Consider the following 56,580-nt stretch of genomic DNA (forward strand, 5'->3'; position numbering starts at 1 on the left):
TGCTGAGCGAAGGGTGGAACCTGGTTCTGACGGATGCGGGCGCCTGCGCTTCGCCTTCGGACGTGCCGCTTTCGGCCGGGTTCATCCCCGCGTCGGTGCCAGGCACGGTGGCCGGGGCGCTGGAAAAGGCCGGGCTTTTCAATCGTGAGCATCCCCATCCGCTGAACGACAAGGACGCCTGGTATCTTTGCAGATTGGTTGACGCCGACCCCGGCAATGCGGTTCTGCGGCTCGGAGGATTGGCGATGCTCTGCGACGTCTTTCTGAACGGCACAAAAATCCTCGTTTCCGAGAGCATGTTCGAGTCGCACGAACTCGCCGTCCATCTGCTGGGCGGCGACGAACTGGCACTGTGTTTTCGTGCCCTGGAGCCACGGCTTGCCGAACCCGGCCCCAGAGCCCGGTGGCGGCCGCAGATGATCACGCCGCAGGGGCTGCGCCTGGTACGGACGACACTGCTCGGCCACATGCCCGGCTGGTGCCCGGAAATCCATGCGGTTGGCCCCTGGCGGCCGATTTCACTGTTTCGCCCGCATAGCCCGATCATTCGCGATCTTTCGCTACGTCCGGATCTGCTGGAGGATGACGAGGGCCGGCTTTATGCCTCGCTCATTGTTGAGGGACAGGTCGGTGAGATCGTGCTTCGCTGTGGTGGCGTCGAACAGGCCTTTGAGAAGGACAATGGCGGTCGCTACACGGCGATCCTGAAAATCCCTGGTGTGACGCCGTGGTGGCCGCACACCCACGGAACGCCCTATCTCCATGACGTCGCGCTGATCGTCGATGGTGTCGAGCACCCGCTCGGGCGTACTGGCTTCCGCCGGCTTGCGGTCGATCGCAGCGCGGACGGTCAGGATTTCGCGCTTGTTGTCAATGGCGAGCGCATCTTCTGCCGTGGCGCCGTCTGGACGACGGCGGATATTGCCCGCTTGCCTGGCGGCCGTGAAGATTACGAGCCCTGGCTGCGGCTGGCGGCGGAGGCGGGCATGAACATGGTCCGCATCGGCGGCACCATGGCCTATGAGACCCCGGAATTCTTCCGGCTCTGCGACGAACTCGGCTTGCTGGTTTGGCAGGATTTCATGTTCGCCAATTTCGACTATCTGAAGAACGACAAGGCCTTCAATGCCCATGTCGAGGCGGAGGCGGCGCAGCTTCTTTCGAGTACGCGCCTGTCGCCCTCGCTCGCTGTGCTTTGCGGCGGTAGCGAGATCCACCAGCAGGCGGCAATGATGGGCTTGCCGGAACGCTTCTGGGCGAGCCCGATCGTGGAGGAAATCATTCCGGCCATCGTAAAGTCGCTGCGGCCCGATGTTCCCTATGTCGTCAATTCCCCCTCGGGCGGCGCCATGCCGTTTTCCTCGAATGCGGGGGTGACGCATTACTATGGCGTCGGCGCCTATATGCGGCCGCTTGGCGATGCGCGCCGCGCCGACGTTCGCTTCGCGGCGGAAAGTCTGGCTTTCGCGCATGTGCCGCAGGCCCGGACCTTGGCGCGGCATTTGCCAGTGCCGGCAGTCCATAGCCCGCTATGGAAAGAGCGGGTGCCGCGCGATCGCGGTGCTTCCTGGGATTTCGAGGATGTGCGCGATCATTATGTCAGCGAACTCTACGGCTTCGAACCAAGCCGCCTGCGGCGCGAAGATCCGGATCTCTATCTTGATCTGTCTCGCGCCGTTACCGGCGAAGTCGCGGAAGAAACCTATGCCGAATGGCGGCGGCAGGGCTCCGGCTGCAACGGTGCCCTTGTCTGGACGCTACAGGATCTGTTGCCCGGCCCCGGCTGGGGCGTGATTGACTCCACCGGTGAGCCGAAGCCCATATGGTATGCGCTCCGCCGCGCCTTTCGGCCGGTGCAAGTATTGCTCACCGACGAAGGCACCAATGGCCTCGATGTGCATGTCATCAACGAGGGCGATGTTGCCCTCGACCTCGATCTAGACGCGGTCTGCCTGCGCGACGGCCGCCAGACCGTGGTCAGCGGGAAGCGGGAATTGTCGGTCGAAGCCCGCGGCAAGCACAAGATCGCCTGCACCGATCTCTTCGGCGCCTTCTTCGACACGACCTATGCCTTCCGTTTCGGCCCGCCGTCACATGATGTGACGGTGGCGCGGCTTACAGCGCGCGAGACAGGGGCGCTGATTACTGAAGCCTTCTACTTCCCCCTGGGCAGGACAAAAGCCTTTCACGAGGCCGAAATCACAGCTTCCGTCGTGCAGCAGGACGATCACTGGTTCCTTGATCTGCGCAGCGACCGGTTGGCACAATCGGTACAGATCGATTTCGAAGCCTATCGGGCGGAGGACGACTGGTTCCACCTCGCTCCCGGTGGGACCCGGCGGTTGAGGCTTTATACGAGGGCTGGAACTTCGGTAGAGACTGTTCCCACAGGTCAGATCAGGACTTTGGGTGGCCGGGGGATAGTCGAAGTGTGATTGAGGCGCGGCAAGCGCAGCGGCCTATCTCGCCCTTGGCGGGCGAGAAAGTAAAAACTTAGAATTAGGCGAGGGCTCGTCCCTCGTCTAATTCTTAGTTTTTACAAGAGCGGGGGTAGGAAGGGACGCACCGATCTCGAAAACTATCGGTGCAAGACGTGGCCCCCTCTCTTGCAATTTCAATGGCTTAGAAATTGCGCGTGACTTTTGGATATGCGGAGCTTGCGGTGTCGCAATTCCTAAACCAGTGAAATTGCTTTCTCGCCCGCCAGGGGCGAGATAGGTCCTGCGCTGGCTCCTCCTACAACGTCACCCCATCCGGCCCGAACAGATGGCAGCGCTCGGGATCGATGTGGATGCTGACTGTTTCTCCGGCGCGAATGGCCTGCTGATCTTCCAGCGCGACCGTCAGTGCCTGGCCGCCATGCAGCGTGACGTAGAGGATCGTCTGGCCGCCGAGATGTTCGACCAGATCGACGCGGGCGCTGCCCAGCGCCAGGCCGCGGTCGCCGACGTTCAGATGTTCCGGGCGGGCGCCGAGGGTGACGGGTTGGCCGGGCTGGAGACCGCCGAGCCGGCGCGGCAGGCGCACCGTCTGGCCGGCGAGGTCGATGACGGCGGAGCCGTCGTCGGAGGCGACGATCTTTGCGTCCAGGAAGTTCATCTTGGGCGAGCCGATGAAGCCGGCGACGAATTTGTTCCGGGGCTTGTTGTAGAGATCGAGGGGCGCCCCGACCTGTTCGATATTGCCGCCATTCAGCACCACGATCTTGTCGGCCATGGTCATGGCCTCCGTCTGGTCGTGGGTGACGTAGATCATGGTATTGCCGAGCCGCTGATGCAGGCGAGCGATCTCGACGCGCATCTGCACGCGCAGTTCGGCGTCGAGATTGGAGAGCGGTTCGTCGAAGAGGAAGATCTTCGGTTCACGCACGATGGCGCGGCCGATGGCGACGCGCTGTCGCTGGCCGCCGGAGAGCTGCTTCGGCTTGCGCTGCAGGAGCTGCTTGATCTGCAGGATCTCGGCCGCTTTTTCGACGCGCGGCTGGATCTCCTGTTTCTTCATGCCCGCCGTTTCCAGGCCGAAGGCGAGGTTCTTGTAGACCGACATGTGCGGATAAAGCGCATAGGACTGGAACACCATGGCGATGCCGCGCTTGGAGGCCGGGACATCGTTCATGCGGCTGCCGTCGAGATAGAGCGCGCCGCCGGAAATCGGTTCCAGGCCGGCGATCATGCGCAGCAGCGTGGACTTGCCGCAGCCGGATGGACCGACGAAGACGGCGAATTCACCGGGTTCGATTTCCAGGTCGATGCCGTGGACGACCTCAAGCTCGCCATAGCGCTTGATAACCTTCTGCAGCGAGACGCTTGTCGCCATGGGCGCTTCCTCCTTGTTCGTCCTGATGGCTCGCACGGCTGTCGTCATGCGGGCCTCCAGCTCTTGTATTTCGTGCTTTCGGGGCCGACTGGAAAGCGGACTTCGGTGCGCGTTTCCGATGATTCATAGAATGCGGTGACCAGCTCCAGCGCCTGGCGGGCATCGGTTGTCGTCACCGGCAGCGGTCCGCCCGATACCAGTGCTTCGTGGAACAGCTTCATCTGCGTGTTGAAGCGGTTCGGAATTGGCGACCAATCGGCGAGCAGCGCATCGATCTTTGCGCCGATCTCGTCATTGGCGGGGACGATCTTCCAAGGGTCCTGGCCGGGGCTGTAGGGCTCGTGGTTGCTTTCGATCAAGACGTTTTCGAAGGCGAGGCGCAGGCGGCTGATCTGTTCCTGTGAACCAAGCGTGGCGCTGATGGTGGCAAGTGCGCCGTTTTCCATCAGCAGGCTGGCGCTGGCGCAATCTTCCACTTCGATATCGTTGACGCGGGTGGCGACGCGGCCGAAGAGGCCGGCGATCGGTCCCATGAGATAGGTGAGCATGTCGTGCAGATGGATGGAGTGCGTCATCAGCACGCCGCCGAGCTCCGTATCCCACTTGCCGCGCCAGGGGACTGCATAATAGTCGGCGCCACGGACCCAATGCGTTTCCGATGTGGCGACATAGGGCTTGCCGGCGATGCCGGCCTCGATGATGCGCTTGGCCTTCTGGATGCCGTCGCCATAGCGATACTGGAAGATCGGCATCAGCCGGCCCTTGGCCGTCTTCTCGGCGGCGATGACGGCATCGACATCGGCGAGCGAGCCGACGAGGGGCTTTTCGCAGACCACATGCTTGCCGGCGGCAAGCGCCTGTATGATGAGCTGGAAATGCGAGCCCGGCGGCGTGCAGATATCGATGATGTCGATATCGGGCATGTTGAGGATCTCGACGAAATCCTTGAGGCGTCTGCCGATGCCGAATTCGTCACCCACGGCGTTCAGGCGTTCCTCGTTGAGATCGCAGAGAGCGGCGACTTCGAAGCGATCCGGATGCGGCAGGTAGCCTTCGACGATATGGGAGCGGCCGATGCCGAGGCCTATGATCGCGACTTTTTTTACGTCGGACATGTCGAGATTACCTCTGAATGCTGTTGAGCGATGTCGCTTCGGCCAGAGCCTGCGCCTTCAGCGCCAGCTCCATGGCCTTGAAGCAATGGTCCTGTCCCATCGCGGTTTCGGTGCGGTCCCGGATATCGGCGGCCAGTTGCCGGCCGTAAGGCAGCTCGACTTCGGTGCAATCGATATGCTGCATGCCCTTGCGGTCCGTGAGGAAGAGATGATCGGTGCCGGGACGGCCGGCAACGTCGATATATTTGCGCAGCTCGATCGTGCCTTCGGTGCCGACGATGAAGAGGCGACCGTCGCCCCAGGTGGAAAGGCCATCGGGCGTGAACCAGTCGACGCGGACATAGCCGGTGACGTCAGGCGTGCGCAGGTGAAAATCGCCGTAATCCTGTAACCCGGGCGTTTCCGGATTGGCGCGGTTGGAAACCGTCGCTGACAGTACCTCGGCTTCCAGCGAGTCCGCGAAGAACAGGAACTGCTCGCATTGATGCGAGGCGATGTCGGTGATGATGCCGCCGTAGCGCTTGCGGTCGAAGAACCAATCCGGCCGGGTCGGTTTGCGCAGCCGATGTGGGCCGAGCCCCGTCGTGTGGATGACCTTACCGATGGCGCCGGCTTTGACCAGCTCCCCGGCTCTAACGGTCGATGCCGTCTCAAAATGTTCGGAATAGAGGATGGAGACGATGCGTTTGGTTTCCGCCTGTACCCTGCGCACTTCCGCGAGTTGATCCAGCGTCACCATGCCGGGCTTATCCAGCATCACGTCCTTGCCATGCCGCATGGCCTCGATGGCGAGGTTCGACCGCTCGTCGGAGATTGCGGCGCTGACGATCAGGCCGATCGAGCGGTCCTCCAGGATTTCGCGTTTGTCAGCGACACGTTTTGCCTGCGGGAAACGCCCGGCGAAGACGGCGGCGAGGTCGTCTTCTACGGCGTGGAAGGCAACGAGCTCGGCGCCAGCCCGCAGCATGACGTTGACCTGGCCGTAGATGTGATCGTGATTGAGGCCGATGGCGGCAAAGCGCAGCGCGCTCATGCGACATTTCCTTTCAGTGAGTTTCTTTGGTTACGGTCCCAAACCTTGGGTATTCGGGACCGCAGGATTCATAATCAGCGTTTGAGGCCGGCCGTGGCGATGCCGTCGATCAGCAGCCTCTGGAAGAACAGGAAGATCAGGAAGACGGGGATCAGCGAGATGCTCGACATGGCAAACAGGCTGCTCCAATCGGAGCTACCGGTCGAGTCCACGAAGGAGCGCAGGCCAAGCTGCACCGTGTAGGTGTTGATGTCGGAGAGATAGATCAGCGGGCCGAAGAAATCGTCCCAGGTCCAGATGAAGGAGAAGATGGCAGCGGTCGCCAACACCGGCAGCGACAGCGGCAGCATGATCCGCCAATAGATGCGCCACGGGCTGCAGCCGTCCATCATCGCGGCCTCGTCCAGTTCGCGCGGAATGCCACGGAAGAACTGCACCATCAGGAAGATGAAGAAGGCATCGACCGCCAGGAATTTCGGGACGACCAGCGGCAGCATGGTCTTCACCCAGCCGAGCTTCAGGAACAGGATATATTGCGGGATCAGCGTCACATGATAGGGCAGCATCAGCGTGCCGAGCATCAGCGCGAACCAGAAATTCTTGCCCCAGAAATTCAGCCGGGCGAAGGCATAGGCCGCCAGCGAGCAGGAGATGACATTGCCCATCACGGAAAGGACGGCGATGATGACGGAATTCCACACGAAGGAGCCGAAGGTGACCTGTCCGCCGAACCAGCCGCGGGCATAGGAGCTGAAGTCGAACTGCGACGGGATCAGCGAGGCGGTGCCGAAGATCTCGTTCTGATCCTTTACCGAACCGGAAAGCATCCAGAGCAGCGGGTAGAGCATCACGATCGACGCGGCGACCAAAGCGACATGGATGAGGACGGACAGGAACCACGGGCGTTCGCGCGGCGGGTTCAGATCTTCGGCAAAATGGGTGAGCTTCGCGTCAGTCATCGTAGTGGACCCAATAACGAGCTGAGAGGAAGGAGAAGGCGGTGAAGATCGCGATGATGATCACCAGGATCCAGGCGAGGGCCGCGGCATAGCCCATGCGGAAATAGCCGAAGGCCTCCTGGTAGAGGTAGAGCGTGTAGAACAGCGTGGAATCGATCGGGCCGCCGGTGCCGGATGAGATGACATAGGCCGGCGTGAAGGCCTTGAAGGCATCGATGGTCTGCACCACGGCGTTGAAGAAGATCACCGGCGTTAAGAGCGGCAGGGTGATCTTGAAGAAAATCCGCGCCTTCGATGCACCGTCCAAGCTGGCCGCCTCATAGAGATCGGTCGGGATCTGCCGAAGGCCGGCGAGAAAGATGATCATCGGCGAACCGAACTGCCAAATCGCCAGGATGATGAGGGTATAGAGCGAATAGTCCGGATTGGAGATCCAGCTCGGTCCGTTGATACCGAAGGAGTACCAGAGCAGGGTGTTGACGATGCCGTCGGCATCGAAGATCTGCCGCCACAGCACCGCAATCGCAACGCTGGAGCCGAGCAGCGACGGCAGATAGAAGATGGCGCGATAGACCGGCAGGCCCTTGATACCGCGGTTCAGCAGCAGCGCCACCAGAAGTGCGAATGCCAGCTTCAGCGGTACGGAACAGACGACGTAGAACAGCGTCACCTTCATCGATGACAGGAATTTGTCGTCTGCCGTCGCGATCCGCACATAATTGTTGATGCCGACGAGGTTCGGAGACTGCAGCAGATTGTAGTCGGTGAAGGAGAGATAGAGCGAGGCAATCGCTGGCCCGAGGGTCAGTCCGAAGAAGCCGATGAACCACGGCAGAAGGAAGAGATAGCCGGGTGCGTTGCGCGCGAATGCGCTCGGCGCCTTGTAGGAGGTTTCCACGCGCAACGGCGCGCGCTCGCCGACGGCTAAGCCGCCGGCAACGCTCTTGCTGTTTGTACCCACGGTATCAGCCTCGCGTAATGTTTGCTGCTGCCTGTTCGGTGAACTTCGTGCCAGCGTCCTGCGCGCTGGTTTTGCCGAAAGCCACTTCCTCGGCGATCGTCTTCAGCATGAATGCATTCTCGCCGGCGCCGTTCGGTGGAGACGGCGGTAGAGCTCCGACATTCGGCGTCAACCGGCCGATATAATCGACGACCTGTTTGCTCGTGGCATCGAGATCCGGCGTCAGCAGATCGCGGATCTTCGGCGAGGCGGGAACGCCGCGCTCTACGCCGAGTATCTTTGCGCCTTCCGGATCCTCCACGAGATAATTGACGAAGGCGACGGCGGCGTCCTTGTTTGCCGAGGTTGCCGAAACCGACATCAGCATCGAGGGTTTCAGATACTGGCCGGGCTTGCTACCCGGGTTGCTGGGATACGAGACCAGGTCGATCTTTTCCTTGACGAGGCCCTGAATGGCGACGAACTGGTTGGAAAAGGCGTAGCTGACGGCCGCCTTCTTGGTCACCAGCATGTCGGTCTCGATGGTCTGCTTGTAGAGAGCCTGCACATCGGCCGGCACGCAGGCGCCGATTTCGCGCAGGTGGCCCCAGAAGGAAAACCATTCGGCGGCATCCTTGGCTTCGAAGCCGAGCTTGCCGTCGCTCGTATAGAGCGCCTTGCCGCGCTGGCGCAGCCAGCACTCGAAGTCAGGCTCGCCGCCGCTCTGATCTGCGGTGCCGTAGAAGCCGCGGCGTTTCTTGGCGGCGGTGACCTTGGCGCAGGCCTCGCCGAGCTGCTCCCAGGTCATGCCGTCATGCGGCGGCTCAATGCCGGCTTCCTGCCAGGCTGCCACATTGACGACGACCATGGAGGAATTGACCCCGAGATTGACGCCGTAAATCTTGCCATCGACCTTGCCGGAATTGATATTGGGAGCCCCGAAATCCTCGATCGCCAGGCTCTTGTCGAGATAGGGCGTCATGTCGAGCAGCGCGCCGCGACGGGCATATTCGAAGATGTAGCGATAATCCATCTGAATGAGGTCCGGCGCGTTGCCGCCGCCGGTCTGCGTGGCCAGACGCGTCCAGTAGCTATCCCAGCCGAAGGATTCGCCGGCGATTGTGACATCCGGGTTCTTGGCTTGATAGGCCTTTACCGCTGCAAACGTACGGTCGCTTCGCTCCTTCGATCCCCACCAAAGAAGGCGCATCGCGGTTGCCGCATTGGCGCGCGAAAGTCCGATACTGCTGAAAGCTAGCGTGGCTGCCATGCCAGCAAGCAACTGCCGGCGATCGATCGTCAACGTCATCCTGGTCTCCTCCCCAGTTAACCGGTGATTTACGAACTGCTTTGCATGATATAACTATTTGGTTACAAGTTGGATAGAAACGCGACCGCTGTCAAGCGCCAATCGTGTCACAATCAAGCGACCCGTGCTGGGGCTGGGGGCATCCGTTGCGAAAGAGATAGATCGGGGAGGAGGAATGTCCATGGTGGCCAGGACAACCCAAGGAACTGAAAAATCAGCGAAAGCGGGCGTTTACGGCAAGGCGGAAACGAGGCCGAAGAAGGTGCCGCGCAATCCGCAGCGCACCCATGCCATGATCCTGGAAGCGGCGACGGAGGAATTCGCCGCGCACGGCTTCGGCGGTGCCAGGGTGGATGCGATCGCGGCGAGGGCGCAGACCAACAAGCGCATGCTCTATCACTATTTCGGCGACAAGGAGGGACTCTATGTCGCCGTGCTGGAGGCGACCTATGCGGCGATCCGCAATGCGGAGAAAAATCTCGACCTCGCCCGCCGTGATCCCGAGGAAGGGATGCGCGAACTGGCGCTCTTCACCTGGCATCACTTCCTCGAACATCCGGAATTTTTGAGCCTGCTCGTCACCGAAAACCTGCATGAAGCGCGTTATCTGAAGCGTTCCGACAAGATTTCGGCGATGCATTCGCACTTCATCGGCGAGCTGGCCGACGTGCTGCGACGAGGTGAAGCAGCCGGTATTTTCCGGCCGGCCATCGACCCGGTGTCGGTTTACCTCACCATTGCGGCGCTCGGTTTCTTCTACCTGTCCAATCGCCATACGCTATCGACGATTTTTGCCCGCAAGCTGACCGCACCGGAAGCGCTGAAAGCCTGGGGCGAGCACATCGTTTCGGTGACCTTGGCCTCGATCAGGGCTTAATGCGTTCCGCTTTGGGCATGCGGTGGCTCCAGCGATCACGAGAAATTTTCGAAAGGGCGATTGACAAGTCCGGAGATATCGCGCGATCGTGTAACTATATAGTTACATTGGCTGGCCGGCCAAACCTTTGCTATTCCTGACTCTGGAGGGGGTCGGGTCAAAATATCAAGGAGGGATCATGAAGCGCGTCGGTATCATCATGCACGGCGTCACCGGACGCATGGGGCTGAACCAGCATCTCATCCGCTCGATCGTGGCGCTTCGCGCCGAAGGCGGCGTGCTGCTGTCGAATGGCGAACGTGTCATGCCCGATCCGGTCCTCGTCGGCCGCAATGCGGCGCGGCTGGAAGAACTCGCCCGCAAATACCGCATCGAGCGCTGGACCACCGATCTCGATGGTGCGCTCGCCGACCCAAACGATACGATCTTCTTCGACGCGGCGACGACGCAGATGCGCGCCGAGCTGATTTCGAAGGCGCTCGATGCAGGCAAGCATGTCTATTGCGAAAAGCCGATCTCCGACGACCTCGACACGGCGATAGAGCTGGCCCGCAAGGCCAAGGCATCGGGCCTGAAGAACGGCGTCGTGCAGGACAAGCTGTTTCTGCCGGGCCTTCGCAAGATCGCCATGCTGCGCGACAGCGGTTTCTTCGGCAAGATCCTCTCCGTGCGTGGCGAATTCGGCTATTGGGTGTTCGAAGGCGACTGGCAGACGGCGCAGCGGCCATCCTGGAATTACCGCAAAAAAGATGGTGGCGGCATCATCCTCGATATGCTCTGCCACTGGCGCTATGTGCTCGACAATCTTTTCGGGCCGGTAAAGGCGATCAGTTGCCTCGGCGCCACCCATATTCCCGAACGCGTGGACGAAGCCGGCCGACGCTATGTCGCCGATGCCGACGACGCAGCTTATGCCACCTTCGAGATGGAGGGCGGCATCGTCGCCCATATCAATTCCTCCTGGGCCGTGCGTGTCCGCCGCGACGATCTCGTCACCTTCCAGGTTGACGGCACGCATGGCTCGGCGGTGGCGGGGCTCACCCGTTGCTGGACGCAGCATCGGGTCAACACGCCGAAACCGGTCTGGAATCCCGACCAGCCGCAGACGATCGACTTTTACGACACCTGGGACGAGGTGCCGGACAATCAGGTCTACGACAACGGCTTCAAGATCCAGTGGGAAATGTTCCTGCGCCATGTGCTCGAAGATGCGCCCTGGCGCTACACGCTGACGGAGGGTGCCAAGGGCGTCCAGCTCGCTTCCCTCGGCCTGAAGAGCTGGGCCGAGCGCCGCTGGCTGGATGTCGAGCCGCTGGAGATTTGAGGGATGGTGGTTGCTTGGTCATTAGGATGGTCAGGACAGTTCTTCGATGCCGTATCCCTGTGCCTGGCCCCTCACCCTAGCCCTCTCCCCGCTTGTGCGGGGAGAGGGAACGACCGCGCAAAGCAACGGCCCGCATCTTTCGTGGAAGATTGCTTTTGGCAGGATAGAGCTCCCTCTCCCCGCCAGCGGGGAGAGGGCTGGGGTGAGGGGTCAGGCACGCAGAAGCAGCATGGGCAGACCCGCCTGACGATTACCGGAGCCAACTGAAACCATGACCGACCCATTGAAAATCAGAGTTGTCGAGGCCGAGACTTTTGAGCGGCCGGTGACATTGCGGCTTCCTTTCCGCTTCGGTGCGGCGACGCTGCGGGAGGCGCGGCAGATTTTTCTGCGTGTCCGCATCGAAGACGCCCGGGGTGGCTCGGCGAGCGGCATGGCCGCCGAGCTGATGGTGCCGAAATGGTTCGACAAATCGCCCGAGCTTTCCAATGCCGACAATGAAAACCAGCTTCGCCGCTCGCTGGCACTGGCGCTGGACGCCCTAAAAGGTGCGGGATTGGGAACCGCTTTTTCGCTGCATGCCGCCGTCGAAGCGGCGCATCACGCGCGGGCCGCGGCCGAGAGGCTGAATGGCCTTGTCGCGTCTTTCGGCCTGGCGCTTGCCAACCGGGCGGTTCTCGACGCGCTTTGCCGGATGGAAGGTCTGACGGTCGCACGGGCGATCCAGGCCAATCGGCCGGGCATCGATGCGTCGACGGCGCCCGATCTCGCAGGCTTCGATTTGCCTAATTTCCTGTCGAGCCTGACGCCGGCCGAAAGCCTTGCGGCGCGGCACACGGTCGGCCTGGTCGATGCTATCAGGGCGGGCGATATCCTGGCCGCCGACCGCCTGAACGACGGCCTGCCCGAAAGTTTCGAAGAGGCGATCGACGCCTATGGCCTGACCTTCTTCAAGGTGAAGGTATCGGGCGTTCCGGATGCCGATATCGATCGTCTCTGCCGAATTGCCGATGTCATCGATGCCAAGATGTCGGCCTATTCGGTGACGCTCGACGGCAACGAGCAGTTCAACTCCGCCGAGGCGGTCGCCGATCTGCTGGCCCGCATCCAGGCCGAGCCGCGGCTGGCCCGTTTTGCGGCTTCGATCCTGTTTGTCGAGCAGCCGATCGCCCGCGCACATGCCTTCGAGAAGCCGGTGGGAGCGCTCGCGGCCTTCAAGCCGGTGGAGATCGATGAGTCCGACGCCGATATCAACGCTTTCGTCACAGCCAGACGGCTTGGCTATACCGGCATCTCCTCTAAATCCTGCAAGGGCTTCTATCGTTCACTGCTGAACCGGGCGCGCGTCGCCAAATGGAGCGCCGAGGATGGTACGCCCTATTTCATGTCGGCGGAGGACTTGACGACACAAGGCGGCCTCGCCGTGCAACAGGATCTGGCACTGGCCTCGCTCATCGGCATGACGCATATCGAGCGCAACGGCCATCACTATGTCGACGGCATGGCCGGCGCGCCGGACGCAGAGCAGGCTGCCTTCGCGCGGGCTCATTCCGATCTCTACGCCGTTCGCGACGGGCGGACACGGCTGAAGATCGAGGGTGGGAAGATCGCCATCGGTTCAGTCGTCAGCGCGGTCGGCCTCGGTTCGTCCGTCGAGCCGGACTGGAGCGCGATGGAGACGTAAATTCCTTCTCCCCTTGGGGAGAAGGTGCCCGATAGGGCGGATGAGGGGGCTCGGTGCGAAGCGCCGACCGTCTGAAGCGCACGCGAAAAGGCAGTCTTACGGTGCAACGCCCCCTCAACCCGCGCGTTCCGCGCGACCTTCTCCCCAGTGGGGAGAAGGAGAAACCAGACTCTGGAGGAGAAACATGTCGTTATCGAAGAAACGCTATGCCCTGGTCGGCACGGGCAATCGCGGTGCCACCATGTGGGGCAGGGATCTGGTCGAGCGCTGGAGCAATGAGGTCGAGCTGGTCGCTGTCTGCGATCTCAACGCGATGCGGGCCAGGCGCGCCCTGGACTATATCGGCGCCTCCGTGCCCGTCTATACCGATTTCGATGAGCTATTGCGGGTCGAGAAGCCGGACCTCGTCATCGTTTGCACGCGCGATTCCACCCATGACGATCAGATCGTCAAGGCGCTGGAATCCGGCGCCAATGTCATCAGCGAAAAGCCGATGACGACGACGGTCGGCAAGATCAAGCGCATTCTCAATGCCGAGGCACGCACCGGCAAGCGGGTCGACGTCTCCTTCAACTATCGCTTCGCGCCGACAGCGGCGAAGATCAAGGAGCTCATCAATTCCGGCGTCATCGGCGACGTGACTTCGGTCGATTTTCATTGGTATCTCGATACCAGTCACGGCGCCGACTACTTCCGGCGTTGGCACGCCTTTGTCGAAAATTCCGGCAGCCTTTTCGTCCACAAGGCGACGCATCATTTCGACCTTCTGAACTGGTATCTCGATTCCGATCCGGAAACGGTGTCGGCCTTTGCCGATCTCAAGCATTACGGCCGCAAAGGCCCTTTCCGCGGCGAGCGCTGTCGCACCTGTCGGTATAAGGACGAATGCGATTATTATCTCGATATCAGCGCCACGCCGCTGCTTGAAAGCCTCTATGAAGAGCCCTCGACGGTCGATGGCTATGTCCGCGATGCCTGCGTCTTCCGCGAGGACATCGACATTCCCGACACGATGGTCGCCTCGATCCGCTATCGCAACGGCGTCAACGTCTCCTATTCGCTGAACACCTACATGCCGATCGAGGGTCACCATATCGCCTTCAACGGCCACAAGGGGCGTATCGAGTTGCGGCAATACGAAAAGCAGCATTGGACGACGCCGCCGGCCGACGAGATCGTCGTCATGAAGAATTTCGGCGATGTCGAGCGCATCTGGGTGCCCTATTCCCCGGGCGGCCACTATGGCGGCGACGACCGGCTGCGCAATATGCTGTTGCGGTCGGGGCCGAACGACGAGCTGAGACAGCGCGCGGGCTCACGCGCGGGCGCACTCTCGGTTCTCTGCGGCATTGCGGCACTGGAAAGCAGCCGGACCGGCCAGCAGGTATCGATCACCGATATCTGGGGTCAGGATGATGGCCTTAACCTGCTCGAGGCTCGTCCTTAGCGGCATATCTCGGGCGGCGGCTCAATTGCAATTGCGCAACTGCGAGGCATAGAGCGCCGACATGCTGGCGACCTTCTGTGCCGTGCGCTGCAGTTCGCCATTGCCGCGCCAGGCTCCCTGCTGATAGCCCTTCCAGCCGACATAGTAAGCCAGGTAAAGATTATAGGGATCGTTCAGCGGGATGCCATTTCGCACATGGCTCTGGGCGTGATACCAGCCGATGAATTCGATCGCGTCGGCGAAGTTGGTGCGGCTTGCGCCCCAGCGGCCCGTGTCGCGCTGATAGTGATCCCAGGCGCCGTCGAGGGCCTGGGAATAGCCATAGGCGCTGGAAGGCCGCGTCCAGGGAATGAAGCCGAGCAGTTTCCGGCGCGGCGGCCGGGCATGTGGCTGGAAGCCGGATTCGGCATAGATCGTCGCCATCAGGATCGGCACCGGCACGCCGTACTCCCGCTCCGTACGTTCGGCGGCGCGCTGCCAGTTGTTGAACCAGCCGTCGCGCTGATCGAAGATCGCGCAGACATTGCGGGTATGGGACGGAGCCGTGGCGCAGCCCGCCAAAATTCCAAACAACAACAACGCGGCGATAGAGACGATACGGGTACGCATAACTGACAACCTCTTCACTGAAGAGATTGCTAGCCCAGAATGATTAAAAACGGGTTTTCCGTCTGTGCCGAAATGGGGCGATTTGGTGATGATTCCGAGGCTTTACGCCATGCGTGCCAGGTCGTCGCGGCGGATTTCATAGAGCAATGGCCTGCCCTCGATGAAGCGGCTGACTTCGTCGACCGCCATCTCGCCGAGGCGGGTGCGTTCCAGCCCGACGGCACCGGCAATGTGCGGTGTCAGGAAGACATTCGGCAGGTCGTAGAAGGCGGAACTTGCCTCCGGGATTTCCGGATCGGTGACGTCGATGATGGCGTCGATGCGGCCGGTTTTCAGCGCTGCGAGCAGGGCGGCTTCATCGACCAGCGCGCCGCGTGCCGTGTTGATGAAGGTCGCGCCGTCCTTCATCAGTGACAGGCGGCGGGCGTCGATCATGTGCCGTGTCGCCGGCAGCGACGGAGCATGCAGCGAGACGATGTCGGCATGCGCCATCAGAACGTCGAGCTCGGTCTTCTCGACGCGGAGGTGCTGTGCTTCCGTCTCATCCACCATCGGATCGTAAAGCAGGATCTTATAGTCGAACGGCGCGAGCAATTCGATCACTCTCCGGCCGATACGCGATGCGCCGATGATGCCGACCGTTCGGCGATAGTTGCCGATCGCTTCACTCTGCATCGGTTGCGTGCGACCGCGATGACGGTCGGCGACATAGACGTCACGGAAGCGGAAGACCTGCTTGCCGGCAAAGATGATGGCGGCGAGGGTGAACTCGGCGACCGGCAAGGCATTGGCCTGCGCCGCATGGCTCACTGCTATGCCCCTGGCGAACAGGCTGTCCTCGATCAGGCCTTTCACGGTGCCGGCCGCATGCGCCACCAGCTTTAGATGCGGCGCCTGCGCCAAGACGGCGGCATCGATATGCGGTGAGCCCCAAGAGGTGATCAGGATCTCCGTCTCGCTAAGCAGCTTTCGGGCTCTTCCGTCATCGAAGCGCTCCATTGGCGCGACGTCCAGTACGCGGCCGATCACGTCGAGCCGTTGGATCAGTTCGGACGTCAGCACATGCTGCGTCCGCGTGGGCTGCATGGCGAAGGCAATGGCGGGGCGGTCCGGGGCCGATTGGGTCATGCCAGCCGTCCCGGCACGTCGATGGCGCTGATGGTGACGCCCTTTTCGGCGATCAGCGCGCGCAAGGTATCGAGGTCGGGTCTTGCCGGCGGCTTCGTCCAGGCGCCGGAGACGGCGGCGGGATCGTGCTCGGCCAGGACGGCGGACAAGAGAATGGTCTCGCCCGATGGAATTGTCCCGCGCAGTTGCGGCACCAGCGTCTTGGCAACGATCAGATTGGTGTTGGGTGGCGCTTTCTGCGCCAGCCCGTCGCGCGGGGCTGTCGAGCCGAGATCGACAATGCCGCTGAAATCCGCCTCACCGACGGCATAGGCAGCGCCTTTCTGCGAAGAAAGCGTATCGGCCTCGAAATCCCGCCGGGCAATGGCAAAACCACCTTCGGCAGTCTGCAGCGGCCGCGGCGTGATGATCTTGTGCAGGCGGATATGCCAGGGTGCGGCGGGGATCAGCCAGGTTTCGACGGTGACATCGGACCAGGGCGACCACCTGGCGTAAAGTGTGTTGCCGGCGAGCTTCGCTTCCTGATTGGTCTCGCGGACGCGGTAGTGAATACCATCGTCACTGAAGGCGAGCATGTTGTCGAAGGCGCCGCCGGCAAAGGCGCGCTCGTCGCTTTCGACGCTGAAGCCGTAGCGGGCGGAATAGGCGAATTTGGCGTATTTTTCCGACCCGAAGCGCATCTGCAGGTTTTCCTGGCCGGAAGACAGTGCCACGACATCGGCTTTGCCATGCATCATCACCATGCCGGGGTGCTTGAGCGGCACGATTGCCGGCTCGGCGACATGCGGCTTTTCCTCGGCTGTCCAAAAGGGATGCGTCTCGGGGAGTGCCAGCGGCAGGAAAGCCTTGAAGGCCCAATAGGGGGAGCCGGCGGAATTGTAGTTTTCCGACATCAGAAGATTGGGATAGCCATAGCCGATCGGCAGCGTTCCGTCGCGATTGGCGATCGGCTTATCAGCCCACCAGCGCAGGTGGCGCAGGCAAAGGCCCTTGATCTCGCCCCAGGGCAGGGCCTCGACATCGGCGAAGGCCAATGCCGACCAGAAGCCGGCGCAGGCGAAGCGATAGGTCAGGCTGCGGCCGAAGGGCACGGTGGCGCCGTCGGGCGCGAACCAATGGCGGAAATCCTTGGCGAACAGGATAGCACGCTCGCGATAGCGCCTGGCGCGGTCGTCATCGACGAGTTTGGAATAGATCAGCCCGTAGAAATGCATGGCGAAGGGGATGTAGTGATCGACGCGCCTGACATTGCCGTCGCGATACCAGCCGTCGGCGATATAAAAGCCATCCAATTCCCTGAGGTAATCCTCCGTCAGGCTGCGGTCGAACTCGGCGCCGAGCCGGTCGAGGGCGATATCCACGAGGACTCGAAAGAATTTCCAGTTGTTGTCGGCATAGTCGAAGGTGCGGGCATGCTTGAGATAGGCGATGAGATTGCCGCGGGCTCTGCTATCGAGCGGTTCCCAGATCTTTTCCGGCACCAAGGCAAGCGCAAAACCCAGAGCGGCGAGTTCGACCATGCGCTGGTCGCGGCCGTTGACGGTGCCCCAATATTCCGGATGGCGGGGATCGACGCCATTGGCAATCCCTTCGGCATAGCGGCCCCAATGGGCAAAATCGCCACCGCCGGCGCCGAATGGCGCGAGACCCCAGAGCGGGCGGGCGAAACCTTCGAGATCAGCGGCGGCGCGGTCGAAATGTGCGCCGGCAGCATCGATACGGACCCGGGCATTGCCCTTGGAGAAGTAAGGAAGCAGCGGATAGAACAGGTCGATCAGCGCTCGGCGCATGTCAGCGCGGTTTTCCAGCGGATTGCCGGCGAGCGGGTTGGTGCTGGCGGGGTCGTAGGTCATCGGTCTGGCTCTTTTTCGGTCGTTGCCGCTAAAGATACGGGCTCAGGTTTCGGGCGGGAGGGTGCCGCCGGGAACGGGAACGACGGCATGGCAAACTTGGCGCGCAGGCGCCTCGCGGTCGCGGAAGCGGGCGGTCATCAGGCCGATGGCTTCGCGTCCGATAGCAGCGCGGTCGACGCGCATGGTGGCGAGGCGCGGATTGGTCATCAGTGCACAAGGCAGATCGTCGAAGCCGACGATGGCGAAATCGTCCGGCACGCGCAGACCCATTTCCATCACCGCTTCCAGCACGCCGACCGCGACGAAATCGTTCATGCAGAAGGCGGCGGTAAAGCTGCGATCCTCGGCAAGGGCGGCGACCGTGACGGCGTGGGCCTCCGCGCTGGCGCTGCCTCGGAACGTCAACGGCACGATGCGGCCTTCACAGCCCTCGACGGAAGCAATCGCCGCCTCGAAGCCGCGGATGCGCTCGAGAATCGTCTGGCGATGCGAGCCGGTCAGATGCAGGATGCGGCGATGGCCGGCGTCGATCAGGCGCCGCGTCGCCGCATAGGCGCCGAAAAAATTCGATGGCGAGACGCCATCGAAGCGCAGTCTTGAATCGGTGCCGTTGACGAGCACGACCGGCGTGCTGCTGTCCTCCAGCCAGATGCGCAACTCATCGGAAGGATCGATGCCGACGAGGAAAAGCCCCTGGGCACCGGCAGCCTGCAGATATTCCCTGATATGATCGGGCACTGTCCTCGCTTCGCGGATGAGACGAATGTCGAAAGGCATGCCGCGTTCGGCTGCGCCGGCGCGCAGGCCCTCGACAATGCCCTCATAGAAGACGCTCAGGCCGCCCGTCGCGCTGTCGCTGGCGATCAGCGCGAGCGCAGCCGGCACAGTTTCCGCAGCCTGCTTCACCGCGTAGCCGAGGTCACTCGCCACCTTGAAGATGTGCTGGCGGATCGCTTCGCTGATTCCGGGCTCATTGGTGAGCACCCGCGACACTGTGGAAACGGAGACGCCTGCCCTGATGGCAATATCGGCTTGCCTGACACGTTTGGATCGAACCTCATTCATGCAGCAATAGTTCCGCAAGTTATGCAAATTTGCAAGAAAAAGATTATTTATTGCATTACGCAATGCAATTGCATATCCTCCCGTTGAATTTGTCCGCACAAGGCGTCGGGAGGTCGTCGCGGATAACGCGCCATAGGCATCGCAAGAGAAGGAGGAATCTCATGCGGATGAATCGCCGTTCATTCATGATTGGAACTGCTGGAGCCGCCGCAGGTCTCGCTTTCGGGGCTGGCGGATCGTTGCCTGCTTTCGCCGACTCGACGCAATTGCGGGCGATGTGGTGGGGCTCGCCCGATCGCGGCAAGCGAACGGTCGCCGTCGCCGAGCTATTCCACAGCAAAAACCCGGATATTTCCGTCGTCGGCGAGAGCATCAGCGGTGACGGCTATTGGGCCAAGCTCGCAACGGGAATGGCGAGCCAGAGCATCGCGGATGTCTTCCAGCTCGAGCCGAGCACGATCTCGGATTATTCGAAGCGTGGCGCCTGCATGCCGCTCGATCAGTTCGTGCCTTCAACGTTGAATGTCGACAGTTTCGGCAAGGACGTGCTGAAGCTGACGACGGTCGACAGCAAGCTCTACGGTATCGGCCTCGGGCTTAACTCCTTCGCGATGTTTTATGATGAGGACGCCTTCAAGAAGGCTGGCTTGACGCCGCCCGGTCCGACCACGACCTGGGCGGAATATGCCGACCTCACCGTCGAAATGACGAAGGCAGCCGGCAAGCGCGGCTATTGGGGCGGGCCTTATGGCGCGCGCTATAATTACGTCCTCGATGTCTGGCTGCGCCAGCGCGGTAAAAGCCTTTATACGGACGAGGGCGGTCTCGGCTTCACCGTCGACGATGCCAAGGAATGGTATTCCTATTGGGAAGACCTGCGTCAGCGCGGCGGCACGGTGTCGCCCGATGTTCAGACGCTCGATCAGAATGTCATCGAGAGCAACTGCCTGGCGCTCGGCAAATCGGCCATCGGCATGGCTTATTCCAACCAGCTTGTCGGCTATCAGCTTGTCGTCAAGAGCAAGCTCGCTGTGACTATGCTGCCGCGCGAAAAGAAGGATGGCCCTTCCGGCCATTACTATCGTCCAGCCCTGATCTGGAGCGTAGGCTCCTCTAGCAAGAACGGGGAAGCGGCCGCGAAATTCATCAATTTCTTCGTCAACGATCTCGAAGCCGGCAAGATCCTCGGCGTCGAGCGCGGTGTGCCGATGTCACCGGCCGTTCGCGCCGCCATCCTGCCAACGCTCAATCCGGTCGAGCAGCAGACGGTGAAATATGTCGAGCTGTTGAAGGATCAGGTTGGCACCTATCCCGTGCCGGCACCGGTTGGCTCCCAAGAATTCGACCAGAACGTCATGCGGCCGGTCGCCGATCAGCTCGCTTTCGGCAAGATCACAGTTGCGGAAGCCGCACAAAAGCTGGTGGAAGAAGGGAAAACGAAGCTGAAGAGAGGGTGAGGTTCATTCAGAGGCCGCGCCACTGACCGCTCCGTTTTTTGAGAACATCTCCCTCAAATAGAGGGAGATGTTCGGATTGGCAAATACCATAAATCCGTTCTACCCTGATACTTTATTCGTTGATATCGGGCTCGACGAGCTTTGCCAGGTTTCGCAGCGATTCCTGCCAGCCGAGATAGCAGGCTTCCGGCGGAATGACGTCAGGCACGCCTGACTGCGTTATATTCACTTCGGTCCCGACCAGGACCTTCTTCAAGGTCACGGTCACTTCCATTTCACCCGGCAGGTTGGGGTCGTCGAACTTGTCGGTGTAGCGCACCAGCTCGCCGGGAACGAGTTCGATATATTCGCCGCCAAAGGCGTGGCTTTTGCCCGTCGTGAAGTTGCGGAAGGACATTTTGAACGTGCCGCCGACTGTGCCTTCCAGATGATGCACGGTGCAGACGAAGCCGTTGGGCGGAAGCCACTTGGCGAGCGCGTCCGCCTCGATGAATGCGCGATAGACCTTCTCCGGGCTGGTTGCCAAGACGCGGTGCAGGCGTATGGTATTCGGCATGGTTGTGATCCTTCTGAATTGACGAATTGGACGACCTTAGGACGAACGATACCCCAGCAATCCGACATTGGATCGATCTTTTCTTGAAAATAAAATTATTCGGCTCTCACGCCGCGCGCTTTCGGCCGAGATCGGCTTCGCGGAAAATCAGATCGTTACGCCTCTGAAGGCGATTTTCCAGGTCATTCAAAGCAAAAATGCCGGAGCCCTTTCGAGCCCCGGCATCCCCACCGTATTATAGATCGGGCTTATTTCGTTGCGTCAGCCCAGCTCTTGACCAGTTCGTCATAGTTGACGGTGACCGGCTTTTCCTTCTCGTTCGCGATCTTCAACTGCGGAGCGAGATGGCCGTTCTTGACGGCATCGGCGTTCCAGTACTTGAGATCATGCTCTTCGGCGAGCTTCGGACCGATATCGCCCTGCACGCCTGCGCGCTCCAGGCGCTGAAGCACCTTTTCCTGATCCGAGCAAAGTGCGTCCATGGCGCCCTGCGCATCCTTGGCGCCGGATGCGGCATCACCGATAGCCTGCCACCAAAGCTGCGCCAGCTTCGGATAGTCCGGAACGTTGGTGCCGGTCGGCGACCACTGAACACGGGCCGGCGAGCGGTAGAACTCGATCAGACCGCCGAGTTCAGGCGCGCGCTTGGTGAAGCTCTTGTCGCGGATGGTGGATTCGCGAATGAAGGTGAGGCCGATTTGGCTCTTCTTCACGTCTATGGTCTTCGACGTCACGAACTGCGCGTAGAGCCATGCAGCCTTGGCGCGATCGACCGGTGTGGACTTCATCAGCGTCCAGGAACCGACGTCCTGGTAGCCGAGCTTCATGCCGTCCTTCCAATAGACGCCATGCGGCGAGGGAGCCATGCGCCATTTCGGCGTGCCGTCCGCGTTCATGACCGGCAGGCCCGGCTTGACCATGTCGGCGGTAAACGCCGTGTACCAGAAGATCTGCTGGGCGATATTGCCCTGTGACGGAACCGGACCGGATTCCGAGAAGGTCATGCCCTGGGCTTCAGCCGGTGCATAAGCCTTCAGCCAATCGAGATACTTCTGGATGGAGTAGACAGCGGCCGGGCCGTTGGTGTCGCCACCGCGCGCGACGCAGGAGCCGACCGGGCGGGAGTTGGCGTCGACCTTGATGCCCCATTCGTCGACGGGCAGACCGTTCGGCAGGCCCTTGTCGCCGTTGCCGGCCATGGACAGCCAGGCGTCGGTGAAGCGCCAGCCGAGCGACGGGTCCTTCTTGCCGTAGTCCATATGGCCGAAGACCTTCTTGCCGTCGACGTCGCGGCCGGTGAAGAACTGGGCGATATCTTCATAGGCCGACCAGTTGACCGGCACGCCGAGATCGTAGCCGTATTTGGCCTTGAAGTCGGCCTTGTTCTTCGGGTCGTTGAACCAGTCGTAGCGGAACCAATAGAGGTTGGCGAACTGCTGATCGGGGAGCTGATAAAGCTTCTTGTCCGGTGCGGTGGTGAAGCTGGTGCCGATGAAGTCTGAAACGTCGAGACCGGGATTGGTAACGTCCTTGCCTTCGCCTGCCATCCAGTCGGTCAGGTTACGCACCTGCTTGTAGCGCCAGTGGGTGCCGATCAGGTCCGAATCGTTGACCCAGCCGTCATAGAGGTTCTGGCCGGTCTGCATCTGCGTCTGGATCTTTTCGACGACGTCGCCTTCCTGGATGACGTCGTGGGTGACCTTGATGCCGGTGATGGCGGTAAAGGCCGGCGCCAGAACCTGCGATTCATACTGGTGCGTCGTCAGGGTTTCCGAAACGACCTTGATTTCCATGCCCTGGAAAGGCTTGGCCGCATCGACGAACCATTGCATTTCCTTTTCCTGGTCGGCGCGCGAGAGCGTCGAAAGATCGCCGATCTCCTTGTCCAGGAACGCCTTGGCTTCGTTCATGCCGGCGTGGGCCGTACCGGCCAAGGCCAGCAGGGCGACAGCCGTCGTCGTCAAGAGATGTCTTCGCATATATTCCTCCCTACAGGTTGCGAGTGCATTGTCAGACGGCCAGACCCCCCGGCCATCTGTATCGACTTTTCTTACGGCGCCACCTGTCCGGAAATGGGCAAAGGGGCGCGGTAACTCTTTGAAACCGTTAGACCAGGCGGAAAACGCCAATGGCGTAGACCACGGAAATGGCAACCGCCCACCACAGGTTAGGCCCTCCCAGGCCCAGCCACGCGACATGAATGAAGGCGGCGCCGAGCAGCGAGACGAACAGCCGGTCGCCGCGCGTCGTTTCGAAATGCAGGATGCCGACGCGCGGATTGCCGCCGGGCGAGAAATATTCCCAAACGGCCATGCCGAGCAGAAGCAGCAGGATGGTCACGAAGAACAGCACCGTCGGCAGCGTCCAGGCCATCCAGGAGAAATCGGTATTCATGGCGGTTTCCTCTTAGACGCGGCCGAGCGCGAAGCCCTTGGCGATGTAATTGCGGACGAAATAGATGACGAGCGCACCAGGGATGAGCGTCAGCACGCCGGCGGCGGCAAGCAGGCCCCAATCCATGCCGGCGGCGGAGACCGTGCGCGTCATGATGGCTGCGATCGGCTTGGCGTCCGTTGTCGTCAGCGTGCGGGCGATCAACAGTTCTACCCAGGAGAACATGAAGCAGAAGAAGGCCGCGACGCCGATGCCGCTTGCGATCAACGGAATGAAGATCTTCAGGAAGAAGCGCGGGAACGAATAGCCGTCGATATAGGCCGTCTCGTCGATTTCCTTCGGCACGCCGGACATGAAGCCTTCGAGGATCCAGACCGCCAAGGGCACGTTGAACAGGCAGTGCGCCAGCGCCACGGCAATGTGGGTGTCGATGAGGCCGAAGGCCGAATAGAGCTGGAAGAAAGGCAGCGCGAAGACCGCCGGCGGCGCCATGCGGTTGGTTAGCAGCCAGAAGAAGACGTGCTTGTCGCCGAGGAAACGGTAACGCGAGAAGGCGTAGGCCGCGGGCAGGGCGCAGGCAACCGAGATCACCATGTTCATGACGACATAGGTGATGGAGTTGATATAGCCCTTGTACCAGGACGGATCGGTGAAGATGATCGTGTAATTGCGCAGCGTCGGCTGATGCGGATAGAGCGTCAATCCGCTGACGATCTCCTCATTGGTCTTGAAGCTCATGTTGACGAGCCAGTAGATCGGCAGAAGCAGGAAGATAATGTAGAGCGTCGGCACCACCCAGGACCAGCGGCCTTCCTCGCGGTGCCGGCTGACCGGCTGCGTGCCGGTCGTGGCGGTGACGCCGGCGACCGGGGTCGAAGCTGCTGCCACCTTGTTCACGGCGCTATCGCCTGCGGAGGTCATAAGAGGTTTGCCGCTCATCGCGTCGCTCCCGCATCGTAATTGGTCATGACGGTGTAGAAGACCCAGGACAGCAGAAGCACGATCAGGAAGTAGATGAGCGACATTGCCGCCGCCGGGCCGAGATCGAACTGACCGAGGGCCATCTTGACGAGATCGATCGACAGGAAGGTGGTCGAATTGCCGGGGCCGCCGCCGGTGACGACGAAGGGTTCGGTATAGATCATGAAACTGTCCATGAAGCGCAGGAGCACGGCGATCAAAAGCACGCGGTTCATTTTCGGGAGCTGAATGTAGCGGAAGACGGACCAGCGCGAGGCGCCATCGATCTTGGCGGCCTGGTAAAAGGCGTCGGGAATGGAGGCGAGGCCGGCATAGCAGAGCAGCACGACGAGGCTGGTCCAGTGCCAGACATCCATGATGATGATCGTCGCCCAGGCATCGGCCGGATTGGATACGTAGTTGTAGTCGATGCCGAGATTGACGAGGACATAACCCATCAGGCCGATATCGCTGCGGCCGAACACCTGCCAGATCGTCCCGACGACGTTCCACGGGATCAGCAGCGGCAGCGCCATCAACACGAGGCAGACCGGCACGCCGATACCCTTCTTCGGCATATTGAGAGCGATGAAGATGCCGAGCGGCACCTCGATCGCCAGAATGACGAAGGAGAAGATCAGGTTGCGGAACATCGAATCCCAGAAGCGGCTGGAATGAAGAATCTCTTCAAACCACTGTGTGCCCGCCCAGAAGAAGACGTTGTTGCCGAAGGTGTCCTGCACCGAATAGTTCACCACCGTCATCAGCGGGATGACGGCCGAGAAGCCGACCAGTACCAGGACGGGAATGAGCATGAACCAGGCTTTGTTGTTCCAGGTCTTGTCCATGATCAGGCTCCCATCTCGACGCGCCAGGAGTTGGCGTAGATATTGATGCCGGCAGGATCGAAAGCGATGTGCGGTTCGGCCGGCACGGTCTGATCTTCGCCGATGATCGCCGTGATCTCCTGCCCTTGTAGTTTGGCGCGCACCACCTTGCGGCGGCCGAGGTCCTCGACCTTGGTCACGGTCGCCGGCATGCCCTCACGGCCGAGGCGGACGAATTCCGGGCGGATGCCGAGTTCGGTCTTACCCGCCTGGCCATTCACGGGAGCGCCGGGCAATGCGACAGTGCTGCCGGCGAGACGGGCGTTGCGGCCCTCGATCTCTACTGGCATGACGTTCATGCCCGGCGAACCAATGAAATAGCCGACGAAGGTATGGCGCGGCCGCTCGAACAGATCATTCGGCGTGCCGATCTGCACCACCTCGCCGTTGTACATCACCACCACCTTGTCGGCGAAGGTCAGCGCCTCCGTCTGATCGTGGGTGACATAGACCATGGTGAAGCCGAAGCGGCGGTGGAGCTGCTTCAACTGCGAACGCAGCACCCATTTCATATGCGGGTCGATGACCGTGAGCGGTTCGTCGAACAGGATGGCGCTGACATCGGAGCGCACCAGGCCACGGCCGAGCGAGATTTTCTGCTTGGCATCGGCCGTCAATCCCCGCGCCTTGCGATGGGCGCTGTCGGAAAGGCCGATCATCTCGATGATCTCGTCGACCTTGCGCTTCACCTCGGCTTCCGGAACGTGCCGGTTGCGCAAGGGAAAAGCGAGGTTTTCATAGACCGTCATCGTGTCGTAGACGACCGGAAACTGGAAGACCTGGGCAATGTTGCGCTCCTGCGTCGACAGCTTGGTCACGTCCTTGCCGTCGAAGAGGATGCGGCCTTCCGAGGCGCGCACGAGGCCGGAAACGATGTTGAGCAGAGTGGTCTTGCCGCAGCCGGACGGCCCGAGCAGCGCATAGGCGCTGCCGTCCTCCCAGCTATGATGAACTTCCTTCAGCGCATAGTCCGCATCGGATTTCGGATGGTCGTTATAGGCGTGTCTTATGTGGTCAAGGTCGATGCGTGCCATTGGCCGTGTCTCTCCTCAGGCGGCCCGTTGCAGGGCGGGTGTGACGGCGGCGCCGTTGGTGTCGAACACCATGATGTGGCGCGGGTCGATGTAGACATCGATCGCGTCGTCGACATCGATGTCCTCGACGCCCTGGGTCAGCATGACCCAGCGCCGATCGGCGAAATCGATGTGGATGAAGCTTTCCGAACCGGTGATTTCGGTCACCATCACCCTGGCAGGTGCTGCGACCGCCTCGGATGTCTGCGGCTTCAGCGCCAGATGATGCGGCTGGAAGGCGATGGTGTAGGGGCCGTCCGGCTGGGCTTCGAGGCCCTGCGGTACGGGCAGGCTCATATTACCGTTCAACACGAACAGATTGCCGCGCTTGTCGAGCGAGATCGTGTTCAGCGGCGGATCGGCGAAGGTGACGGCAGTGATCAGGTCTTTCGGCTTGCGGAAGACATCGATCGTCGGTCCGAACTGCGTGATCCTGCCTTCCGACAAGGTGGCGGTATTGCCGCCCAGAAGCAGAGCTTCCGAGGGTTCGGTCGTGGCGTAAACGAAGATGGCGCCGGATTCGGCGAAGATTTTCGGCAATTCGGCGCGCAGCTCTTCGCGCAGCTTATAATCGAGATTGGCGAGCGGCTCGTCGAGCAGCACCAGGCCGGCATTCTTGACGATGGCGCGGGCTAGAGCCGTGCGCTGCTGCTGGCCGCCGGAGAGGCTGAGCGGCAGGCGGTCAAGGAAGGGACCGAGCCGCAGGAGATCGGCCGCTTTCTTCACTTCGCGGTCGATCGTCGCCGCATTGACGCCGCGCAGGCGCATCGGCGATGCGATATTGTCGTAAACGGTCATGGCGGGGTAATTGATGAATTGCTGGTAAACCATCGCGACGTTGCGGCGTTGCACGGGCACGCCCGTAACATCGGCGCCGTCGACGTGGATCGTGCCCGAAGTCGGCTTGTCCAGCCCGGCCATCAGACGCATCAGCGACGTCTTGCCCGAAAGTGTCGGTCCGAGGAGGACATTCAACGAGCCGCGCTGCAGCGTCAGGTTCGTTTCGGCGATGTGCATTTCGCCGCCGACCGCCTTCGACACATTTCTAAGTTCAAGCACGATATGCTCCTTCCGTGCGTCGTATGGCGACGCTGCGACGGATTGCTGGCCGTAAGGCCTGTTTATTGCCCATTGGGTAACGATCCGGAGGATATGACCCCGCCCCGATCGCTTATGTCTTCACTGAGCGATGCCTGTTGCCAAATTGACTCGGGCACCGACACCGAAAGCCGCGCCCTTTCGACAGATTCGGGCGCGGCGTGATGGTCGTGGGGAAACGAATTGCGTCAATCCGGATGCCAGGAATTCGCGATGGCGCAAATCATGGCGAATACGGTTCGGAACGCGTGTAGCGGACGCCTGCATCTCGCTTGGAAGGATGCGGCAAGCGCACTCGACGCGACTGCGGCTCGCACCGCAATCAATGACATCCGTGACGTCGATTTGAGTTTTGGACAATTGTATCTCCCCTCGTTTCGATTTCCACCCCTCACGCGAAAACCGAAACTAGAATGACGATAAATGAAGATAAAGGAATGTCAAACGAAAATTGGGTTAGCTGCAATTTCCGGCCGAAACCGTATCGGGGCACATGCTTTTAACTGCAATATACTCGCTTGCTCGGCATCGAGAATGGCCCTGAAATCCGCCCCGATTGCGAAAAGCCGAGGCGGCGATTTTGTGACGTATGCCCGGCTTTCACTCTATAAATAGGTCGAAAAATCAGGCGGAAAAGTCGCGATTGTCCTCGGCGAGATAGCGCCTGGCCTTTTCGGGAATGAGATCGACGCCCTTACCGGGCTGGTCGATGACTTCGATGAAGCCGTTCTTGGCGATTACCTCCGGTAGTCCTTCGATGGTGTCGTGCCAATGGTCCGGATCGCTAATCGTGTATTCGAAAGCCATAAAGTTCGCGGGAAGCGTGGCCGAAACCTGAAGCTGACCAGTATCAGAGTACTCTAAAGCCAGTTGATGCGCTTCAGCACCCAGAGGGTCGCAATCGAGCTTACCGTGACGAAGACGACGATGATGACGAAGGCCCAGGTGTCGTTGACGCCGGGAATGCCGCCGACATTCATGCCGAAGAGACCGGCCACGACGCTTGGCGGTAAAAGCAGGGCGGCGAGGGCGGCGAGGCGGTTGGAGTTGCGGGCGATGCGTTCGCTGATGACGGTCGACAAGTCGTCGTGCAGGATGCTGGTACGGTCGCGGATGGCGTCGAGATATTCGATATAGCGCATCAGCTTGTCGATGACTTCGCGCATGCGCAGCTTATCCCGCTCGGCAAGCCAGGGCGCATCGTCGTGCTCGATGCGGTTCAGCGCGTCGCGCTGCGGGGCGAGATAACGGCGAAGCTGTACGGCCCGCCGGCGTAGCAGCTTCAGACGTTCGCGCACCTGGCCGGCTTCGCCGTGGAAGATCAGTTCGTCGAGTTCGTCCACCTCTTCGTCCATGGCGTCGAGCACGGGTTCGAGGTCGCGCACCAACTTGTCGCCGATGAGGGCGAGGAGGTCGCCGGTGCGCTGCGGTCCCTTTTTCTTCTCCAGCGACAGACGGATATCGCGGAGCGCCGTGATGTAATGGCCGCTGTCGCGGAGCGAAACGATGCGCTCGCCATCGACCCAGAGATGTATGGGCACAAGGTCGATATCGTCGGGTTTCTGCGTCGCGCCATCCGGCGACGTGGCGCAGACGCCGCGCAGGATGATCAACAGCCCGTCGCCCACCGGTTCGACGCGAGGGCGGGAATCTTCTTCGAGCAGGGCTTCGATGACGAAGGGGTCGAAGCCGCTTTTGTGTGTAACCCAGTCGGCTGCGGCGGGGTGGTCGCGCTCGAGATGCAGCCAGGTCACGCCCTCTCCGTGTTTCCAGGTGCTGACCTCGTCCATGCAGAGCTGCTTGCAGCCGCCATGTCCGTCGAGCTGGGAGGCGAAACGCAAACCCGGTTCTGTGCCGTAACTGACTGTCGAGGTCTTCGATACTTCGCCTTGACCCATCCATCCCCCATGACAGCAAAAAGCGCAAGCAGCACAGGTATTTGCGGCGTGCTGGCAGCATTTTATCAGTTCGGGTCCGGGTGGCAAGATGAGATGGATACAGAGGTCGTCCCCTCTCCCCGTCAAAACGGGGAGAGGGCTAGGGTTAGGGGCAATGCTTGCTCCGAAGGGGCAGGCGCCCTCAGCGCGCTGCCCAGTTGGCGCCGCGGCGGAAGATGGTTTTCATCTGCGGCACGTTGAATTCCTTGGCCTGGTGGCCGAGCGCGGAATAGAAGACGCGGCCCTTGCCGTATTTGCGCTTCCAGGCAACCGGCATGACGACGCCGTCGATCCAGTAGGCGTGATCGCCGGTGAAGGTGGTAGTCGCCAGCACCTCGTTCGACGGGTCGACATGCATGTAATATTGCTCCGACGTGTAGGGGAAATCGGTGATCCCCTCCATGACCGGGTCGTCCGGGCGTGTGATATTGACCGTGTAATCGATGATGTTGCCGGGATGGGCGACCCATTGGCCGCCGATGATGAACTGATACTCGACGCTTTCGCGGAAGCTGTCGCCAGCGCCACCATGATAGCCGGCAATGCCGACGCCGCTTTCGATCGCATCGGCAAGGTTCTTCACCTCTTCCTTCTCGATCTTCGACATGGTGACGATCGGCACGATCAGGCTGAGATCGTGGATCGAGGGATCGGCGAAGGCTTCGGTGCTGTTTTCGAGGTAGACCTTGAAGCCGTCCTCTTCCAGCATGTCGCGGATGATATGGGCGCATTCCTGCGGTTCGTGGCCGCTCCAGCCGCCCCAGACGATAAGTGCTTCCCGCATGATAATCCTCCTGAAATTGTGCGATTAGCGGCCGATCTGTCCATCCACCAGGGAGTCGGACAGAGCGGCCGGACGCTCCGTTTGCGTCGTGATGGTGACCGTGCGCCCGCTGTCGGAGGCCGTCTGGAAGGCTTCCATAACTTCGAGCACATGCAGCGCGAGGCTGCCATTGGCGCGATGCGGACGGTTCGAGCGGATGGCATGCGCCATGTCGGCAACGCCGAGCGAGCGGTAGTTGCCATCGGCATAGGGCGCTGTGATCTCACATTCGGCAAATTCGCCGCCCTTCTTCAGGAACTCCACCGGGCCGCCGAAACGGTTCGGATCGGGCACGATCAGCGTGCCTTCGGTACCGTAGACTTCGAGCGGTACATGCTTGTGGCCGGCGACATCGAAGCTCATGCCGATCTGGACGACCGCGCCATTGGCAAACGCCATGACGCCGGCGACATGCGTCGGCACATGCACGGGGATGTGCTCGCCGTTGCGCGGCTCGCTAGTGATGATGCGCTCCTTGCGCGGCGTGACGGCAAAGCCGGCGACCTGGGAGATGGGGCCAAGCAGGTTGACGAGATCCGTGATGTAATAGGGACCCATATCGAGCATCGGGCCACCGCCGACTTCATAATAGAAAGCCGGATTCGGATGCCAGCGTTCGTGGCCAGGGCACATGAAGGTGGCGGTGCCGCCGACCGGGATGCCGATGGCACCTTCGTCGATGATGGCACGCGCCGTCTGGTGGCCGCCGCCGAGGAAGGTATCGGGGGCTGCGCCGATGCGCAGGCCCTTGGCGGCCGCTGCATCAGCAAGCTTTTTGCCTTCGGCGAAATTGATGCCGAGTGGCTTTTCCGAATAGGTATGTTTGCCGGCGTCCAGCGCCTGCAGACCAACGGCGACGTGCGCCTTCGGGATCGTGAGGTTGACGATGATCTCGATCGAGGGATCGGCGAGCAAGACCGCAATATCGACTGCCTTCAGGCCGAATTCGGCAGCTTTTGCCTCGGCGAGCTCGCGATTGAGGTCGGCCACACCTTTGATGTCGAGAATGGGAAAGGATTTCATGGCGGTGAGATAGGCGCCGGAAATGTTTCCGCAGCCGATAATGCCGATGCCGACCTTGTTCATAGGTTTCCTCCAGATGAATTGTCTTTGGCTGTCCTGGAGCGGTTCAGCGTTTCACGGATTCGCTGAACCGCTCCATCCTATTGTTTCGATGCAATTCCGGACGGAAAACCGCTTGCGCACTTTTCCTGGAATTGCTTTGGGGATCAGAGGGCCGGTGCCGGTCCCGTCGTTCCCCAGGGCGATTCGTAGAGTTCGCGCAGCGCCACGACCGCGGCGCCCTGCGCCCAGGTCTCGTCGGTCGACTGGTCGAAAACGAGTTCGGTCACGCCTTTGATCGATGGCGGGATCGCCAGCGAATAGGCCTCCCGCAGGCTGTCGAGAAAGGGCTGGCCGAGCGCCAGGCTCGAACCGACCAGAATGACGCGCGGCGGAGCAAACAGCGTGACGATATTGGCGAGCGCCATGCCGCAGGCTTCGCCGGCGCGGATTGCTGCATTGATCAGCGCGTTGTCTTCGGCGTCGATCAGTGTCTTGGCATGGGCCATGCCGCGACCGAGGCGGATAGCTTCGGCAAAACGGCCGCTCGGCTGATCGCCGAGAATGGCACTTTCGCCGGCAAGGCTTGCCAATCGGATAATGCCCTGTGGCCCCATGCCGAGCACGAGATCACCGAGATTGTGGCTGAGGCCGCCGGCGCCGCGAAAGAGCTGGCCGCCATGCAGAACGCCAAGCCCCAGCGTCTGTTCCAACGACACGAGCACCATGTCGTCCAGGTCTCTCGCCTTGCCGAACCAGTGATGCGCCAGCGTGATGGCATGCGCATCGCTTTCGACAATGGTGGTCACGCCCAGCCGCTCGGACATTTCCTTGGCGAAATCGACGCCGGTTTCGCGGAAGATCGGGCTGGTGCGGACATGGCCGGTACGGTGTTCGACGACGCCGGGCAGGCCGAGGCAGACGGAATCGATCTCGTCCAGAGCCAGGTTGGCATCGACGACGCAGCGGCGCACGCCATCCTCAATGAGATCGGCGATGACGCCGATCGGCTGCCGGTCGACGCGGAGCGCCAGCGTCAGCGTTGACAGAACTTCGCCGCGAAAGTCGGTGACGACGAAGACCATGCGGTTGGCGGCGATTTTCGCGCCGACGACGCGCGCGGCGTCCGGATTGAGCTCCAGCATGACGCGGGGCCGGCCTCGGGCGGCGGCCTCGCGCAGGTCGCCTTCGGTGCGCGCCAGGATCAGCCCATCATCCAGCAACGATGCGGTGATCGCCGAGACTGTCGTGGTCGAAAGCTGGGTGCGGTCGCTGATTTCGATACGTGCGATGGAGCCCGCCCGCCGGATCGTGTCCAGCACATTGAAGCGGTTTATCGCCCGCATAAGCTCGGGATCTGCTGTTTTCATGAGAATGGTGCCGAATGATGGACCCGCTCGGCTGCGGCCTGATATTTTTAACGGAATGCGAATTAAATAACCTATGGTCATCGCCCAATGTCAAGCCGTTTTGCGGGTAATCTGCCAAAATTTAACGATGGTGGTTGACATTTCAGCAAAGCTCCGTTGAATTATTCCGCATAAGGGAAAAAATATTTGAGGCTCTTGGTTCCCTTGGGAGGAGAAAATCATGATCCATCTACGTGGGGCCAAGGCCCTTCGCATCGCCGCTATTGCTGCAACCACCGGGCTGACGATTCTCGCAGGTGTGTCGAGCGCTGCCGCCGACACGGTCGTCAAATGGCTGCATCTGGAAACCGATCCGAATTATGTCGCCGTTTGGCGCAAGATCGCGGATCAGTATGAGGCCAAGCATCCCGGTACGAAGATCGAGATGCAGTTCCTGGCCAATGAGGCCTTCAAGGCCAAGCTGCCGACACTGCTGCAATCGAAGGACGCGCCCGATTTCTTCTTTAGCTGGGGCGGTGGCGTGCTGAAGCAGCAGCAGGCGACGGGCACGCTGATGGACCTGACTGCGGCGATGAATGCCAAGGATGGCGCCTGGGTGAAGAGCTATAATCCCGCGGCGGTGAAAGGCCTGACGTTCGACAACAAGATCAGCGCCGTGCCCTATAAGCTCGGCACGGTTTCCTTCTTCTACAATAAGGCCTTGTTCGCCAAGGCCGGCGTCGATGCTAGCGCCATCAAGACCTGGGACGATTATCTGGCCGCGGTCAAGAAGCTCAAGGCTGCCGGCATTGCGCCGATCGCCGGCGGCGGCGGTGAGAAGTGGCCGATCCACTTCTACTGGAGCTATCTGGTGATGCGCGACGGCGGTCAGCAGGTCTTCAACGATGCCAAGAACGGTAAGGGCAACGGTTTCAACGATCCGGCGATCATCAAGGCGGGCGAGCAGCTTGCCGAACTCGGAAAGCTCGAACCCTTCCAGCCCGGTTATCTCGGCATCACCTGGCCGCAGGCGCTTGGCGTCTTTGGTGACGGCAAGGCTGCGATGATCCTCGGCTTCGAAAATACGGTTGCCAACCAGCGCACCAATGCCGGCGACGCTAAGGGCCTGGCGGATGACAATATCGGCCGCTTCGCCTTCCCGGCCGTGACCGGTGGCGCCGGCCTTCCGACCGATACGCTCGGTGGCTTGAACGGCTGGGCCGTCACCAAGAAGGCCCCACCGGAAGCACTCGATTTCCTTGCCTATCTGACCAATGCCGAGAACGAGCGTACCTTGGCGCAGGCCGGCATGATCGTCCCGGTCGCTGTCGGCGCCGAAGATGGTGTCAAGGGTCCGCTGATGCACGAAGCCGCCGACCAGTTGGCGCATTCGACCTGGCACCAGAACTTCTTTGACCAGGATCTCGGCCCCTCGGTCGGCCGCGTCGTCAACGATGTGGCTGTTGGTATCGTCTCCGGCCAGATTTCGCCAAAGGATGGAGCGCAGCAGGTTCAGGACTCATTCGAACAGGACCAGCTCTAGCGCCATCCGGCGCCGGCCTCTCCCTTGCGCCGGCGCCGGTTTTTCTTTGAATTACAATCGTCGAGACCGCCCATGACCGATGTCAGCGCCACGACCGCCATGCCTTCCATCGCAAGAGCGAGGCCCACAGCGAAGCGAAAATCGCCCGCCGCGCGCGGCCGTCTGCCCGTCATTCTACTGTTCCTGCCGCCGGCGCTGCTGCTCTTCACCATCTTCGTCATCCTGCCGATGGGGGAAGCGGCCTGGTACAGCCTTTATCGCTGGAACGGCTATGGCCCACCGACCGAGTTCGTGGGCCTGCGCAATTTCCAGGTTCTCTTCAAGAACGACGCCTTCCTGACGTCGCTGAAGAACAATGCACTGATCATTCTGGTTTCGATCGCCATCCAGGTGCCGCTCGCCATCTGGCTGGCGACGATGCTGGCGCATCGTATTCGCGGCGTCGTGCTCTTCCGACTGATTTTCTTCCTTCCCTATGTGCTGGCCGAAGTGGCCGCCGGCCTGATCTGGCGCTTCGTTTATGACGGCGACTACGGCCTGTTCGCCGCGATCGCGCATTTCCTCGGCACCCCGACGCCCTACGTGCTCGCCGACAAGAATCTGGCGATGTATGCCGTGCTTGGCGTGATCGTGTGGAAATATTTCGGCTTTCACATGATGCTGTTCATCGCCGGCATGCAGTCGCTCGACAAGAGCGTGCTGGAGGCGGCCGAGATTGATGGCGCCACCGGCTGGCAGAAGTTCCGCTACGTGACGCTGCCGTTGCTCGGCTCGACGCTGCGCCTTTCCGTCTTCTTCGCGGTGGTGGGATCGCTGCAGCTTTTCGACATGATCATGCCGCTCACCGGCGGCGGCCCGTTCAACTCGACGCAGACGATGGTGACCTTCCTCTACAATTTCGGCGTCACGCGCATGCAGGTCGGCCTCGGCAGCGCTGTCGGCGTCGTGCTGTTCGTGATCTGCGTCACCCTCGCCTTCGGCTACAAACGGATATTTATGCGCAATGACTGATATGGCCTCATCCGTTCGCATGACCACCGGCACGAAGATCTATCTCTATGTGTCGCTGACCATCATCGCCGCCATCGTTTTGATCCCGCTTTTGACGACCGCGCTCGGCGGCTTCAAGACGCTCGGCGATCTCCGCACCAATCCTTTCGGCCTGCCGGCCGAGTGGCATTTCGAGAATTATACCGGCATCCTGTTTGGCGACCGCTACTGGCGGCAGATGATGAATTCGCTGATCATCGCTGTGCTGACCGTGTTCCTGACGCTGTCGGTCTCGGCGATGGCCGCCTTCGCCTTCGCGCATGTGAAGTTCTTCGGCTCGAACTTCCTGCTGAACTATTTCCTCATCGGGCTGATGTTTCCGGCGGCCACCGCCATCCTGCCGCTCTTCATCCGCATCCGCGATCTTGGCCTGCTCAATACCTATTGGGGCGTGGTGTTGCCGCAGGTGGCTTTCGGCCTTGGTATGAGCATCCTGCTCTTCCGGAACTATTTTAGAAACCTTCCGGAAGAATTGTTCCAGGCAGCATTTGTCGATGGTTGCGGCTATATCCGCTTTTTCTGGCATATCTCGCTGCCGCTCTCGCGGCCGATCATCGCGACCGTCAGCATCATTTCCTTCGTCGGCAGTTGGAACAGCTACATCCTGCCGCTGATCATGCTGAATTCGGATTCGATCTATCCCTGGCCGCTCGGCATGATGGTCTATAGCGGCGAATTCGGCACGGAATGGGAGCTGGTGCTTGCCTTCATCACGCTGACCATCCTGCCCACCGTCATCGTCTTCTTCCTGGCGCAGAAGCACATCATTGCCGGCCTTACCGCCGGCGCCGTGAAATCCTGAGCCTTATTGGAGCACAAACAAATGGCATCCGTCGAACTGCACAACATCCACAAGGCCTATGGGGCGCTGACCGTCATTCACGATATCTCGCTGGCGATCGAAGACGGCGAGTTCATCGCGCTCGTCGGCCCCTCCGGCTGCGGCAAGTCCACGCTGCTGCGAATGATCGCCGGGCTTGAGGAAATCACCGATGGCGACGTGTCGATCGGTGGGCAGGTGGTCAATGCCATGACGCCGCGCGAGCGCAACATCGCCATGGTCTTCCAGTCCTACGCGCTTTATCCGCATATGACGGTCGCCGAGAACATGGGCTTCAACCTGAAGCTCTCAGGCGAGGCCAAGCCGGTGATCGAGCAGCGGGTCAACGAGGCCGCGCGCATGCTGGACCTGACAAAGTTGCTCGACCGCAAGCCGGCGCAGCTTTCGGGCGGCCAGCGCCAGCGCGTCGCCATGGGCCGCGCCGTGGTGCGCAACCCTGCCGTCTTCCTGTTCGATGAGCCGCTCTCCAATCTCGATGCGAAGCTGCGCGTGCAGATGCGCTCGGAGATCAAGGCGCTGCATCAGAAGGTGCAGACCACTTCGATCTACGTCACCCACGATCAGATCGAGGCGATGACGCTTGCCGACCGCATCGTTGTGCTGAACCAGGGGAAGATCGAGCAGCAGGGCACGCCGATCCAACTTTATCGCCAGCCGGCCAATCTCTTCGTTGCCGGCTTCATCGGCTCGCCGGCGATGAATTTTCTCGACGGTGTGGTTGAAGGCGTCGATGGCACCCCTGCAGTGCGGCTGAGGGATAGCACGCCGGTGCGCATCGCTGGCGAACGCAAGGTGAAGTCCGGGCAAAGCGTGAAGATCGGCCTTCGGCCGGAACATCTGAGCTTAACGGGCAATGGCTCGCCGCTCACCGGCCAGACCTTGCTGGTCGAGCCGACGGGCGCACAGACGCATGTGCTGTTCGATCTGGCTGGCGAGCAGGTTACGGCCGTCGTCGACGGTGAGGCTCCGGTTCGTTATGGCGAACAACTGAAGGTCACCGTCAATGCCGATCAGGTCTACGTTTTCGACAGCGGAAGCGGGCTTGCTCTTTAGAGCTTTCACGCAATTCCGGACGGAAAACCGCTGCGCACTTTTCCTGGAATTGCTTTAGGCATCAACGTTAATGGCGTCGACCCGATCCGGGTAGAAGGCCATGTAATCCTTGATCTGGCTTACCGAGGCGTGGGGATTTTCGTAGGTCCAGACAGCGTTCACCGAGCGCTCGCCGCCGACGGGGATGCTGTAATAGGAGCAATCGCCCTTGAAGGGACAGTAGGTGGCATGGTCGGTTCTCTGGAGCGCCGACATGTCGACATCCTTGCGCGGCACGTAGATGACGGCCGGATAGGAGGCTTCCTTCAGGGACAGCGCGTCATGGGTATCGGCAATGACCTTGCCGGCAACCGAAACGGTGACATGGGCACGTTTGTTCTCGATCGTGATGGGATGATCGGGACCGGGAATCTTGACCAGCTTTTCGGACATTCTTGCTCTCCTCAGCTTTGCTGAATGTCAGGTGAGATTGGTTCTGCCGTGCTTATGTGCCTGGCCCCTCACCCCAACCCTCTCCCCGCATTGCGGGGAGAGGGGGCTCTACGGTGATTAAGGCGCTTCCGCCCCAATGAAGCAGCGCGCTATTTTGCGCTGTCGTCCCCTCTCCCCGCTGGCGGGGAGAGGGCTAGGGTGAGGGCCCCCAGGCACATAAGCGGCGACAGCAAGAAACTCGCCTGACGATCTCAGTTCAAAAGCATATAGGAAGCATCCTGCCGATTATCAGGCCCCCTGCGGCTTCAGCGCTTTCGGTGCACCCCAGCGCAGGCCGTCCATCAGCAGGCGGACGAGGCGGCGGGAGCGGTCGTGCCACTCCGGCGAATTGGGCATGGAATAGGTGCCGGACAGGGCATGCAGCACGTCGGTGCTGTCGACGTCGGCGCGGATCGAGCCGTCGGCCACTGCCCGTTCGATCAGGCCGCGGAGCGCGATTGGTACCATGCCGTAGCTGTCGGCGAAGAGTTCGGAATTGCTGTTGAGCAGGATGCGCAGGCTGTCGGCCATGCCGCGTTTGGTGGCGATATAGCCGACGAAGCGGTGCATCCATTCTTCCAGCGCTTGATCCGGCGCGCGTTCGCGCGAAAGCTCTTCGGCCGCATTGCAGAGCACCTCGACCTCATGGCGATAGACGACTTCGACTAGATGTTCGCGGGTTGGAAAATGACGGTAGAGCGTACCGACGCCGACACCTGCGCGGCGCGCAATGTCTTCGAGCGAGGCGGCGGTGCCGTGGTTGGCGAAGGCTTGCGCCGCGACTTCGATGAGCTTGTCGCGATTGCGGCGTGCATCCGCGCGTAGAGTTTTTGCGCCTGGCGGCGTGTCGTCCTTCAGCTCTGACGATGGCCTCGAAGCCAATTTTCGCTCCATGCGGATTGCGACTTGACGATATCCGACAAGTCTCTAGGATAATAAACGGAGGCGCCTCCGTTTAATCTGGAGTACCAGAGGATTGTTATCGCATAATGGGCCAGGATGCCATTGCCGTCTGATCGGAGGATCGAAGACGGTGAAAGAGCGGCCCTCCCCGGCGTCCCGCCACAAGCCGCACGCGCCGGCAAAAGCGCTGTAGCCTGATTACCTGGCGCCGGCCGGGCTGACGTCAAGAGCTGATGTCACGGCTGGCAGATCCTGACGATTGCAAAAGATGATGACCCGAACAGGGAGTGAGCTGATGACTACCGTCTATCTCGATATCAACGGACACGAGCACGAGCTTTCGCTCGATCCGCGTGTCACGCTTCTCGATGCTCTTCGCGAGCATCTCTGTCTGACCGGCACCAAGAAGGGCTGCGACCAGGGCCAATGCGGTGCCTGCACCGTCCATGTCGACGGCGAACGTGTGCTCTCCTGCTTGACGCTGGCTGCTCAGGCCGAAGGCCGCAAGGTCACGACGATCGAAGGGCTGGCGGCGGAAAACGGCGATCTGCATCCGGTCCAGGCCGCGTTCCTGGAACATGATGCCTTCCAATGCGGTTATTGCACGCCGGGACAGATCATGTCGGCGGTCGCTTGCATCCGCGAAGGCCATGCCGGTTCCGATGATGAAATCCGCGAATATATGGCCGGCAATCTCTGTCGGTGCGGTGCCTATCCGCACATCGTTGCCGCCGTGCGCGAAGCAGCGGAGGCCGCCCAATGAAGGCCTTTTCCTATCTCCGCGCCGGCTCGGTCGATGAGGTCCGGCAAGCCGCTGCCTCTTCCGCCACCATGCTGCTTGCCGGCGGCACGACGTTGCTCGATCTCGCCAAATGCGGCGTTGCCGAGCCCGAGACGGTGGTGGATATCAGCCATCTTGCTGGCCTCGATGCCATCTCCCTGACCGATCAGGGTGTTACGATCGGTGCGCTCGCCAAGATGAGCCGTGTCGCCGACGATGCCAATATCAAGGCGCAGTTCCCGGCCGTTTCGGAGGCGCTGTCGCTTGCGGCCTCGGCGCAGATCCGCAACATGGCGACGATCGGCGGCAATCTGATGCAGCGCACGCGCTGTCCCTATTTCCGCGATCCGGCGACCTTCGCCGCCTGCAACAAACGCGCGCCCGGTTCCGGCTGCTCGGCAATCGGCGGCGTCACGCGCAATCATGCGGTTCTCGGCACGAGCGAGGCCTGTATCGCCACCAATCCCGGCGATCTGGCGGTTGCTCTGGTGGCCTTCGATGCGGTCGTGCATCTCGGCAGCCGTCAGGTCGCGATCGATGATTTCTTCCTTTTGCCGGGAACGACGCCCGACCGGGAACATGCGATCGAGCCGGGCGAGATGATTACGGCGATCACCATTCCGGCCTCCGACGCTGCACACCGCTCGACTTATCTCAAGGTGCGCGACCGGCAGTCCTACGAGTTCGCGGCGGCCAGCGCCGCCGTCGGGCTTGAACTGGAGGCAGATGGCAGGACGATCCGGGATATCAGGGTGGCGCTTGGCGGTGTCGCCACCAAGCCCTGGCGTGCCCGCGCCGTCGAAAAAGCATTGAAAGGCCAGGTGCTCGATACGGCTGCTGTGAAGCGCGCCAGCCTGCTCGCTGTCCAAGGCGCCGTCTATCATGGCGGCAATCACTACAAGATTACGCTTGCGCCGCGTGTCGTCGAGCGCGCCATCCTGACGATGGGAGAAATGGCATGACCATCATGGAAACCAGAAAACATGGCGCTGCCGATGGCGCGCTCGGCGGGCGGCTGTCCCGCCTGGACGGAACCGCGAAGATCAAAGGCGAGGCCGACTATGCGGCCGAGCGCGATCTCGAGGGGCTGACCCATGCGGTGATGGTGCAAAGCACGATTGCCGCCGGTCGCATGACTGGCATCGATACGGCGGCGGCGGAGGGAGCGCCGGGCGTTCTGCTGGTGCTGACGCCGGACACGATGCCGGATCTGAATTCACCGACCACCTGGCTCGACACCCCCGGCCCGGAAGGCCCGTATCGGCCGCTTGTCAGGGAGATTACCTATAGCGGCCAGCATGTCGCCATCGTCGTTGCCGAAACCTTCGAGCAGGCGACAGCCGCGGCGGCACTGGTCAAGGTCACCTATGAGGAAGCTCCGGCGATCTTCAGCCTTGAAGATCCGAAGGGTGGCGAGGGTTTCCCGATCGATCCGATGACCAGGGAGTGGGGGGATGCCGCAGCGGCCCTGGCCGCAGCACCGGTCAAGATCGAAGCCGAATACAAGACGCCGCGGGAATACAACGTGCCGATCGAGCCGCATGGGCTGATCGCCAAATGGGATGGCGACATGCTGACCCTCTGGGAGCCAAGCCAGTGGATCGACGGCATGGCGCGCACCTATGCGGAGTGGTTCGGCATTCCCTTCGAGAATGTGCGGATGATCTCGCCCTATATCGGTGGCGGCTTCGGCTCAAAGGCGCTGGCATTGCCGCATGGCGCTGTTGGTGTCATGGCGGCGAAGCTGCTCGGCCGTCCGGTGAAGCTGGTCATCACCCGGCCACAGACCTTCACCTCCTTCGGTGGCCGGCCTTGCACGCGCCAGAGGATTGCGCTTGGCGCGACCAAGGACGGCAGGCTCACCTCCATCATCCATACCAGCGCCAACGAGACTTCGATCGGCGACGTGGCAGTTGAGCCATTGGGTGTCGTAACCTCGCTCATGTATGCGACGCCCAATCTCTCGTCGCGGCAGAACATTGTGGCGGTGAACACCGTCAAGCCCGGCGCATTGCGTGCCCCCGGCGAAAATCCGAGCGCCTGGGGTATCGAGAGCGCTATGGATGAGCTCGCCTACACGCTCGGCATGGACCCGCTGGAAATCCGGCTCAAGAACTATGCCGAGCGGGATCAGGAAGCCGACAAGCCCTGGTCGACAAGGCAATTGCGCGAGGCTTTCGAGGCTGGGGCCAAGGCTTTCGGCTGGGCGAAGCGCTCGCATGCGCCGCGCTCCATGCGCGACGGCAAGCATCTGATCGGCTGGGGGGTGGGCGCCGGCACCTATCCGGTGCGCCGCACGCCGGGTGAAGCGCTGGTGCGCATTCTTGCCGACGGCTCGGCGGAAGTGGCGAGCAGCGGCATCGACATGGGCCAGGGCACCTATACGATCCTGGCGCAGACGGCGGCCGAAACGCTCGGCATCCCGGTCGAACAGGTCCGCGTCAAACTTGGCGATTCCGCCCTGCCGCGGGCGCCCGTCGCCGGCGGATCGCAGCTTGCCAACCTGATGACCGGCGCCGTTTACAAGGCAGCGGTCGCCGCCCGCGATGAGCTGGTGGGACTGGCGATCAACGATCCCAATTCTCCGCTTCGTGATCTGCAGGCCAATACGCTGACCGTTTCGGAAGGCCGCATTCTGCCGCCGCGCGATGGTGGCGACGGCATCGCCATTGCCGAGCTTCTGCGGCAGATCGGCCGTGACAAGATCGAGGTGCTGCGTAACACACTGCCAGAAGACAAGCAGAGCAATGCGGATCACTATCGCAACTTCTCGACCATCGCGACCATGCTGTCGCCCACGGACGGCGACTATTCGATGCATAGCTGGTGCGCGCACTTCATCGAGGTGCGCGTCGATGAGGATTTCGGCACCGTGCGCGTCTCGCGCGTCGTCTCGGCGCTCGATTCCGGCCGGCTCTACAATCCCAAGCTTGCCGAAAGCCAGTGGAAGGGCGGCATCATCATGGGCATCGGCCAGGCGCTGCTGGAAGAGGGCATCGTCGATGAGCGCTTCGCCCGTGTCATCAATAATAACCTCGGCGACTATCTCGTGCCGACCAATGCCGATATTCCCGACATCGAAGTGATCTCGGTCGGGATTCCCGATACGCACGCCTCCGTGCTCGGCGGTAAAGCGGTCGGCGAACTGGGTATCGTCGGTGTGGCGCCGGCAATTGCCAATGCGGTTTTCCACGCGACGGGCAAGCGGATACGCGAGCTGCCGATTACGCTGGAGAAGCTGCTGTAATTTTGAGGGATTTTGGGGATGGTCGGGCGAGGCCGCTGTTGACGTGGTCTTGTGCCCGGCCCCTCACCCTAGCCCTCTCCCCGCTCGCGGGGAGAGGGGACGACGCTACACTTCCAGTGACGCAATGACGCCGGTCAAAAGCGTGTCATATCCTCAGCTTGTTTTTGACAGCCGATGATTGCTGTCACTAGACTGGCTTCTGATTATGGGAGGCCGGTCGGAGGTTGGCTGGCTGTGAGGAACAGGGCGGAGCATCATGAGCCAGTATGATATTCTCGATCAGCGCTTCAAGGCGCTGATCAACGGGTCTGCGCAATTGGAGCAGTTGTGGACGGGCGGGCGTTGGACCGAGGGACCCGTCTATGTGCCGGCCGCGCGCCATGTCGTGTGGTCCGATATCCCGAACGACCGAATCCTGCGCTATGACGAGGTAACGGGCGCAGCCGGCGTCTTCGAGAGCCCTGTCGGTTATCACAACGGCCACACGCTCGATTTCGAAGGTCGTATCATCGCTTGCGAGCATGGACGTCGGCGTGTCAGCCGGCTTGATCATGACGGCCGCTGGCGGCCGCTTGCCGAGCACTTCGACGGCAAGCGGTTGAACTCGCCGAACGATGTCGTCGTAAGGTCGGATGGCTCGATCTGGTTCACCGATCCCACCTACGGGATCGACAGTGAATATGAGGGCTTTGCCGCACCGTCCGAAATCAACGCGTCCAACGTCTACCGCATCGATCCGGCCGATGGAGCGGTGACGCTGGTTGCCAGGGACCGCGTCAAACCGAACGGTCTTGCCTTTTCCCCGGATGAAAGCGTACTTTATGTCTCCGACACCGGCGGTACGCATGTGCCCGGCCTGCCGCCGACGATCACGGCCTATTCGGTCAATCCGGACGGGCGCAGCCTCAGTGAGGGGCGTGTTTTCGCCACTTGCGAAATCGGCCTGTTCGACGGTTTCCGGGTCGATCGCCACGGCAACATCTTTGCCTCCAGCGGTGATTCCGTTCGGGTTTACGCGCCGGATGGCACGTTGATCGGCCGCATTCTCATTCCCGAGGTCGTATCAAACCTCTGCTTCGGTGGCCCGAAGCGCAATCGGCTCTACATTACCGCCACGACTTCGCTCTATGCGATCTATGTGAATAGCGGCCCTGCTGAGCCGGCTAATCGTTTGCGTTAGGCGCTCAGTTCGAATTTTTTGCTGCGCTGCTTTGCTGGAAGTGTTCGGCGCCTTCGATTTGAACCCAATCGTGTTTCGACTGCTCAAAAACCGATCTGGCGGGGGCCGGGAATTTGGGGTCGGCCATCGCGCCGACTGCAACTCCGACGAAGGACGACAGGTTTTCGGCCTTCCAATACACCGATGATCCGCAGTTGGGACAAAAGTAGGTGTGGACCTTTCCGCCGCTTGCGGCCTCGCGGGTGAACTCTTTCGACGTGCCGGAAATGGCAACGGCGTCGGCCGGATAAAAGGCGCCGACGCCAAATGGCGCACCGGTCCTGCGTTGGCAGTCGAGACAATGACAGGCGACCACCAATTTTGACGGTTGTGAAAGCGTCAGTGTAAGAGCGCCGCAAGTGCATCGGGCATCAGCCATGGGAAAACCCTCCGTTTTCTGAAGCGGGTCGCGTTGATATTTCAAACCTACGGCGGTGCAACGCGATCCCATTGAACATCGTGCAGTAGGCGTCCAAGGCTGGTCTGCTTTTCCAGCCTTGAATCAAAATTTCGTCACTTAAGGGAAAAAATGCTGGTGGTGCCCAGCGAGGCAGCTCTGCCGTAATCGCGCCGATCAGGGCCTGCCGAAATGGCCCGGGCCTCGCTCCGGTCCCTGGTCGAAAGCCGAGAAGGGGCGGGCTTCGTTTGGCGGCGGCACGTCGAGATAGGTCATGATATTGTCGACGTGGCTGACCTGCGAGCGCAGGCTGTCCAGCGATTTGCCGGTGAGATTGGTGCCGGCCGGCAATTGAGCAGTCAGCGGGTTTTCGTAGCGCCCGTTGACGCGCAGTTCGTAGTAGAGATGCGGACCGGTGGAATAGCCGGTGGAGCCGACATAAGCGATGACCTGGCCCTGCGTGACGCGCTCGCCGACATGCAGGTCCGACGGTGTCGAGGCAATATGGGCATAGGTGGTCTCGTAGCCGCCATCGTGGCGAATACGGACATATTTGCCGTAGCCCGTTTCCCAGGAAATCTTTTCGACGGTGCCGTCGCCGGCGGCCATGATCGGGCTGCCCATCGGGGCGCGGAAATCGACGCCGTTGTGGAATTTCCGGACGCCGAGGATCGGATGAATGCGCCAGGCAAATCCGTCACCGAGCGTGCCGTTAGGTACGGGGCGGTGGGTCAGCACTTTGGCGACGGAATGACCGCCCTCATCGTAGAATTCCGAGGGGCCTATGCCGCCGTCCTTGTGCAGGTAGAAGCGGTGCGTATCGCCATCGGTGTGGAACTCGATGAACATCAGTTCGCTTTTGCCATTGTCCGCCTTGCGGAACAGCAGATCGACGCTGTCGGGCGTATCGTCACCCGTCAATGCAACGCCATTTGCCTTGGCAAGCTTCATGAGCTGGTCGGCGCATTCGTCGGAAAGCCCCGCCTTCTCCAGTTTGGTGCGGATCGTCGACCGATCGTCGCTGTCGATGCTCTTGAGGTCGACGGCGGCCACTTCCGAAGAGGACGGCGCATCAGCCTGGCTCTCGCTATAGAGCGTGGAAAACAGCCGGTCGTCGGTGAGCGGCACGAAGCTGTCGGCATCGTCGCGTGCGACGATGCGCTCCGGCGTTTTTCCGCCGCTAAGGCGGGCCATGATCAGCTTCGGTTGTGCATCAGCGGTCTTTTTCTCGAGCAGCAGTTCCAGGCTGTCGCCGGGCGAAACCGTATCGGTTTCCAAGGCTCGCTGCAGCTCGTCGCCGGCATTTCCGTCGAGACCGGCGGAGGCGAGGATATCCTGCAGGTCCTGCCGGTCCTTCGGCATGGAAACCAGTCGCTTGAATTCGCGGCCTGCCTCGCCCGTGGTCGCCTTCGACACGCTGACATTCAACGGTACGCCACGGACCGGGAAGCGTGAGCGCCGGACTGCATCGTAACGATTGGCGTGCGGATAGATACCCGGGCGGATATCCGCGAGCGACGGCGCTGAGAAGAGAGCAGGCTCGGACTGGGTATCGCCGTCATAGGCCGCATTGAAGGCCGCGGCATCGCCGCCGGAAGGATCGCTATCCTCGGCTTTGAAGACCAGCGTCGTGCGATGATAGGTAAAGATGCGGGTTTCGCCGTTCGACGTCTTTTCCGCCACCTGCGCAAAGCGGGAGCCGTCGAAACGCTGTTTCGTGGCAAGCCGGTCGCTCTTGCGCAATGCCGGCTGTGATCGGACGAGCTGGGCTATGTGGATCGGCACGGCTTGTTCGATCGTGTGGCGGGCGAGCAGCGGATAAAGAACGGTCGCGAGAAGGCCGAAGGAGGCGGTGCCGGCAAGGCCGATGGCGATCAGATGGCGAAGATGGGCTGAGTGGGGCAGAAAAGGAATATAAAATTCATGATGTGGCCGCGCCTGAATCGCAGCCTCTGCAGGAAATTGGACGCGCAATGGACTTTCGGCCATGAATTGAGGAACCCTGCAGACGGCGGTGGGCCCAAACTAGGGCAAATCATGTCAAAATCTGGGCAAATATTACAGATGGGTTAATTACCGTGATCTTCAGCGCGTGCAGATTCGCGCGTTGCGAGCGATTCGTCAACCGAAGATGGTGTCGTAAAGCAGCTTGAAATTCAGCGCCAAAATGACGCCGGCAACCAGCCAGGAGAGGACGGCAACACTCCTTGAAACGGTGAATCTGCCCATTTTTCCGCGATCTGTGACGAATTGGACGAGCGGGATGACGGCAAAAGGCAGTTGCATGGACAGGATGACCTGGCTCAAAACCAGCAAATCCGCAGTACCTTTTTCACCATAAAATGCGGTAACAAAAACAACTGGAATAATTGCGAGGCCACGCGTCAAAAGCCGCCTTGCCCAGTGCGGAATGCGCAGGCGCAGGAAGCCTTCCATGACGATCTGGCCGGCGAGCGTCGCCGTGACGGTGGAATTGAGGCCAGAAGCAAGAAGCGCCACGGCAAAAAGCGTCGAGGCGATGCCAAGACCGAGCAGCGGCGACAGCAACTCGAAGGCCTGGCCGATTTCGGCGACATCCGAATGCCCGCTGTTGTGGAAAGCGACGGCTGCGACGATCAGGATCGAAGCATTGACGAAAAGCGCCAGCATTAAGGCAATGGTGCTGTCGGTCGTCGCCCATTTGATCGCATCGCGGCGGCCCTCGTCGGTGCGCTTGTAGGCGCGGGTCTGCACGATCGAGGAATGCAGGTAGAGATTATGCGGCATGACGGTCGCGCCGATGATGCCCATGGCGATGTAGAGCATCTCGTGATTGGTGACGATCTCGGGCGAGGGGATGAAGCCGTTGAGGATAGCGGCGACCGGAGGAGCGGCGGCGGCAATCTGGATGGCGAAACAGGTGGCGATGACAATGAGGAGCGCGATGACGAAGGCCTCCAGGAAGCGGAAGCCCTTATTCATCAGGAGCAGCAGCAGGAAGGCGTCCAGCGCGGTGATCAGCGCGCCGCCGATCAAGGGGATGCCAAAGAGCAATTGCAGCGCGATCGCCGTGCCGATGACCTCGGCGAGATCACAGGCGATGATGGCAAGTTCGCAGGCAAACCACAGGGCCAGATTGACCGGCCTGGAATAATGGTCGCGGCAGGCCTGCGCCAGATCGCGGCCGGTGACGATGCCGAGCCGGGCTGCGAGTGCTTGCAGCAGGATCGCCATCAGATTGGACAGCATGATGACGGCAAGCAGCGTGTAGCCGAATTGCGCGCCGCCGGCGAGATCCGTCGCCCAGTTGCCGGGGTCCATATAACCGACGGAAACCATGTAGCCCGGTCCGAGGAAGGCGATCAGCCGCCGAACCCAAGTGCCGGTGTGCGGAACATGAACTGTGGCATTGACTTCCGGAAGGCTCGGCCGCGCATCTTCATCGGGGTGGGCAAATTTCCACGCGCTCGGTGCGGCTGCTTCCTGAATCTGCGTCATGCGGGGCTCCGGGATCGTCTATGACATGACTAAACAAATATGCCGGATATCAACATTATGCAATAGGCTATATTTTATAGTATCGGCATTGTAGTGGCGCGATCACGCTGCCACCCGCAAAAATCATCATCCGCTTTCAAGATTGAAGCCGGTGCTATAAAGATAAAAGCGAGTTTATCCGTATCTCGGGGGAGCCGAACGCATTGCCGAAGAGAAAACTGCCAATCCATCGGGAAGAGCCGCTGCCGGATGCCGAGACGCATTCGGAGGGTTTCCGCCATACGCGGGAGGCCAACCGTGGCGCTCTGGTGGAGGATTATGTCGAGCTGATCGCCGATCTTATCGATGACGGCAATGAGGCGCGGCAGGTGGATATCGCGGCAAGGCTTGGCGTGTCGCAGCCGACGGTCGCCAAGATGCTCGCGCGGCTCTGCGAAGATGGGCTCGTATCGCGGCGCCCCTATCGCGGCGTTTTTCTGACGGAGGCGGGCGGCAAGATCGCCCAGGACATCCGCGCCCGCCATCAGACCGTCGAGGCATTCCTGCGGTGGCTCGGCGTTAGCGCCGAGACGGCGCGGATCGACGCCGAGGGCATGGAGCATCACGTCAGCGCCGAAACGCTGAAAGCATTCCGTCGCGCCATGCAGCGCGAGGGGTGATCAGGGCGCTCGCTCTTTATTCCGCCGCGTCGTGTTTGGAAATGGAATCGCGCACCACGCCGTATTGGCTGCCCCAGCGATCGGTCATCTCGGCGCGGATATCCCAGAGATCGGGGAAGAAGCGATGGTGGGCGCCGGCCTGCAGCAACTCCACCGGCCGGCCCTTGAGGGATTTCGAGCCGAGACCGATCGAGCGCTGGATCAGGTAGATGTGGTTGGCGCGGAATTTCTGGAAGAGCTCGTCGAATTCCGCCAGCGCCTCGGCCACGACATAGCCGTCACCGTGATCGTATTTGCCGTCATAGAGGTCCACTACCGTCAATCCTGGCGCATCGAGATAATAGGCCTTGAAGGCCCGCCAGAGATCGGGCGGCAGGCGCAACAGGAACTTGAAGCCGGGCGATTCCTGGCCGCTGCCGTTGCCGAGTTGCAGGCGGATCTGCTGATATTCCTTCGGCGACATGGTTTCGAGCAGATCGAGCTGCGCCGTCATCATCCGCATCAGCCGGTGGACGCGGCCCAGGAGCGTCACGACGCGATGGGTATTGTTTTCCTCGATGAAGGCAATGACATCGACCAGCGTATAGGCGATGAGCTTCATCCAGAGCTCTTCCACCTGATGGACGATCTGGAACTGCAGCTCGTCGCCATTGACCATCTCGTTTAATGGTTTCTGGCAGGCGAGCAGCTTGTCGCATTGCAGATAGACACCATAGTCGCGCATGTCTGGCGCCTCGATGCGCGCGTAATATTCTTTCTTCTGCATCTTCGTTCCCTTTATCCCGGCCATTGCCGCTGGCATTTTGCCCTTGTGGAAGGATACGAAAATTTCGCTTGAACATTGTTCCTGATTGTCATTCAAAATTGGCAATTGAGAGTACGAATGGCTTTGAATGGGACAATGGAGAGAACGATGGACTTGGACGCGCTCGACCACAAAATCGTCTCCGCTTTGGAAGCCGATGCCCGCATCTCCTTTGCCGCGCTTGCCGAACGGGTCGGTCTCAGCAAGACGCCGTGCTGGAAGCGCGTGAAGGCGTTGGAAGAGGCCGGTGTGATCCGAGGCTACCGGACGATTCTCGATCCGGCGCAGCTCGGCTTCGGTCTGGAAGCCTTCGTGCAAGTATCGATCGACGTCGAGCGCTTCGATGCCTTCGAAGCCGCTGTGCGCCGCCATCCGCTGATCTGGCGCTGCCATGCGACGACGGGCGAGGCCGATTATCTCCTGCATATACTGGCTGCCGACATGGCCGCCCTCGACCGGCTGCTGCGCCAGGAACTGAACCGGCTGCCCGGCGTGCGGCACACGGTGACGTCGATGTCGACGCGGGAGATCAAGTCGGATATCTCGTTTGCCGATGCGGCGCGGCATATCCGCGGGTAGCCGTTAGCCGGCGTTTGGGTGCATAAAGCAGTCAGGTCGCGGACCAGGTGGCCGTCGCTGTGGCGTAGGTTTGCGTCGAAATACCTCTAACGGAAAAGGCGGGGGAAACCCCACAAGCTTTCCTCCGCCTTACTTTTCGCTTATCAAGCTGACGCGGCGGCCGGTTCCTTGGAGCGTTTAGGCATTCGCGTGACTTTGACGGTTACATGGCGGTCGAGTGCATTAAGAACTCGCACAAGCCGATCAATGGTGAAGCGGCTTAGGTCTGCATTGCGAATGCGGGAAAGGTCAGCGGCAGTTACGCCAGTTAGCTTTTCTCCGTCGCGCACGGTCAGCTTACGCCGATCGAGCGCCGCAATGATCTCGGCCGCAAGCTGCGTCTTCATTTGCTTTGCATCGGCGTCGGGGTCGCCTAGATCAGCGTAAATGTTGCCGCTGCCCCGGACGACTTCAAAGTCATTGTCGCTCATCACAACATCTCCTTTATTCGTTTTAAACGGGCTTGAATCAGCTCGATCTCTTTTTGAGGCGTTGCTATCCCTTTGGTGGATTTCTTTTGGAAGGCGTGAACCACCCAAATGGCATCTCCCAACTGAACCGCATAGATAGCCCGGTAAGCATCCGTGCGGTATGGCAGGGCGATTTCAAACACGCCCGACCCCAAGCCTTTCATGGGCTTCGCGATATCAGCCTTTTGGCCCATGCTTGCGATAGCGAGGGCATCTTTCATTCTATCCTGAACGGATTGAGGGAACTCCTCAAAATCTCTCAGCGCTGCCCGAACCCATGCAATCTCTCTCATGGGGCGCATGTTGTCATATATGACAACATTATCGCAAGCATTTTCTTGCGAAAGTTTAGGTGCGCCGCTATTGCAAATCCATCCTGTCGCCCTTCAGCACGGAGAAGCCGCCGATAGCCACATGAGCGCCGATAAGGAAGTTGGGCAGAATGCCCCGGGCGATATAGCTGCGATTTTCAAAACGGGCCGGTTTGTAGGGAGAGCCTATTGCCACCGAAACATATGCCCTCTCGCGCCCTAACAAACTTAAGGCCCGGAAGTCCGGGCCTCATCCTCCGGATCCACCAAAGTGGCGGCGAGCCATTACATCTTGCTCATGCCCTTCTCGGCATTTTCCATGTGGGTCACACAATTTTTCATCTTGTGGGCCTTCATGGCATCCTTCGCCATGGCCACCTGTTTGGTGGCGGCTGTCTTTTTCGTCTGGTCGGTCATTGCATCCACCTTGGTCTGCAAGGCCGAAATGGAAGCATCGTCACATTTCGCCATAGATGCAGCATAGGCAGGCATAGTGCCCGCAGCCGCAAGCACGGCAGCGATCAAAATCGATCTCAGCATGTGCATTTCCTCCGAAAGGGCATAATCGCCCTTTTAACAAACGCATACCCGCCATGAGTGTTCCGGCGCCGGCCTGCGACAAATTGGATCATGCCGACGCGATGCTGTTTCAGATTCCGGCATACCATTCGTAGCCGCGATCCTCCCAGAAGCCGCCTTTGCCGCCCCAGATATCGTCGAATTTGTCGCGGATTTCGATGCGCATCACGTATTTTGCATGCTTGTAGCCGAGATGACGCTCGACCCGCAGACGCAGCGGCGCGCCATGGGCGACTTCGAGATCCTTGCCGTTCATCGAATAGGCGAGGATCGTCTGCGGGTGGAAGGCATCGATCAGGTCGATGCTCTCGTAGTAGCGGCCGCTGCCGTCGAGCGTCTGCTCCAACTCGTCGGCGCAGTAGAACACTGCATAGCGCGCGCCCAGCTTCAGCCCCGCGCTCTGCAGGATGAGGCCGAGCGGTACGCCGGTCCATTTGCCGATGGCGCTCCAGCCTTCGACACAGTCATGGCGGGTAATTTGCGTGCGCGACGGCAGTTTCTTCAGATCGGCCAGCGAAAATTCCATCGGCTTGTTGACCATGCCGTCGATTTTCAGCTTCCAGGTGGAAAAGCCGTTTTCCACCATCGCGGCATAGTCTTCGCTACCGGGATTATCCGTGCCGTTCGGGCGGAAGGTCGGCGAGATGTCCTTGTCGGTATATTCACGGGCAAGCGCCTGCGGCGAGACGAGCAGGCGTTGCGTGCCCATGGTCAGGCCTTCGGCCAATGCCAAAACCTTCTGGACGTTCTGGTTCTCGGTGATGTCGTCGCAGCCGGTAAGGCCGATGGCGCCGAGGCTGGCGGCGGAGCCGATGAGGAAGCGGCGGCGGCTGACGATCTTGCTCATGCGTCCTCTCCTTCCGTGCGGATGGCGTAGCGGCCGGTCACCATGGAGCGCATGTTGTTCCAGAGGCCGGACAGGATGACCATCGCCACATGTACGAGGACGAAGAGCACGATCGTCCAGGCGGTGATGAAATGAATGCTGCGCGCCGTCTGCCGCCCGCCGAAGATATCGAGTAGGAATGGGTAGCCGGCGTCGATGCCGGGCGACATGGTAAGCCCGGTCGCCAGCATCAGCGGCAGCAGAATGAAGATGACGATGAGATAGGTGAGCTTTTGCAGCGCATTGTAGCGCTTGGCCTTCTCGCCTTTCGGAAAGCGAAGGCGGGCATGCTCGACAATCTCGTGCCAGAGATTATGCAGCGAAACTTCGGCACCCGAGGGCGCCAGATCACGTCGAAAATGGCCGGCAATGAAGCCGTAGAGCAGATAAATCAGGCCGTTGAACACAAAGAGCCAGGCGAAGAAGAAATGCCAGCGTCGGCCGTCGGCCAAATCCTGGTAGCTTGGGATCGTCGCCCAGGCGGGAAAGGCGCGTTCGGTCCACTCACCGTCCTCTTTCGAAGCGCCGAGAATGCCGGTCGTCGGGATCGTCAGGTTGCCGATGCGGAAGGTGCCGTAGGGCTGGTTGTCGCCATCGGTGGCCGATATCTGCAGCCACGACGGATCGGCATTGGCGCCGTACTGACCCCAATAGAGGGCGGGATGGGCGTTGAAAATCTGCATGCCGCTCATCAGCAGCAGGGAGAGACAGAGCACATTCAGCCAGTGCGTCAGGCGGGTGACGATCGAATGCCGGCGAATGTAGATCGTCCGGGGGTGCGCAGGCGGCGCACCGGTCGCATCGATGTCGGCCATGGCTAGGCTCCTCTCGAAATCTAACGAACCCTCTGGAAACCCGGCCGCATAGTACCATAAATCGACCGGGAATGTGGCGGCGCTCCATCGCCAGGGGCTAAACATGGAGCGCCGCGTGGCAGGCCGACGGCGGGCGGATGCCGATTGGCCTGCGAGCTTCCCTTGGCGGGAAGATCTTTTTGACGGGAAGATCACATGGGTGGAATGGTGCCGTTGACGCCGACGGCGACGCGATCGCTGGAAACCATGCCGTCGCCAGAGGTTTCACCGGTGATGAAGACACCGGCGCCGGCCTTCAGATCGTCCTTGGTGGCCGAGACGAGGGTCACGACCGGAGTGCCGTCCGGAATGTTGATCTTCTTCTCGCCGCCCTTGTAGGTCAGGGTCAGCGTCGGGCCGTTGACCGACTTGACGGCATTGGCCACCGTGGCGTTGGTCATGGAGCTGTTTGGCTTCGAGTCCCAGGGCCGGTCGCCTTCGCCCGTGCCCTTCATCGCGGCGGGGAAGATCACGACTTCGATGGCGCCTGCAACACCGCTGTTCGTCGGCTCATTAGCGATGCCAACGAAATCGCCGGGCTTGATATCGGTTGCCGAAGCCTTGGTTACGCCGGTGACGGCCCAGCCCGATTTCAGCATCACGCTGATGTCCTTGCCGTCGCGGGACTTGACCTTGAGAGTATCGCCATCGAGGCTTTCGATCGTGCCGCGCACACGGACACGGTCGGCGGCATTGGCCCCCTGCAGTGCGGCCAGCGTTACGACAGCGCCGGCGGCCAGGGCCAACATGCCCTTGGTCAGAAGCTTGCGATCCATGATTAGTCTCCTTGATATACCTACTAATCGGTAGGTTTTTCGACAGACGGCCGGGATCGGCCAATAGAGTTCTTTGCATGGGAGGATCGGAAGATCGTCATCCCGATCTGCAACGGGGGCGATCCTATCTACCACTCGGTAGCTTCGCCAATCAAACAAGCGTGAGAGGCACGTTACCCATCGAAATCACGAAATGATGAATAATTTCAATGGGGAAAGGCCAGTCGGTCGAACAGCGGTTCGACAATGGTGGCAAAGACCGCCGGGTCGCCAAAGGCTCGCGCCGAGAGTATGGCGCCATGTACGCTTGCCATGAAGGACAGGGCCTCCTCGGCTGCCGGGCGGGGCAAAACGAGACGGCCTTCGGCCGCGCCTTTTTCCATGACAGTGGCAAGCCACCCCGAGAGATCGCGGAAATGTCCGCGCACTTCGGCGGCAACATCGGCCGGCAACACCGGCAGTTCGGCGGCAAGCATGGCGCAGAGGCAGAAGGGGGCGGTATCGTCTTTGATGCAGGCTTCCCAGAAGCCCGTATAGGCGCGAAGGCGCGCGACGGGATCGGCAATATCGGCGTCGGCCCTCGCGAGGCCTTGCCGTGCCTCCTCCCGATAGCGCGCCACGACGATCCTGACGAGATCGGCCTTGGTCGGAAAATGGTGATGGATGCTGGCTTTCCGAATGCCGACCTCTGCCGAAATATCGGCAAAGCTGAAGCTGTTGTAGCCGCCGGCGATGATCAGGCCGCGTGCGGATTGGACGATCTCGTCGGCTTTTGTCGAAATATTGCTCATTCGTTTTGCCTACCTATTGGTAGGGTGCCTGTCAAGTCGCTCGGATTATCCGTTTCGTCGCCGAGAATTCAGCAAATAGGGGAATAGGGTTGAAACTTTATAGTTTCACGCAATGTCTGAGCGCAAAAAAGCCGGTTGCCTCAAAATCCCCTTCCTGTCACGTTATGGCATCAAACGCGGAAGATTGGAGAACCGAAATGATCGCCATTCGTCCATTTTTGATCGGCATTATCCTTATCCTGGCGCTCGTGCTGATTGCGCTCAGTATCTTGTTGGTCAATCCCGTGAAGCCCATCCATCAATCCGACACGCTTATCCCGATGCAGAGCGAGCCCGTGCAGCGCCAGTAGCGGCTAAGCAATTCCAGGAAAAGTGCGAAGCGGTTTTCCGTTCGGAATGCGTAAAAACAAAGGATCGCGCGGTTTCAGCTCGAGGGCGTGAAGCGCGCCACCAATGTATGACGATCGCCGGGATAGGTCAGGCGGACGTGCGTGATCGGTCCGAGGTTGCTCCAGGTGCGTCGTTCGATGACGAGGCAGGCGGTGCCCTTGGCGATATCCAGGCTTGCGGCAGCCTCGCCCTCGGCCGGGATGGCTCGGATCTGGTGTTCGGCCGTGCTCCAAGGCACCTGATTGATCAGCCACGGTCCCGGCGGCAATTCGTCGAAATTGACCTGAGCCGCCTCGGGGACGGCATCGAGATTGATGACCCGATCTTCCAGACAGAAAGGCCTGCGGCCGGCATAGTGAATGCAGGTGATGTCCAGTACCGAGACTGCGCCGGCAAATTGCAGCCTCCGCGCATCGTCGGGGCGGCCCTTGCGCTTGGCGCGCTTCACGATCTTATGGGAGTAGGGCAGGTTCAGCGACAGGATTTCGGACTTGATGTCGTGGATTTCCAACACCGCCGATTGCGCCTGCGGTTGCGTGACGAAGCTTCCCGAACGCTTGCGCCGCTCGATCAAGCCTGCCCGGGCAAGCTGCGTCAGCACCTTGTTCACCGTCATGCGCGAACAGTCATATTGTTCCGCCAAAGCAAGCTCAAAGGGTATCCGATGGCCGGGCGGCCAATCGCCGGAAACGATCCGGCTCTCGATATCGCTCAGGATACGCTGATGCAGGGTCGCTTCTTTAGCTGTGGTCATGCCGCCGACCGTTTCCTCGTGAGACCTGGGTGATCGCCACTGTGTTCATTTAGGATTTCATTGTCGCGAGGAAAAGTGCTTTTTCAACCGATTAGTTCGGTCATAGCGGCGCGGAATCGGGCAGCGATCGTTTTCCGCTGCTTATGTCGGCCACCTTCGACCTGCTTGCGGCCCTGTGCCCAGACGCTGTCGACTGTAACGCCGCCGGCGAACATCCATTGATCGAGGATCTGATCGCCGGAGAGGTAGGGAACGGCGTTGACGTCGAGCGAGACAACGTCGGCGTAACGGCCGACAGCGAGCCCGACTTGTGCCTTCAAGGCTGCGCCGCCACCGGCAATGGCATGGTCGAACAGCGCGCGCGCCGTCGAGCCGCCCGACGAGGCGATGACATTGCGGGCCCTCAGCGCCAGGCGCTGGGAATATTCGAGCTGCCGCAGTTCTTCCGGAACGGAGATCAGAATGTTGGAATCCGAGCCGATGCCATAGCGGCCGCCTTCTTCCAGAAAGAGCGGCGCCGGAAAAGTGCCGTCGCCGAGATTGGCTTCCGTCACGGAGCAGAGGCCGGCGATCGCGCCGCTTTTCGCCATTCGCCGGGTTTCGTCATCGGTCATATGGGTTGCGTGGATGAGGCACCAGCGCCCGTCGACCGGGGCGTGATCGAGCAGCCATTGCACGGGGCGGGCACCCGACCAGGCGATGCAATCCTCCACTTCCTTCACCTGTTCGGCGACATGGATATGGATCGGCCCGTTACCGGCGAGCGGCACGAGTTTTTCCAGCTCTTCCGGTGTTACCGCCCGCAGGCTGTGCGGGGCGAGGCCGAGTTCGGCGCCTGGCAACCGGCCAACGATCGTCCGGCAGCCGGCCATCAGCGCTTCGAATCGATCGAGCGAATTGATGAAGCGCCGCTGGCCATCGATGGGAGCCGCGCCACCAAAACCGGAATG

Annotated in this window: 54 protein-coding genes (2 of these 54 running past the window's edge); 17 read left to right on the forward strand and 37 right to left on the reverse strand. The window is 60.8% G+C overall.

All coding sequences use genetic code 11. The features are described 5' to 3' along the window. Positions 1-2,435, forward strand: the 3' portion of a protein-coding gene (locus GGD50_RS11815; protein WP_107109789.1) for a glycoside hydrolase family 2 protein. It extends 37 nt beyond the left edge of the window; only the last 2,435 of its 2,472 coding nucleotides appear in the window; the start codon falls outside the window, past its left edge; the stop codon is at positions 2,433-2,435. A 301-nt stretch (positions 2,436-2,736) separates the two neighbouring features. On the opposite strand, the gene GGD50_RS11820 is transcribed toward GGD50_RS11815, so the two are convergent. From GGD50_RS11820 to GGD50_RS11845, 6 genes are all read right to left on the reverse strand, one after another. Next, positions 2,737-3,816: an ABC transporter ATP-binding protein gene (locus GGD50_RS11820; protein WP_107109948.1), complete on the reverse strand. Its 1,080-nt coding sequence runs from the start codon at positions 3,814-3,816 to the stop codon at positions 2,737-2,739. Between the two features lie 44 nt (positions 3,817-3,860). Further along, on the reverse strand, positions 3,861-4,931 hold the full coding sequence (locus GGD50_RS11825) for a Gfo/Idh/MocA family protein (RefSeq protein WP_107109788.1): 1,071 nt from the start codon (positions 4,929-4,931) through the stop codon (positions 3,861-3,863). A 7-nt stretch (positions 4,932-4,938) separates the two neighbouring features. Continuing rightward, positions 4,939-5,964 carry a Gfo/Idh/MocA family protein gene (locus tag GGD50_RS11830; RefSeq protein WP_107109787.1) on the reverse strand — a complete coding sequence of 342 codons (1,026 nt, stop codon included), beginning with the start codon at positions 5,962-5,964 and terminating at the stop codon, positions 4,939-4,941. Positions 5,965-6,038: 74 nt separating this feature from the next. Then, on the reverse strand, positions 6,039-6,923 hold the full coding sequence (locus GGD50_RS11835) for a carbohydrate ABC transporter permease (RefSeq protein WP_107109786.1): 885 nt from the start codon (positions 6,921-6,923) through the stop codon (positions 6,039-6,041). After that, positions 6,916-7,827, reverse strand: coding sequence for a carbohydrate ABC transporter permease (locus GGD50_RS11840; protein ID WP_210318832.1), 912 nt, complete (start codon positions 7,825-7,827; stop codon positions 6,916-6,918). Before GGD50_RS11840 ends, GGD50_RS11835 begins: the two co-directional genes overlap by 8 nt. A gap of 61 nt (positions 7,828-7,888) precedes the next feature. Further along, positions 7,889-9,172, reverse strand: coding sequence for an ABC transporter substrate-binding protein (locus GGD50_RS11845; RefSeq protein WP_107109784.1), 1,284 nt, complete (start codon positions 9,170-9,172; stop codon positions 7,889-7,891). Positions 9,173-9,353: 181 nt separating this feature from the next. Here GGD50_RS11845 and GGD50_RS11850 point away from each other — a divergent pair, with 181 nt between their 5' ends. The 4 genes from GGD50_RS11850 to GGD50_RS11865 all read left to right on the forward strand — a co-directional run bounded on the left by GGD50_RS11850 (position 9,354) and on the right by GGD50_RS11865 (position 14,504). Further along, positions 9,354-10,049 (forward strand): TetR/AcrR family transcriptional regulator, encoded by a 696-nt coding sequence (locus GGD50_RS11850; protein ID WP_107109783.1) that lies wholly within the window; start codon positions 9,354-9,356, stop codon positions 10,047-10,049. Between the two features lie 178 nt (positions 10,050-10,227). Beyond that, positions 10,228-11,373: a Gfo/Idh/MocA family protein gene (locus GGD50_RS11855; protein ID WP_107109782.1), complete on the forward strand. Its 1,146-nt coding sequence runs from the start codon at positions 10,228-10,230 to the stop codon at positions 11,371-11,373. A gap of 271 nt (positions 11,374-11,644) precedes the next feature. Then, on the forward strand, positions 11,645-13,057 hold the full coding sequence (locus GGD50_RS11860) for an enolase-like domain-containing protein (protein ID WP_107109781.1): 1,413 nt from the start codon (positions 11,645-11,647) through the stop codon (positions 13,055-13,057). 184 nt (positions 13,058-13,241) lie between these two features. Continuing rightward, positions 13,242-14,504, forward strand: coding sequence for a Gfo/Idh/MocA family protein (locus tag GGD50_RS11865; protein WP_107109780.1), 1,263 nt, complete (start codon positions 13,242-13,244; stop codon positions 14,502-14,504). Positions 14,505-14,525: 21 nt separating this feature from the next. Here the strand turns inward: GGD50_RS11865 and GGD50_RS11870 are convergent, their stop codons facing one another. The 4 genes from GGD50_RS11870 to GGD50_RS11885 form a co-directional block, all read right to left on the reverse strand. After that, positions 14,526-15,113 carry a transglycosylase SLT domain-containing protein gene (locus GGD50_RS11870; RefSeq protein WP_107109779.1) on the reverse strand — a complete coding sequence of 196 codons (588 nt, stop codon included), beginning with the start codon at positions 15,111-15,113 and terminating at the stop codon, positions 14,526-14,528. Between the two features lie 102 nt (positions 15,114-15,215). After that, positions 15,216-16,241 carry a hydroxyacid dehydrogenase gene (locus GGD50_RS11875; RefSeq protein WP_107109778.1) on the reverse strand — a complete coding sequence of 342 codons (1,026 nt, stop codon included), beginning with the start codon at positions 16,239-16,241 and terminating at the stop codon, positions 15,216-15,218. Next, positions 16,238-18,094: a DUF2264 domain-containing protein gene (locus tag GGD50_RS11880; RefSeq protein WP_107109777.1), complete on the reverse strand. Its 1,857-nt coding sequence runs from the start codon at positions 18,092-18,094 to the stop codon at positions 16,238-16,240. The genes GGD50_RS11875 and GGD50_RS11880 overlap by 4 nt, the downstream gene beginning before the upstream one ends. Before the next feature lie 42 nt (positions 18,095-18,136). Beyond that, positions 18,137-19,159, reverse strand: a complete 1,023-nt coding sequence (locus GGD50_RS11885; protein WP_107109776.1) for a LacI family DNA-binding transcriptional regulator — start codon at positions 19,157-19,159, stop codon at positions 18,137-18,139. A gap of 161 nt (positions 19,160-19,320) precedes the next feature. Here GGD50_RS11885 and GGD50_RS11890 point away from each other — a divergent pair, with 161 nt between their 5' ends. Next, positions 19,321-20,616, forward strand: coding sequence for an ABC transporter substrate-binding protein (locus GGD50_RS11890; RefSeq protein ID WP_107109775.1), 1,296 nt, complete (start codon positions 19,321-19,323; stop codon positions 20,614-20,616). A gap of 112 nt (positions 20,617-20,728) precedes the next feature. Here the strand turns inward: GGD50_RS11890 and GGD50_RS11895 are convergent, their stop codons facing one another. From GGD50_RS11895 to GGD50_RS11950, 12 genes are all read right to left on the reverse strand, one after another. Then, positions 20,729-21,172: an SRPBCC family protein gene (locus GGD50_RS11895; protein WP_107109774.1), complete on the reverse strand. Its 444-nt coding sequence runs from the start codon at positions 21,170-21,172 to the stop codon at positions 20,729-20,731. Positions 21,173-21,420: 248 nt separating this feature from the next. Beyond that, positions 21,421-23,151 (reverse strand): ABC transporter substrate-binding protein, encoded by a 1,731-nt coding sequence (locus GGD50_RS11900; protein WP_107109773.1) that lies wholly within the window; start codon positions 23,149-23,151, stop codon positions 21,421-21,423. 127 nt (positions 23,152-23,278) lie between these two features. Then, positions 23,279-23,566, reverse strand: coding sequence for a DUF2160 domain-containing protein (locus tag GGD50_RS11905; RefSeq protein ID WP_107109772.1), 288 nt, complete (start codon positions 23,564-23,566; stop codon positions 23,279-23,281). Positions 23,567-23,578: 12 nt separating this feature from the next. Further along, positions 23,579-24,505, reverse strand: a complete 927-nt coding sequence (locus GGD50_RS11910; protein ID WP_181316110.1) for a carbohydrate ABC transporter permease — start codon at positions 24,503-24,505, stop codon at positions 23,579-23,581. Next, positions 24,502-25,374, reverse strand: a complete 873-nt coding sequence (locus GGD50_RS11915) for a carbohydrate ABC transporter permease (protein ID WP_107109771.1) — start codon at positions 25,372-25,374, stop codon at positions 24,502-24,504. Before GGD50_RS11915 ends, GGD50_RS11910 begins: the two co-directional genes overlap by 4 nt. Before the next feature lie 2 nt (positions 25,375-25,376). Continuing rightward, on the reverse strand, positions 25,377-26,447 hold the full coding sequence (locus tag GGD50_RS11920) for an ABC transporter ATP-binding protein (RefSeq protein WP_107109770.1): 1,071 nt from the start codon (positions 26,445-26,447) through the stop codon (positions 25,377-25,379). A gap of 15 nt (positions 26,448-26,462) precedes the next feature. Beyond that, complete coding sequence (locus GGD50_RS11925; protein ID WP_107109769.1) at positions 26,463-27,545, reverse strand: ABC transporter ATP-binding protein; 1,083 nt, start codon at positions 27,543-27,545, stop codon at positions 26,463-26,465. A gap of 663 nt (positions 27,546-28,208) precedes the next feature. Then, positions 28,209-28,391 carry a hypothetical protein gene (locus GGD50_RS11930; protein ID WP_107109767.1) on the reverse strand — a complete coding sequence of 61 codons (183 nt, stop codon included), beginning with the start codon at positions 28,389-28,391 and terminating at the stop codon, positions 28,209-28,211. Between the two features lie 53 nt (positions 28,392-28,444). Then, positions 28,445-29,482: a CorA family divalent cation transporter gene (locus tag GGD50_RS11935; RefSeq protein WP_107109766.1), complete on the reverse strand. Its 1,038-nt coding sequence runs from the start codon at positions 29,480-29,482 to the stop codon at positions 28,445-28,447. 181 nt (positions 29,483-29,663) lie between these two features. Further along, the gene (locus GGD50_RS11940) at positions 29,664-30,305 is read right to left on the reverse strand and encodes a ThuA domain-containing protein (RefSeq protein ID WP_107109765.1); all 642 of its coding nucleotides are present in this window, start codon (positions 30,303-30,305) and stop codon (positions 29,664-29,666) included. Positions 30,306-30,329: 24 nt separating this feature from the next. Next, positions 30,330-31,430: a Gfo/Idh/MocA family protein gene (locus tag GGD50_RS11945; RefSeq protein ID WP_107109764.1), complete on the reverse strand. Its 1,101-nt coding sequence runs from the start codon at positions 31,428-31,430 to the stop codon at positions 30,330-30,332. A gap of 143 nt (positions 31,431-31,573) precedes the next feature. Continuing rightward, positions 31,574-32,776 carry an ROK family transcriptional regulator gene (locus tag GGD50_RS11950; RefSeq protein WP_107109763.1) on the reverse strand — a complete coding sequence of 401 codons (1,203 nt, stop codon included), beginning with the start codon at positions 32,774-32,776 and terminating at the stop codon, positions 31,574-31,576. Positions 32,777-32,996: 220 nt separating this feature from the next. On the opposite strand from GGD50_RS11950, the gene GGD50_RS11955 reads away from it, so the two are divergent. From GGD50_RS11955 to GGD50_RS11970, 4 genes are all read left to right on the forward strand, one after another. After that, positions 32,997-34,298 (forward strand): ABC transporter substrate-binding protein, encoded by a 1,302-nt coding sequence (locus tag GGD50_RS11955; protein ID WP_107109762.1) that lies wholly within the window; start codon positions 32,997-32,999, stop codon positions 34,296-34,298. Between the two features lie 72 nt (positions 34,299-34,370). Next, positions 34,371-35,309 (forward strand): carbohydrate ABC transporter permease, encoded by a 939-nt coding sequence (locus GGD50_RS11960; RefSeq protein WP_107109761.1) that lies wholly within the window; start codon positions 34,371-34,373, stop codon positions 35,307-35,309. After that, the gene (locus GGD50_RS11965) at positions 35,302-36,150 is read left to right on the forward strand and encodes a carbohydrate ABC transporter permease (protein WP_107109760.1); all 849 of its coding nucleotides are present in this window, start codon (positions 35,302-35,304) and stop codon (positions 36,148-36,150) included. The genes GGD50_RS11960 and GGD50_RS11965 overlap by 8 nt, the downstream gene beginning before the upstream one ends. A gap of 21 nt (positions 36,151-36,171) precedes the next feature. Then, entirely contained in the window at positions 36,172-37,242 is a 1,071-nt protein-coding gene (locus tag GGD50_RS11970) for an ABC transporter ATP-binding protein (RefSeq protein WP_107109759.1), read from the forward strand. A 54-nt stretch (positions 37,243-37,296) separates the two neighbouring features. Here the strand turns inward: GGD50_RS11970 and GGD50_RS11975 are convergent, their stop codons facing one another. Together GGD50_RS11975 and GGD50_RS11980 are read right to left on the reverse strand one after the other, a co-directional pair. Continuing rightward, positions 37,297-37,674, reverse strand: a complete 378-nt coding sequence (locus GGD50_RS11975; protein ID WP_107109758.1) for a DUF427 domain-containing protein — start codon at positions 37,672-37,674, stop codon at positions 37,297-37,299. A 288-nt stretch (positions 37,675-37,962) separates the two neighbouring features. Continuing rightward, positions 37,963-38,607: a TetR/AcrR family transcriptional regulator gene (locus GGD50_RS11980; protein WP_107109757.1), complete on the reverse strand. Its 645-nt coding sequence runs from the start codon at positions 38,605-38,607 to the stop codon at positions 37,963-37,965. Positions 38,608-38,911: 304 nt separating this feature from the next. Between GGD50_RS11980 and GGD50_RS11985 the strand changes: the two genes are divergently transcribed. From GGD50_RS11985 to GGD50_RS12000, 4 genes are all read left to right on the forward strand, one after another. Further along, positions 38,912-39,379 (forward strand): (2Fe-2S)-binding protein, encoded by a 468-nt coding sequence (locus GGD50_RS11985; RefSeq protein WP_107109756.1) that lies wholly within the window; start codon positions 38,912-38,914, stop codon positions 39,377-39,379. Then, the gene (locus GGD50_RS11990; RefSeq protein ID WP_107109755.1) at positions 39,376-40,359 is read left to right on the forward strand and encodes an FAD binding domain-containing protein; all 984 of its coding nucleotides are present in this window, start codon (positions 39,376-39,378) and stop codon (positions 40,357-40,359) included. Before GGD50_RS11985 ends, GGD50_RS11990 begins: the two co-directional genes overlap by 4 nt. Next, complete coding sequence (locus GGD50_RS11995; RefSeq protein ID WP_107109754.1) at positions 40,356-42,644, forward strand: xanthine dehydrogenase family protein molybdopterin-binding subunit; 2,289 nt, start codon at positions 40,356-40,358, stop codon at positions 42,642-42,644. The genes GGD50_RS11990 and GGD50_RS11995 overlap by 4 nt, the downstream gene beginning before the upstream one ends. Before the next feature lie 256 nt (positions 42,645-42,900). Further along, on the forward strand, positions 42,901-43,824 hold the full coding sequence (locus GGD50_RS12000) for an SMP-30/gluconolactonase/LRE family protein (RefSeq protein ID WP_107109753.1): 924 nt from the start codon (positions 42,901-42,903) through the stop codon (positions 43,822-43,824). A gap of 4 nt (positions 43,825-43,828) precedes the next feature. Here GGD50_RS12000 and GGD50_RS12005 read toward each other — a convergent pair whose 3' ends face one another. The 3 genes from GGD50_RS12005 to GGD50_RS12015 form a co-directional block, all read right to left on the reverse strand. Further along, positions 43,829-44,242: a GFA family protein gene (locus GGD50_RS12005; RefSeq protein ID WP_107109752.1), complete on the reverse strand. Its 414-nt coding sequence runs from the start codon at positions 44,240-44,242 to the stop codon at positions 43,829-43,831. A gap of 195 nt (positions 44,243-44,437) precedes the next feature. Next, on the reverse strand, positions 44,438-46,249 hold the full coding sequence (locus GGD50_RS12010) for a M23 family metallopeptidase (RefSeq protein WP_107109751.1): 1,812 nt from the start codon (positions 46,247-46,249) through the stop codon (positions 44,438-44,440). Positions 46,250-46,381: 132 nt separating this feature from the next. Next, on the reverse strand, positions 46,382-47,737 hold the full coding sequence (locus GGD50_RS12015) for an Nramp family divalent metal transporter (RefSeq protein ID WP_107109750.1): 1,356 nt from the start codon (positions 47,735-47,737) through the stop codon (positions 46,382-46,384). 203 nt (positions 47,738-47,940) lie between these two features. Between GGD50_RS12015 and mntR the strand changes: the two genes are divergently transcribed. Beyond that, positions 47,941-48,396 (forward strand): manganese-binding transcriptional regulator MntR, encoded by a 456-nt coding sequence (gene mntR, locus GGD50_RS12020; protein WP_107109749.1) that lies wholly within the window; start codon positions 47,941-47,943, stop codon positions 48,394-48,396. A 16-nt stretch (positions 48,397-48,412) separates the two neighbouring features. On the opposite strand, the gene GGD50_RS12025 is transcribed toward mntR, so the two are convergent. Next, positions 48,413-49,162 (reverse strand): tryptophan 2,3-dioxygenase family protein, encoded by a 750-nt coding sequence (locus GGD50_RS12025; protein ID WP_107109748.1) that lies wholly within the window; start codon positions 49,160-49,162, stop codon positions 48,413-48,415. A 147-nt stretch (positions 49,163-49,309) separates the two neighbouring features. On the opposite strand from GGD50_RS12025, the gene GGD50_RS12030 reads away from it, so the two are divergent. Further along, positions 49,310-49,780, forward strand: a complete 471-nt coding sequence (locus GGD50_RS12030; RefSeq protein WP_107109747.1) for an Lrp/AsnC family transcriptional regulator — start codon at positions 49,310-49,312, stop codon at positions 49,778-49,780. 143 nt (positions 49,781-49,923) lie between these two features. Here the strand turns inward: GGD50_RS12030 and GGD50_RS12035 are convergent, their stop codons facing one another. From GGD50_RS12035 to GGD50_RS12065, 7 genes are all read right to left on the reverse strand, one after another. Continuing rightward, a complete protein-coding gene (locus GGD50_RS12035; RefSeq protein WP_107109746.1) occupies positions 49,924-50,250 on the reverse strand; it encodes a helix-turn-helix domain-containing protein in 327 nt (108 codons plus the stop codon). Then, entirely contained in the window at positions 50,250-50,591 is a 342-nt protein-coding gene (locus GGD50_RS12040) for a type II toxin-antitoxin system RelE/ParE family toxin (protein ID WP_107109745.1), read from the reverse strand. Before GGD50_RS12040 ends, GGD50_RS12035 begins: the two co-directional genes overlap by 1 nt. A gap of 294 nt (positions 50,592-50,885) precedes the next feature. Beyond that, the gene (locus GGD50_RS12045) at positions 50,886-51,140 is read right to left on the reverse strand and encodes a hypothetical protein (RefSeq protein WP_107109744.1); all 255 of its coding nucleotides are present in this window, start codon (positions 51,138-51,140) and stop codon (positions 50,886-50,888) included. A gap of 109 nt (positions 51,141-51,249) precedes the next feature. Next, positions 51,250-52,026 carry a molybdopterin-dependent oxidoreductase gene (locus tag GGD50_RS12050; protein ID WP_107109743.1) on the reverse strand — a complete coding sequence of 259 codons (777 nt, stop codon included), beginning with the start codon at positions 52,024-52,026 and terminating at the stop codon, positions 51,250-51,252. Beyond that, positions 52,023-52,880 (reverse strand): cytochrome b/b6 domain-containing protein, encoded by an 858-nt coding sequence (locus tag GGD50_RS12055; RefSeq protein ID WP_107109742.1) that lies wholly within the window; start codon positions 52,878-52,880, stop codon positions 52,023-52,025. Before GGD50_RS12055 ends, GGD50_RS12050 begins: the two co-directional genes overlap by 4 nt. Before the next feature lie 191 nt (positions 52,881-53,071). Next, positions 53,072-53,695, reverse strand: coding sequence for a single stranded DNA-binding domain-containing protein (locus tag GGD50_RS12060; RefSeq protein WP_107109741.1), 624 nt, complete (start codon positions 53,693-53,695; stop codon positions 53,072-53,074). 206 nt (positions 53,696-53,901) lie between these two features. Beyond that, a complete protein-coding gene (locus tag GGD50_RS12065; protein WP_107109740.1) occupies positions 53,902-54,486 on the reverse strand; it encodes a TetR/AcrR family transcriptional regulator in 585 nt (194 codons plus the stop codon). 197 nt (positions 54,487-54,683) lie between these two features. Here GGD50_RS12065 and GGD50_RS12070 point away from each other — a divergent pair, with 197 nt between their 5' ends. After that, the gene (locus tag GGD50_RS12070) at positions 54,684-54,836 is read left to right on the forward strand and encodes a hypothetical protein (RefSeq protein WP_181316122.1); all 153 of its coding nucleotides are present in this window, start codon (positions 54,684-54,686) and stop codon (positions 54,834-54,836) included. A gap of 74 nt (positions 54,837-54,910) precedes the next feature. On the opposite strand, the gene hutC is transcribed toward GGD50_RS12070, so the two are convergent. Continuing rightward, positions 54,911-55,630 carry a histidine utilization transcriptional repressor HutC gene (hutC, locus tag GGD50_RS12075; protein ID WP_107109739.1) on the reverse strand — a complete coding sequence of 240 codons (720 nt, stop codon included), beginning with the start codon at positions 55,628-55,630 and terminating at the stop codon, positions 54,911-54,913. Between the two features lie 83 nt (positions 55,631-55,713). Beyond that, positions 55,714-56,580, reverse strand: partial view of a formimidoylglutamate deiminase gene (locus tag GGD50_RS12080; protein ID WP_107109738.1) — the 3' portion only. Its footprint extends 477 nt past the window's final position; 867 of the gene's 1,344 nt are visible here — the last part of the coding sequence; its start codon lies beyond the right edge, outside the window — the gene reads right to left on this strand; the stop codon is at positions 55,714-55,716.

This window comes from Martinezella paranaensis (genome assembly GCF_014200235.1).
Classification (GTDB): domain Bacteria; phylum Pseudomonadota; class Alphaproteobacteria; order Rhizobiales; family Rhizobiaceae; genus Rhizobium; species Rhizobium paranaense.

Bases quoted from the DNA above. Each gene is read 5' to 3' on its own strand.
- GGD50_RS11820 (WP_107109948.1), bottom strand. From the start codon at position 3,816: ATGGCGACAAGCGTCTCGCTGCAGAAGGTTATCAAGCGCTATGGCGAG.
- GGD50_RS11825 (WP_107109788.1), bottom strand. From the start codon at position 4,931: ATGTCCGACGTAAAAAAAGTCGCGATCATAGGCCTCGGCATCGGCCGC.
- GGD50_RS11830 (WP_107109787.1), bottom strand. From the start codon at position 5,964: ATGAGCGCGCTGCGCTTTGCCGCCATCGGCCTCAATCACGATCACATC.
- GGD50_RS11835 (WP_107109786.1), bottom strand. From the start codon at position 6,923: ATGACTGACGCGAAGCTCACCCATTTTGCCGAAGATCTGAACCCGCCG.
- GGD50_RS11845 (WP_107109784.1), bottom strand. From the start codon at position 9,172: ATGACGTTGACGATCGATCGCCGGCAGTTGCTTGCTGGCATGGCAGCC.
- GGD50_RS11850 (WP_107109783.1), top strand. From the start codon at position 9,354: ATGGTGGCCAGGACAACCCAAGGAACTGAAAAATCAGCGAAAGCGGGC.
- GGD50_RS11855 (WP_107109782.1), top strand. From the start codon at position 10,228: ATGAAGCGCGTCGGTATCATCATGCACGGCGTCACCGGACGCATGGGG.
- GGD50_RS11860 (WP_107109781.1), top strand. From the start codon at position 11,645: ATGACCGACCCATTGAAAATCAGAGTTGTCGAGGCCGAGACTTTTGAG.
- GGD50_RS11865 (WP_107109780.1), top strand. From the start codon at position 13,242: ATGTCGTTATCGAAGAAACGCTATGCCCTGGTCGGCACGGGCAATCGC.
- GGD50_RS11870 (WP_107109779.1), bottom strand. From the start codon at position 15,113: ATGCGTACCCGTATCGTCTCTATCGCCGCGTTGTTGTTGTTTGGAATT.
- GGD50_RS11875 (WP_107109778.1), bottom strand. From the start codon at position 16,241: ATGACCCAATCGGCCCCGGACCGCCCCGCCATTGCCTTCGCCATGCAG.
- GGD50_RS11880 (WP_107109777.1), bottom strand. From the start codon at position 18,094: ATGACCTACGACCCCGCCAGCACCAACCCGCTCGCCGGCAATCCGCTG.
- GGD50_RS11885 (WP_107109776.1), bottom strand. From the start codon at position 19,159: ATGAATGAGGTTCGATCCAAACGTGTCAGGCAAGCCGATATTGCCATC.
- GGD50_RS11890 (WP_107109775.1), top strand. From the start codon at position 19,321: ATGCGGATGAATCGCCGTTCATTCATGATTGGAACTGCTGGAGCCGCC.
- GGD50_RS11895 (WP_107109774.1), bottom strand. From the start codon at position 21,172: ATGCCGAATACCATACGCCTGCACCGCGTCTTGGCAACCAGCCCGGAG.
- GGD50_RS11900 (WP_107109773.1), bottom strand. From the start codon at position 23,151: ATGCGAAGACATCTCTTGACGACGACGGCTGTCGCCCTGCTGGCCTTG.
- GGD50_RS11905 (WP_107109772.1), bottom strand. From the start codon at position 23,566: ATGAATACCGATTTCTCCTGGATGGCCTGGACGCTGCCGACGGTGCTG.
- GGD50_RS11910 (WP_181316110.1), bottom strand. From the start codon at position 24,505: ATGAGCGGCAAACCTCTTATGACCTCCGCAGGCGATAGCGCCGTGAAC.
- GGD50_RS11915 (WP_107109771.1), bottom strand. From the start codon at position 25,374: ATGGACAAGACCTGGAACAACAAAGCCTGGTTCATGCTCATTCCCGTC.
- GGD50_RS11920 (WP_107109770.1), bottom strand. From the start codon at position 26,447: ATGGCACGCATCGACCTTGACCACATAAGACACGCCTATAACGACCAT.
- GGD50_RS11930 (WP_107109767.1), bottom strand. From the start codon at position 28,391: ATGGCTTTCGAATACACGATTAGCGATCCGGACCATTGGCACGACACC.
- GGD50_RS11935 (WP_107109766.1), bottom strand. From the start codon at position 29,482: ATGGGTCAAGGCGAAGTATCGAAGACCTCGACAGTCAGTTACGGCACA.
- GGD50_RS11940 (WP_107109765.1), bottom strand. From the start codon at position 30,305: ATGCGGGAAGCACTTATCGTCTGGGGCGGCTGGAGCGGCCACGAACCG.
- GGD50_RS11945 (WP_107109764.1), bottom strand. From the start codon at position 31,430: ATGAACAAGGTCGGCATCGGCATTATCGGCTGCGGAAACATTTCCGGC.
- GGD50_RS11950 (WP_107109763.1), bottom strand. From the start codon at position 32,776: ATGAAAACAGCAGATCCCGAGCTTATGCGGGCGATAAACCGCTTCAAT.
- GGD50_RS11955 (WP_107109762.1), top strand. From the start codon at position 32,997: ATGATCCATCTACGTGGGGCCAAGGCCCTTCGCATCGCCGCTATTGCT.
- GGD50_RS11960 (WP_107109761.1), top strand. From the start codon at position 34,371: ATGACCGATGTCAGCGCCACGACCGCCATGCCTTCCATCGCAAGAGCG.
- GGD50_RS11965 (WP_107109760.1), top strand. From the start codon at position 35,302: ATGACTGATATGGCCTCATCCGTTCGCATGACCACCGGCACGAAGATC.
- GGD50_RS11970 (WP_107109759.1), top strand. From the start codon at position 36,172: ATGGCATCCGTCGAACTGCACAACATCCACAAGGCCTATGGGGCGCTG.
- GGD50_RS11975 (WP_107109758.1), bottom strand. From the start codon at position 37,674: ATGTCCGAAAAGCTGGTCAAGATTCCCGGTCCCGATCATCCCATCACG.
- GGD50_RS11980 (WP_107109757.1), bottom strand. From the start codon at position 38,607: ATGGAGCGAAAATTGGCTTCGAGGCCATCGTCAGAGCTGAAGGACGAC.
- GGD50_RS11985 (WP_107109756.1), top strand. From the start codon at position 38,912: ATGACTACCGTCTATCTCGATATCAACGGACACGAGCACGAGCTTTCG.
- GGD50_RS11990 (WP_107109755.1), top strand. From the start codon at position 39,376: ATGAAGGCCTTTTCCTATCTCCGCGCCGGCTCGGTCGATGAGGTCCGG.
- GGD50_RS11995 (WP_107109754.1), top strand. From the start codon at position 40,356: ATGACCATCATGGAAACCAGAAAACATGGCGCTGCCGATGGCGCGCTC.
- GGD50_RS12000 (WP_107109753.1), top strand. From the start codon at position 42,901: ATGAGCCAGTATGATATTCTCGATCAGCGCTTCAAGGCGCTGATCAAC.
- GGD50_RS12005 (WP_107109752.1), bottom strand. From the start codon at position 44,242: ATGGCTGATGCCCGATGCACTTGCGGCGCTCTTACACTGACGCTTTCA.
- GGD50_RS12010 (WP_107109751.1), bottom strand. From the start codon at position 46,249: ATGGCCGAAAGTCCATTGCGCGTCCAATTTCCTGCAGAGGCTGCGATT.
- GGD50_RS12015 (WP_107109750.1), bottom strand. From the start codon at position 47,737: ATGACGCAGATTCAGGAAGCAGCCGCACCGAGCGCGTGGAAATTTGCC.
- GGD50_RS12025 (WP_107109748.1), bottom strand. From the start codon at position 49,162: ATGCAGAAGAAAGAATATTACGCGCGCATCGAGGCGCCAGACATGCGC.
- GGD50_RS12030 (WP_107109747.1), top strand. From the start codon at position 49,310: ATGGACTTGGACGCGCTCGACCACAAAATCGTCTCCGCTTTGGAAGCC.
- GGD50_RS12035 (WP_107109746.1), bottom strand. From the start codon at position 50,250: ATGAGCGACAATGACTTTGAAGTCGTCCGGGGCAGCGGCAACATTTAC.
- GGD50_RS12040 (WP_107109745.1), bottom strand. From the start codon at position 50,591: ATGCGCCCCATGAGAGAGATTGCATGGGTTCGGGCAGCGCTGAGAGAT.
- GGD50_RS12045 (WP_107109744.1), bottom strand. From the start codon at position 51,140: ATGCTGAGATCGATTTTGATCGCTGCCGTGCTTGCGGCTGCGGGCACT.
- GGD50_RS12050 (WP_107109743.1), bottom strand. From the start codon at position 52,026: ATGAGCAAGATCGTCAGCCGCCGCCGCTTCCTCATCGGCTCCGCCGCC.
- GGD50_RS12055 (WP_107109742.1), bottom strand. From the start codon at position 52,880: ATGGCCGACATCGATGCGACCGGTGCGCCGCCTGCGCACCCCCGGACG.
- GGD50_RS12060 (WP_107109741.1), bottom strand. From the start codon at position 53,695: ATGGATCGCAAGCTTCTGACCAAGGGCATGTTGGCCCTGGCCGCCGGC.
- GGD50_RS12065 (WP_107109740.1), bottom strand. From the start codon at position 54,486: ATGAGCAATATTTCGACAAAAGCCGACGAGATCGTCCAATCCGCACGC.
- GGD50_RS12070 (WP_181316122.1), top strand. From the start codon at position 54,684: ATGATCGCCATTCGTCCATTTTTGATCGGCATTATCCTTATCCTGGCG.
- hutC (WP_107109739.1), bottom strand. From the start codon at position 55,630: ATGACCACAGCTAAAGAAGCGACCCTGCATCAGCGTATCCTGAGCGAT.